A 56,812-nucleotide genomic window follows, 5' to 3' on the forward strand; every position below is an offset into this window, starting at 1 on the left:
TGACGTCAACGCAGGATGTCATTAAAATTGCATTGGATAAACTTGGATACGAAGATTCGATGTACGAACTTCTGAAGGAACCGATGCGGATCTTGGAAGTGCGTATCCCGATCCGGATGGACGATGGGAAAACGAAAGTGTTCACGGGCTTCCGTGCGCAACATAACGATGCGGTCGGTCCCACTAAGGGGGGAGTCCGCTTCCACCCTGATGTGAACCGCGACGAGGTTATCGCACTTTCCATGTGGATGACATTGAAATGCGGAATCGTGGACTTGCCATACGGCGGCGGTAAAGGCGGCATCATTTGTGATCCGCGCGAAATGTCCATGCACGAAATCGAAAAGCTGAGCCGTGGCTATGTACGCGCCATCAGCCAGATTGTCGGGCCGAACAAGGACATTCCGGCGCCGGATGTATTCACAAACTCGCAAATCATGGCCTGGATGTTCGACGAATACAGCAAGATTGACGAATTCAACTCACCAGGATTCATTACAGGTAAGCCGATTGTGCTCGGTGGCTCGCAGGGGCGTGACAAAGCAACTGCACAAGGTGTCACAATCGTGATTAACGAAGCGGCGAAAAAGCGCGGTCTTGATATGAAAGGCGCACGCGTTGTCATTCAAGGCTTCGGTAACGCAGGTAGTTTCCTAGCCAAATTCTTGCACGATGCAGGCGCTAAAGTTGTCGGCATTTCCGATGCGTACGGTGCACTTCATGATCCGGAAGGTCTGGATATCGATTATCTACTAGACCGTCGCGACAGCTTTGGAACCGTCACAACACTTTTCGATAACACTATTACTAATAAACAATTGTTCGAAATCGATTGTGACATTTTGGTTCCCGCAGCAATTGCCAACCAGATCACAGAAGAAAACGCGCACGACATTAAAGCTTCTATCGTAGTAGAAGCTGCTAACGGGCCGACAACGGCAGAAGCGACAAAAATTTTGACTGACCGCGGAATTTTGCTAGTGCCCGACGTGCTTGCAAGTTCTGGTGGTGTAACAGTATCGTACTTTGAATGGGTTCAGAATAACCAAGGTTATTATTGGACGCAGGAAGAAGTCGATGAGAAACTTGAGAAGAAATTGGTGGAAGCTTTTGAGAACGTATACAATGTAGCCACCAACCGCAATATCGACATGCGCCTTGCCGCTTATATGGTCGGTGCAAGAAGAACTGCAGAAGCCTCACGCTTCCGTGGATGGGTATAAAAACAACCGCTCGGCATTAGCCGGGCGGTTTTCTTGCGCTCAAATTTTTGCTTTTTAAGAAATAGAAATTCATAATGAAAAATGAACGTATTTAGAGGAGGAGATTAGATGAACGCATTTTCATTTTATAACCCGGTCAAATTGATTTTTGGCAAAGGGCAACTAGAAGCATTAAAGAACGAAGTTCCAAATTATGGTAAAAAAGTATTGGTCGTATATGGTGGAGGCAGCATCAAAAAAAATGGCCTTTACGACGAAGTGATGGCGACGCTAAATGAAATGGGTGTAGAAATCCATGAACTATCCGGTGTAGAGCCGAACCCGCGCTTATCAACAGCGAAACGCGGAATCGAGATCTGCAAGCAAGAAAACATCGATATGCTCCTAGCAGTAGGCGGCGGTTCTGTCATCGACTGCACAAAACTCATCGCAGCTGGAGCGAAATATGACGGCGACGCATGGGATTTCGTTACCCGTAAAGCGACACCGGAAGAAGTATTGCCATTTGGCACAGTATTGACTTTGGCAGCAACAGGTTCAGAAATGAACGCTGGTTCTGTTATCACAAACGAAGAAACAGAAGAAAAATACGGCTGGGGCAGCCCGTTAACTTTCCCGAAATTTTCTATTTTGGACCCAAGCTATACGAAATCCGTACCGCGCAACCATACAATCTATGGGGTAGTGGATATGATGTCGCATATGTTCGAACAATATTACCACAACGCAACGAACACACCGGTCCAGGATCAGATGATCGAAGGGGTATTGCGCGCTGTGATCGATACAGCTCCAAAACTTATGGAAGACCTCGAAAGCTACGAACACCGTGAAACCATCCTATTCGCTGGCACAATGGGGCTTAACAACTTCCTACAGATGGGCTATAACGGAGACTGGGCATCGCATAATATTGAACATGCGGTCTCTGCGATCTATGATATTCCACACGCAGGCGGCTTGGCGATCCTGTTTCCACAATGGATGCGCCACAACGTTCCGGTCAACCCGTCACGTTTTGCGCAAATGGCTGTTCGTGTATTCGGAGTCGATCCAGAGAACAAATCTGAAGAGCAAATCGCGAACGAAGGAATCGATCGTCTCGTTGAGTTCTGGACATCAATCGGAGCTCCGAGCAGTCTGAAAGATTACGACATCGATAATTCCCGTTTCTCAGACATCGTCGACAAGACTCTCGTCTACGGCGAATTCGGCAACTTCAATAAATTGAACGGTGAAGACGTAGAGAAAATTTTGCAAGCTTCGCTCTAATATAGAAAAGATCCCGATGCATCATGCATCGGGATTTTTTTATTCTGGTTTTTTTAAGGAATCGGGGCGCTTGCTTACGTGCACCCAATGTTTTTCACCGTCATCCGCATCAAGTGAAACAATCACATCGTCCACGCTCGGCTGGCTCAAGATAAGTTCAGCCAAACGGTTCTGAAGTTCATCTGCTTCCCTGACGGTGAGATTAGGATCGACTTCCACTAAAGTTTCAACGTGCAAGAATTCACCTTCCTTCACTACTTCAAGTTCCCGGATATCTTTGACGGAAGGACGATCGGTAAGGAGGTGCGCGATGTGATTGACCATCTGTTCGTCCGTTTCTCCAATAACCCCACGCGCATTATCGAGGAAAACTTTCATGACAACATAGAACATCATCAGCCCGATGGCAATAGACGCTGCGCCTTCAATTTGAAGGAATCCGCTATAGTGAGCAATCAAGACAGCGGCGAGAGCCAGCACCCCACCAGAGGTCGCGACCAAATCTTCGAGGAAGACCAATTTAGTAGCTGGTTTCGCACGGTTTAAATGAGTGAAGCTTGTCGTCAGTGGTGCAAGGGCGCCGCCTTTGACGCCAGCTTCATGTAATACTTCCTTACCGGCTTTATATAGAACGAAAAACTCTAATATAATGGCGATTGATAGAACGATGACACTAATTATAAAACCTTCCGCTTCAGTTGGATGCAGCATTTGGTGCCATCCTTCACGAATGGTTTCATAGGCCATGATACCAACGACTAGTACCGCTGCTAGTAAAACTAAATTCAGAAGACGTCCAAAACCATTCGGAAACTGCTTAGTCGGTGCTTTTTTCGATAATGCTGATCCGATAAAAACAAAATACTGATTCGCAGCGTCCCCGATGGAGTGCATCGTTTCAGCGAACATGGCGACATTTCCGGTAAAAGTAAAGGCAACTCCTTTCATGATGGCAATAAACGTATTGATGAGTGCTGCGTAGAGTGAAGGTTTATTTCCGCCCTTTAACAATCCAAAAAATTCTTTCAAAAAAATTCCCCCTTAAGTAATCATTTCGACATCCACTTGTTTTACGCCACTAATAGAAGAGACCTCCCTGTACAATTCAATAGTCTCCTTTCCTTGTGCGTAAGATACACGGATCGAAAGTTTGTAGTACCACGTGCCGTTATTGTGCTCTGGGTGAAGAATCGACAAGTTTTCAATGGTTATGCCGCCTTGCTTCAGCTCTTCCATTACTTCACTGATCGCTTGCTCCTCAGTAACATAAACGGTAAGTCTTGCTTCAACCTGCCTCAGTCGTTTCGGACCGAAGTGGAATAGGAGAGGGGGGATCACTTCAATCCCTACGAGAACTAGTAAAACGGCAGTCACTGCTTCAACATAAAAACCAGCGGCAACAGCAATACCAATTCCGCCAGATCCCCAAATCATAGCTGCCGTTGTCAGTCCAGAAATAGAATCATTCCCTCGTTTCAAAATAACCCCTGCACCCAAAAAGCCAATCCCAGAAACAATTTGGGCGGCAAGCCGAAGTGGATCCATTGTTATATTGACACCTTCATTGCTACTGGGTTCTGCAATATAAGCAGATTCAATTGAAATAATAGTCAATAAACAACTGAAGGTGGCAATGACCATGCTTGTTTTCAAACCCACTGGCTTTTTTTTCAATTCCCTTTCCAACCCAATAACTAAACTCAAAACGGCGGCAATCGCTAATTTCATAAATGTCTCGAATGAAGAGACTTCGAATGAGCTGAAAAATTCCAAGGTCATAACCTCCATTTCACTTTGCGGTTGAATGTGAAGCCAGCAAATGGCAAACTGGAAAGTGATGTTAAAACTAATGCAGCAAGAGGTGCAAAATGGAAAAACCTGCGATTCATCCTTACATACCCATTCTAATAGGAGTTATTTCTGTTGCGATGTCTGCGATCTTCGTAAAGATGACAAATGCTGATGCTGGAGTCACGGCTTTTTACCGGATGTTATTTTCTATTCTATTAATGTCCCCGGTATTCCTTTATAGCTATCTGCCTGAAATAAAGAAATTAAGTAAGAGAGACTGGGCATTTTCTGCAGTTGCCGGCATTTTTTTAGCCTTCCACTTTATCCTATGGTTTGAATCACTTAATTTCACTTCTGTGGCTAGTTCTACTGTTTTGGTAACATTACAGCCTCTGTTTGCATTTGCAGGCACATACTTTTTCTTCAAAGAGCGACTTTCTACAAAGACCTTAATCTCTGGAATGGTTGCTATTACAGGAAGTATCGTAATTGCATACGGAGATTTTCAAGTAAGTGGAGACGCATTGTTCGGTGACATCCTCGCTCTAATTGCTTGTGCGTTAATCACAGCGTATTTATTATTCGGTCAAGATGTAAGGAAGCGCCTATCCCTAGTAACATATACATTCATCGTTTATGGATTTAGTACGATAACGCTATTTTTCTATATTATTGTTAAAGGAGAGTCGTTTGGACCTTATCCGAAGGAAGAGTGGATGTGGTTTCTTCTATTAGCTCTTATTCCAAACCTTCTTGGCCACACTTTGTTTAACTGGGCAGTGAAGTGGGTGAGTACGAATGTGATTTCCATCGCGATTCTGTTTGAACCAGTGGGAGCAGCAGTCTTAGCGTATTTCATACTCGGAGAACTGGTTAGCGCGTCGCAAATTATAGGTGGAAGCATTGTAATAGCAGGGCTGTTATTCTTTATCGTAGACTACAAAAGAATTAGAAAAATCTTTTTTCGGAAAAGTGCTTGATTTTTTTAGGTATGCGGTTTATAGTAATAAATGTCCTCGAAACAGCCGATAAAAAATATTTTGAAATAGTATTGACATCGAGTTTCAAAAAGGATATAGTAATCAAGTCGCCAAAACAAGGCGCACAACATGAACCTTGAAAACTGAACAGCAAAACGTCAATAATACAGTCGCGAGCGATCGTGACACAACTTACTGATCAGCTTCGGCAGATCAAGCGAATCGCGCGTCTTTCGAGACGGCGATACGCCAGCAGTATTGAGCAATCAACTACTCTATAATGGAGAGTTTGATCCTGGCTCAGGACGAACGCTGGCGGCGTGCCTAATACATGCAAGTCGAGCGGAACCATTGGAGCTTGCTCCTTTGGTTTAGCGGCGGACGGGTGAGTAACACGTGGGCAACCTGCCCTGCAGATCGGGATAACTCCGGGAAACCGGTGCTAATACCGAATAGTTTGCGGCCTCTCATGAGGCTGTACGGAAAGACGGTTTCGGCTGTCACTGCAGGATGGGCCCGCGGCGCATTAGCTAGTTGGTGGGGTAATGGCCTACCAAGGCGACGATGCGTAGCCGACCTGAGAGGGTGATCGGCCACACTGGGACTGAGACACGGCCCAGACTCCTACGGGAGGCAGCAGTAGGGAATCTTCCGCAATGGACGAAAGTCTGACGGAGCAACGCCGCGTGAGTGAAGAAGGTTTTCGGATCGTAAAACTCTGTTGTGAGGGAAGAACAAGTACCAACTAACTATTGGTACCTTGACGGTACCTCACCAGAAAGCCACGGCTAACTACGTGCCAGCAGCCGCGGTAATACGTAGGTGGCAAGCGTTGTCCGGAATTATTGGGCGTAAAGCGCGCGCAGGCGGTCCTTTAAGTCTGATGTGAAAGCCCACGGCTCAACCGTGGAGGGTCATTGGAAACTGGGGGACTTGAGTGCAGAAGAGGAAAGTGGAATTCCACGTGTAGCGGTGAAATGCGTAGAGATGTGGAGGAACACCAGTGGCGAAGGCGACTTTCTGGTCTGTAACTGACGCTGAGGCGCGAAAGCGTGGGGAGCAAACAGGATTAGATACCCTGGTAGTCCACGCCGTAAACGATGAGTGCTAAGTGTTAGGGGGTTTCCGCCCCTTAGTGCTGCAGCTAACGCATTAAGCACTCCGCCTGGGGAGTACGGCCGCAAGGCTGAAACTCAAAGGAATTGACGGGGGCCCGCACAAGCGGTGGAGCATGTGGTTTAATTCGAAGCAACGCGAAGAACCTTACCAGGTCTTGACATCCCGCTGACCGCCTAGGAGACTAGGCTTTCCCTTCGGGGACAGCGGTGACAGGTGGTGCATGGTTGTCGTCAGCTCGTGTCGTGAGATGTTGGGTTAAGTCCCGCAACGAGCGCAACCCTTGATCTTAGTTGCCAGCATTCAGTTGGGCACTCTAAGGTGACTGCCGGTGACAAACCGGAGGAAGGTGGGGATGACGTCAAATCATCATGCCCCTTATGACCTGGGCTACACACGTGCTACAATGGACGGTACAAAGGGCTGCAAACCCGCGAGGGGGAGCCAATCCCAGAAAACCGTTCTCAGTTCGGATTGTAGGCTGCAACTCGCCTGCATGAAGCCGGAATCGCTAGTAATCGCGGATCAGCATGCCGCGGTGAATACGTTCCCGGGCCTTGTACACACCGCCCGTCACACCACGAGAGTTTGTAACACCCGAAGTCGGTGGGGTAACCCTTACGGGAGCCAGCCGCCGAAGGTGGGACAGATGATTGGGGTGAAGTCGTAACAAGGTAGCCGTATCGGAAGGTGCGGCTGGATCACCTCCTTTCTAAGGATAATATCGGAACCGATTTTTCGGAATCGGGTTGACGTTTTGCGTTCAGTTTTGAAGGTTCACTCCTTACGGAGCACTTTCAAACTTGTTCTTTGAAAACTGGATAGATCGACATTGATTAAGAAACAAGCATCATAGTAGCGTGATCGCAATTGCGATCAACTTATTTTTTTTGACCATCAGTGGTTAAGTTAATAAGGGCGCACGGTGGATGCCTTGGCACTAGGAGCCGAAGAAGGACGGCACTAACACCGATATGCCTCGGGGAGCTGTAAGTGAGCTGTGATCCGGGGATTTCCGAATGGGGAAACCCACTGTTCGTAATGGAGCAGTATCCATGTGTGAATTCATAGCACATGAGAAGGCAGACTCAGGGAACTGAAACATCTAAGTACCTGAAGGAAGAGAAAGCAAATGCGATTCCCCAAGTAGCGGCGAGCGAAACGGGATCAGCCCAAACCAGAAGGCTTGCCTTCTGGGGTTGTAGGACACTCTATACGGAGTTACAAAGGAACGGATTAAGCGAAGCGACCTGGAACGGTCCGCGAGACAGGGTAACAGCCCCGTAGCTGAAAGTTCGTTCCCTCCAGAGTGGATCCTGAGTACGGCGGAACACGAGAAATTCCGTCGGAATCCGGGAGGACCATCTCCCAAGGCTAAATACTCCCTAGTGACCGATAGTGAACCAGTACCGTGAGGGAAAGGTGAAAAGCACCCCGGAAGGGGAGTGAAATAGATCCTGAAACCGTGTGCCTACAAGTAGTTAGAGCCCGTTAATGGGTGATAGCGTGCCTTTTGTAGAATGAACCGGCGAGTTACGATTACATGCAAGGTTAAGGTGAGAAGCCGGAGCCGCAGCGAAAGCGAGTCTGAATAGGGCGAATGAGTATGTAGTTGTAGACCCGAAACCAGGTGATCTACCCATGTCCAGGGTGAAGGTAAGGTAACACTTACTGGAGGCCCGAACCCACGCACGTTGAAAAGTGCGGGGATGAGGTGTGGGTAGCGGAGAAATTCCAATCGAACCTGGAGATAGCTGGTTCTCTCCGAAATAGCTTTAGGGCTAGCCTCAAGAAGAGAATCCTGGAGGTAGAGCACTGTTTGGACTAGGGGCCCATCCCGGGTTACCGAATTCAGACAAACTCCGAATGCCAGTGATTTATACTTGGGAGTCAGACTGCGAGTGATAAGATCCGTAGTCAAGAGGGAAACAGCCCAGACCACCAGCTAAGGTCCCCAAATATCCGTTAAGTGGAAAAGGATGTGGCGTTGCTTAGACAACCAGGATGTTGGCTTAGAAGCAGCCATCATTTAAAGAGTGCGTAATAGCTCACTGGTCGAGTGACACTGCGCCGAAAATGTACCGGGGCTAAACGGATTACCGAAGCTGTGGATGGACATCGTAGATGTCCGTGGTAGGAGAGCGTTCTAAGGGCGTTGAAGTCAGACCGGAAGGACTGGTGGAGCGCTTAGAAGTGAGAATGCCGGTATGAGTAACGAAAGACGGGTGAGAATCCCGTCCACCGAATGCCTAAGGTTTCCTGAGGAAGGCTCGTCCGCTCAGGGTTAGTCGGGACCTAAGTCGAGGCCGATAGGCGTAGACGATGGACAACAGGTTGATATTCCTGTACCACCTCCCCGCCGTTTGAGTAATGGGGGGACGCAGAAGGATAGGGTGAGCGTGCCGTTGGTTGTGCACGTCCAAGTTGTGAGATGAGAAACGAGGCAAATCCCGTTTCTATATACATCAAGCAGTGATGGCAAGAGGTTTACCTCAGAGTCCCTGATTTCACACTGCCAAGAAAAGCCTCTAGCGAGGCGGGAGGTGCCCGTACCGCAAACCGACACAGGTAGGCGAGAAGAGAATTCTAAGGTGAGCGAGTGAACTCTCGTTAAGGAACTCGGCAAAATGACCCCGTAACTTCGGGAGAAGGGGTGCTCTGGTAGGGTGTTAAAGCCCGAGAGAGCCGCAGTGAATAGGCCCAGGCGACTGTTTAGCAAAAACACAGGTCTCTGCAAAACCGTAAGGTGACGTATAGGGGCTGACGCCTGCCCGGTGCTGGAAGGTTAAGGGGAGTGCTTAGCGCAAGCGAAGGTGCGAACCGAAGCCCCAGTAAACGGCGGCCGTAACTATAACGGTCCTAAGGTAGCGAAATTCCTTGTCGGGTAAGTTCCGACCCGCACGAAAGGCGTAACGATCTGGGCACTGTCTCAACGAGAGACTCGGTGAAATTATAGTACCTGTGAAGATGCAGGTTACCCGCGACAGGACGGAAAGACCCCGTGGAGCTTTACTGTAGCCTGATATTGAATTTTGGTGCAACTTGTACAGGATAGGTAGGAGCCAGAGAACCCGGAGCGCCAGCTTCGGGGGAGGCGTCGGTGGGATACTACCCTGGTTGTATTGAACTTCTAACCCACAAGCCTTAGCGGCTTGGGAGACAGTGTCAGGCGGGCAGTTTGACTGGGGCGGTCGCCTCCTAAAGAGTAACGGAGGCGCTCAAAGGTTCCCTCAGAATGGTTGGAAATCATTCGCAGAGTGTAAAGGCACAAGGGAGCTTGACTGCGAGACGGACAGGTCGAGCAGGGTCGAAAGACGGACTTAGTGATCCGGTGGTTCCGCATGGAAGGGCCATCGCTCAACGGATAAAAGCTACCCCGGGGATAACAGGCTTATCTCCCCCAAGAGTCCACATCGACGGGGAGGTTTGGCACCTCGATGTCGGCTCATCGCATCCTGGGGCTGTAGTCGGTCCCAAGGGTTGGGCTGTTCGCCCATTAAAGCGGTACGCGAGCTGGGTTCAGAACGTCGTGAGACAGTTCGGTCCCTATCCGTCGCGGGCGCAGGAAATTTGAGAGGAGCTGTCCTTAGTACGAGAGGACCGGGATGGACACACCGCTGGTGTACCAGTTGTTCTGCCAAGAGCATCGCTGGGTAGCTATGTGTGGCCGGGATAAGTGCTGAAAGCATCTAAGCACGAAGCCCCCCTCAAGATGAGATTTCCCATTGCGCAAGCAAGTAAGATCCCTCAGAGACGATGAGGTAGATAGGTTCGGGGTGGAAGCGTGGCGACACGTGCAGCTGACGAATACTAATCGATCGAGGACTTAACCAATAACTGAAATGCGTTTCCATAATTCAATGTCGATTTATCCAGTTTTGAAAGAACAAGAATTTTTGCCTAAAGGCAAAAAAAGACTTGTAAAACTCGCCAGAGTTGGTATAATAAAACTTGTCTTTCAAAAACTTTATAGTCCAGTGATGATGGCAAAGAGGCCACACCCGTTCCCATCCCGAACACGGAAGTTAAGCTCTTTTGCGCCGATGGTAGTTGGGGGTTTCCCCCTGTGAGAGTAGGACGTCGCTGGGCATACATACGGAGGATTAGCTCAGCTGGGAGAGCATCTGCCTTACAAGCAGAGGGTCGGCGGTTCGATCCCGTCATCCTCCACCATTTTTTACTCCATGCCGGAGTAGCTCAACTGGTAGAGCAACTGACTTGTAATCAGTAGGTTGAGGGTTCAAGTCCTTTCTCCGGCACCACTCATGTTTGAGCCATTAGCTCAGTTGGTAGAGCATCTGACTTTTAATCAGAGGGTCGAAGGTTCGAATCCTTCATGGCTCACCATTTTAATTTTATAATTGCCACGCGGGTGTGGCGGAACTGGCAGACGCACTAGACTTAGGATCTAGCGCCTTCGGGCGTGGGGGTTCGACTCCCTTCACCCGCACCAAGCGGAAGTAGTTCAGTGGTAGAACGCCACCTTGCCAAGGTGGAGGTCGCGGGTTCGACCCCCGTCTTCCGCTCCAATTTTATTATCTGTCCAATGCCCCGCCGGGGTGGCGGAACTGGCAGACGCACAGGACTTAAAATCCTGCGGTAGGTGACTACCGTACCGGTTCGATTCCGGTCCTCGGCACCAACTGTTTTATCAAATTTTATATTAAGCGCCCGTAGCTCAATTGGATAGAGTACTTGACTACGAATCAAGCGGTTAGAGGTTCGAGTCCTCTCGGGCGCGCCATATTTTTGTCATCATCCTATTCAGTCGGGAAGTAGCTCAGCTTGGTAGAGCACTTGGTTTGGGACCAAGGGGTCGCAGGTTCGAATCCTGTCTTCCCGACCACTTTATGGGGCCTTAGCTCAGCTGGGAGAGCGCCTGCCTTGCACGCAGGAGGTCAGCGGTTCGATCCCGCTAGGCTCCACCAACTATACAATTTAAAGATCCTGGCGGCGTAGCTCAGCTGGCTAGAGCGTACGGTTCATACCCGTAAGGTCGGGGGTTCGATCCCCTCTGCCGCCACTTTTTTAGGACCTTTAGCTCAGTTGGTTAGAGCAGACGGCTCATAACCGTCCGGTCGCAGGTTCGAGTCCTGCAAGGTCCACCATTCAATATTTATCACGGAGGAATACCCAAGTTTGGCTGAAGGGATCGGTCTTGAAAACCGACAGGGGAGTCAAATCCCGCGGGGGTTCGAATCCCTCTTCCTCCTCCATCTTTTAAAAAAATGAGTGGACAATTTTCAATTAATATTATTATCGCGGGGTGGAGCAGTTCGGTAGCTCGTTGGGCTCATAACCCAAAGGTCGCAGGTTCAAATCCTGCCCCCGCAACCAAATGGTCCCGTGGTGTAGCGGTTAACATGCCTGCCTGTCACGCAGGAGATCGCCGGTTCGATCCCGGTCGGGACCGCCATTTTTATTACTAATATGGGTCAGTAGCTCAGTCGGTAGAGCATTAGATTGAAGCTCTAAGTGTCGGCGGTTCGATTCCGTCCTGACCCACCATATTGCGGGTGTAGTTTAGTGGTAAAACCTCAGCCTTCCAAGCTGATGATGAGGGTTCGATTCCCTTCACCCGCTCCAACAATGGGCCTATAGCTCAGCTGGTTAGAGCGCACGCCTGATAAGCGTGAGGTCGGTGGTTCGAGTCCACTTAGGCCCACCATTGTTCCGAAGTAGCTCAGTGGTAGAGCACCGCACTGTTAATGCGATGGTCGTAGGTTCGAGTCCTACCTTCGGAGCCATACTGGGGAAGTACTCAAGTGGCTGAAGAGGCGCCCCTGCTAAGGGTGTAGGTCGGTAACACCGGCGCGAGGGTTCAAATCCCTCCTTCTCCGCCAGTAAGGCCCTTGGTCAAGCGGTTAAGACACCGCCCTTTCACGGCGGTAACACGGGTTCGAATCCCGTAGGGGTCATTATAAAAAGCGTCATGCATTTATATGCATGGCGCTTTTTTCTTTTTCTAATTTTTGTTCATGGCTTGAAGCGAAACTGTGAATGACCATTCCTAGTATTACCAAAATTAGCCCCGCAAGTGCGATTGTGGAAGGGAAAGCAATGCCTAAAAGTAAAAATTCACCTATTAGTGCAAATATGACTTCCATTGATTGTGTAGCTTCTACTGCTGCAAGCTTCGGCATGCTAGTTCTAACCATATCGGTCGCCATAAAGAAGAGTACAGTCGCAATGACTCCTGAACTAATCGCAACTATCAACGATTGATAAGCCTGAGAATTGGAGGGTAATCCATTTGTCAAGACCCCATAAATAGAAAGAACTAACCATAGAGGTAAACTGGCTATCGTCATTCCAAGTACACGTTGATATGCGTCGAGTTTACCTTCGCATACCTCCATCATTTTACGATTTCCAAGTGGATAAGCAACAGCTGCGATTAAAACGGGTATCAATCCCAACAATAAGTTTGAAATCGAAACATTGGCTAGGTGGTCAAGTTGAATGAGAGCTATGCCAGCTAAGATAATTGTAGAGAAGAGTAATCCTTTAATGGGTATACGTTGTCTGTGCATTAAAATTTGATCGGCTATAGGAACTCTAACGAAAAAAAGTGGAGCCATTAAGGTTCCAGCGATGATAGTAAATTGCCACGTTCCAGCAATTAACCAACCTGGTGAATGGGCTGCTGCAAAGCATAAAGGGGCATAAAAAAGACCAAAGCCTACAAAACTCCACACTATCCATTTAATTTTGTGCTTCTTCATTTCTTTGAAGAGCGGATACAAGTTCCCCCTGATTATTACGATCAACAAAAGGAAGGGGATCATAAATAGGTAGCGGAGCGAAGCGCTCCATATCCAATGGCCTCCTTGCGCTTCCATTATGGAATTGACGATAAAAGTGACTGCAAAAAACATTGCGCCGGCAAGACCAAATACAATCGGTTTCATAAAACTCCACCTTTTCTATATGTTATATCCAATATATCGCAGTTAATGAATTTTCACCATTCTTATTTAGTTAAGAGGGCTTTCGTTATCTAACTCAATAATAAAAAGCTGGTGACACATTGCCATCAGCTTTAGGATATTAAGATAAAAAGTAATCTACTAGTAAACCAATAGCTAGTAGGAAGTTAAATAAAGTATTCGTGATTCCTGTATCTTTCATAGCTGGCATTACTTTCAAAGGTTCAGTGTGGCGTTTGAATGTTTTGATTACCTTTACAGGCTTAACTACACTAAGCAGTACTAATAATGCCCATGGAGTGATAATGCCGAGCACTACTAATAAAATAATCCAGGCATAGGACAAAATAAAGAACCACATGAAGATGGTGACGGCAGCTGGTCTGCCGGCCAGAATGGCTAAAGTACGCCGGCCGCTTTTTTCATCCCCAACTATGTCTCGAATATTATTGGACATCATAATGGCCGCTACAAGCAATGTGCTAGGGATCGCGAGCATCACAGCAGTCGAGGTGATCGTTTCTGTCTGGATATAAAAAGCAACGATGACAATCAGAAAACCCATAAACAGTCCTGAGAACAATTCGCCAAGTGGCGTGTAAGCGATTGGATAAGGACCTCCGGTGTAAAAGTATCCGACTAGCATGCCGATGCCGCCGACTGCCAATAACCACCAGCTGGTAGAAGCTGCAATATAAAGCCCGAGTATTGCAGAGATCGCATAAAGCAAGAATGCCAGCGCCAAAACGGTTTTCGGTGAAACGCCGTTACGCACAATGGCTCCACCTATGCCGATGGATTCTTCATTGTCGAGACCGCGTGCAAAATCGTAGTATTCATTGAACATATTGGTTGCTGCTTGAATCAGCAGGCTTGCTATTAACATGGCTGCGAATAGCGCCCAATCTAAAGCGGTGTAGTGGATGGCGATCATTGTTCCCAGGAATACAGGGGCAAATGATGCGGTCAAGGTATGGGGGCGGGTAAGTTGCCACCAGACACGCCAGCCGCTATCAGCTTGTATCGAATGTGTCATTTCTATCTCTCCTATTCATTTCTTTCCAACCTATATTGTACTGCAATACGCAGAGATTTACAGCATATGTTGTGCTGAATTCCAGAGAAAGGGGTATGATAGAAAGTAGAGATTAAAATGTATCGCAGTCAGTTAATGCTGCAGTAAACGGAGGTAATCCGGTGAATTCACAATCGTATTCATCAACTGAACAGATGGAAGCGAACCGCTTTAGCGAGTATCGCTTTTATACAGAAACCATTGAAGTATCGACCATGTCTGCTTTGGCGTTTTTTGAGGCAGGGCAAGAGAAATATGAAGGCAAGCGGATGTTCTGGCAGAATCGGGAGAAGTCCTTTACGCTAGTTGGCCTGGGGCATGCCTATGTTCTCACAGCAGATGATTATAAGGGGCGGTTTAACAACATACAAAAAGATTGGAAAGCATTGAGTGCCCAATTGGTGAATGAAGAGACAGCCGTTCAGCCAGTGTTATTTGGGGGCTTTTCATTTGATCCTTTGAATGACCAGCCGAGCGAGTGGAGAAATTTCCCTCAGGCTTATTTTGCCGTCCCGACTTTTCAGCTGATTATTAAAGGAGAGCAGGCTTATGTTAGTGTCCACCTGATCACGAAGGCACCGAATAGTTTTGCGGATTTTGAAGCACTTCGGAAAGAACGTGACCGGCTGATTCACGCAGCGCAAGTATCCGAGCCAAAAGCGTATCAAAAGCCCCGAGTCGCCGAAAAGAAAGAATTAAAAAAAGATGAGTATATGCGTTCTATTGAAAAGGTCACTCAAGTGATTCGTTCGGGCGAAGTGGATAAAGTTGTGATTGCAAGGGCGCTTGGTCTTTGTTTTGATGAAGTCCTATCCCCGGCATCGGCTCTATATCAGGCGGCGAATGAGCAGCCTGAAAGCTTTTTATTCGGCTTGGAAGCAGGAGAGCAATTTTTCTTTGGCGCAACGCCAGAGCGCCTTGTTAAAGTAGAGCAGCAAAAAGCATTGTCTACGTGCTTAGCGGGATCTACACCTCGTGGACAATCCGTAGAACAAGACGAAGCATTAGGAAAAGCTTTGCTCGGTGATTCCAAAAATCGTTCTGAACATCAATATGTGGTTCAAATGATCGGGGATGTATTTAAGGAACATTGTATAGATCCACGGATTCCGCAGCATCCGAAACTGATGAAAATCCGAGATATCCAACATTTATATACTCCGGTAGAAGGGGAACTCAAAAATGGCAGTTCGCTACTGGATCTTGTCGAAGCGCTCCATCCTACGCCAGCACTAGGCGGGGAACCGAAACAGCAGGCGCTCAGCTTGATCCGTTCTTATGAGCCTTTGAATAGAGGCTATTATGCGGCACCGATCGGTTGGATCGATGCGAAAGGCGACGGTGAATTCGCCGTAGCGATTCGCTCGGCGTTATTGGATGGGGATAAAGCTTATTTATTCGCAGGCGGTGGCATTGTGGCAGATTCTACGCCGGAAGCGGAATACGATGAGACATGGGTGAAGTTCCGCCCAATGCTTCGTGTACTGGGAGGAAATTTACATGACGAATCGTGAATTTTTAACTGAATATGTATTAGCTTTTACACATTCTTTGCTCCATGCGGGGGTAACGAAAGCAGTTATTAGCCCAGGTTCGCGTTCCACTCCACTTGCTTATGCATTCATGAAACAGCAAGGGATTGAGACTTATCGTCAAATAGATGAACGTTCAGCCGGCTTTTACGCGCTCGGTTTGGCGAAAGCGTCAAACGCCCCGGTCGTTTTGCTTTGTACATCAGGCACTGCAGCAGCTAATTATTTTCCGGCCATCGTAGAAGCCTATTATGCGCGTGTGCCTCTTATTGTCGTCACGGCAGACCGTCCGCATGAACTGCGCGAAGTTGGGGCCCCGCAAGCAATTAATCAAATCAACTTATTCGGATCTCATGTTAAGTGGTCAGTCGATCTGGCACTGCCAGAGCAAGGCAATCATCTGGATTCGTTGAAACGCCATTTGGGGCGTGCCGCCACCTTAGCTAAAACAGCGCCTAAGGGCCCGGTCCATCTGAATGTGCCATTCCGGGAACCGCTTAGCATTGATTTCGATCAAGCTTATGTAAGTGGCACTGAATTATATCGTTTCGAAAGCGGCGAGCGGTTAACTGATAAAGCAGCTGATTTCTTAACAGAAGTGTTCACGCAGTCTCGCGGTCTGCTGATTGCGGGAGAAAACACCGGTGAGATACCAGTTGAGCAATGGGAATTTATCCGCCGTCTCGGCTGGCCGGTGCTTGCCGATCCGTTGTCGAATTTACGGGCAAATGTGCCAGCGGATCTTCATGAGCTCATTATCGATTCCTATGATGCGTTGCTGAAAAATGCTGAATTCGCTGATCGTGTAGCGCCGGATGCCGTAGTAAGAATCGGGCCTCAGCCTGTGTCTAAGCCGCTCAGCTTATTCTTGAGGAAAGCCAAGCCAGCGCGTTATGTCGTGTTGGATGAAAGTCCGATGCTGAGAGATCCACAATCAGCAGCCACGCATCATATCCAGCAGCATTTTTCTGCCTTGTGGCAGTTGAAATTGAACGCGAAATCTTCTCATCCGTACTTGAGTCTTTGGATAACAGCACAAAAATTGGTGCAGGAGACAATGGAGACTCATTGTCAGGAAGAATTGGACGAAGGGGTGTTAGCAAAAGCCTTTTTCGATGAGCTGAACGATTGCGATTTGACCGTCAGCAGCAGTATGCCAATCCGGGATGCCGATACGTATTTCCAAACGACGCAGCGGGACGTGCGAATTTTTGCCAACCGCGGCGCTAATGGCATTGATGGGGTGGTATCGACAGCTTTCGGGATCCAGGCAGCAAACAAACGGCCTGGGTATCTATTGATCGGGGATTTGGCCTTGCTGCATGATTTAAACGGCTTGATCGCTTCGAAACTGCAGCATGCGGATATGACGATTGTTGTGATGAATAATGACGGCGGCGGGATCTTCTCTTATTTGCCACAGTCGAAAGAAGAGCGCTATTATGAGGATCTTTTTGGTACCCCGACCGGGATTCAATTCAAAGCGGCAGCTGAAATGTATGATGCCGAGTACTTCCCTGTAAAAACAACAGCAGAATTGCAGGCGGCGCTTCGGATGCCGAAAGAAAAACCGGTGCGTATTTTAGAAGTGGCAACAGACCGAGCCAATAACGTAAAGATCCACCGAAAATTGTGGAGCCGGCTGGATGAGGAGCTAGACGCATGGAATTGATGGCCAATGGGATCCGCTACCATATTGAAATGACAGGAGATGAAGACTGTCCTGTTTTGGTCCTGCTGCACGGTTTTACGGGCAGCACGGCCACATGGAACCCGGTAATCGAACACTGGCCTGATTTCCGTGTAGTGGCAATTGATTTGATAGGCCATGGCAAATCGGATAGCCCGACAGATAAAAACCGTTATGCCATGGAGCGGCAATTAGAGGACCTGGAAAGCATTTTTGAAAAATTGGATTTGAATGGATTTAGCTTGCTTGGCTATTCGATGGGCGGGCGCACAGCACTTGCGTATGCTTGTGAATATCCAGACAGAATTAATGAGCTTATTTTAGAAAGCGCGTCACCCGGCTTGCTGCTGGAAGCCGAAAGATTACAGCGGCAAGAGGCGGATGCCCGACTGGCACAAGAAATTTTGAAATTTGGTATTAAGCCTTTTGTTGCCAAATGGGAAAATATTTCGTTGTTTGATAGCCAGAAATCTTTACCCAAAAACGTGCAGCAACAAATAAGACAAGAACGGCTAGCCCAATCTGCACAAGGATTATCGAATAGTTTGCTTGGCATGGGCACAGGTTCACAGCGTTCTTACTGGAATTGCTTGCAAGATCTAAACGTACCGGTGTTGCTGTTAACCGGGGAACTGGATTCGAAGTTTTGCGCCATTGCCCAGAGGGTGCAGCAATTATTGCCGAATGCGGAACACCGTATCATTTCAGCAGGACATGCGATTCATGTGGAAAAACCGGCTGAATTTGCTACAATGGTTATGGAACGATTAAATCAGAATTACTGAGGAGGACTAGAATGTCAACACGTCAATGGGTTACAGAACTTACATATGAAGACATTAAATACGAAACATATAATGGGATTGCGAAAATCACCATTAACCGTCCGGAAGTGCGCAATGCCTTCCGTCCGAAAACGGTTCACGAATTGATCGACGCGTTTTCACGTGCGCGTGACAACTCTGATGTTGGGGTCATCGTCTTGACAGGCGAAGGCGAAAAAGCATTCTGTTCAGGCGGAGACCAATCTGTCCGTGGACACGGCGGTTATGTCGGGGAAGATGAAATCCCGCGTCTTAACGTCCTGGACTTGCAGCGCTTGATCCGCGTCATTCCAAAACCGGTTGTCGCAATGGTTGCTGGATTCGCAATCGGCGGCGGACACGTACTTCACGTTGTTTGTGATTTGACGATTGCAGCGGATAACGCACGTTTCGGCCAAACAGGACCGCGCGTCGGTTCATTTGATGCAGGCTACGGCTCTGGCTATCTAGCGCGTATCATCGGGCACAAGAAAGCACGCGAAATCTGGTATTTGTGCCGTCAGTACGATGCACAAGAAGCGCTGGATATGGGCCTTGTCAACACAGTCGTACCTTACGAGCAATTGGAAGACGAGACGGTGAAATGGTGCGAGGAAATGCTCGAAATGAGCCCGACTGCATTGCGCTTCGTCAAAGCAGCGATGAATGCGGATACGGACGGCCTTGCTGGGCTTCAGCAAATGGCTGGCGATGCAACATTGCTTTACTACACTACGGATGAAGCAAAAGAAGGCCGCGATGCGTTCAAAGAAAAACGCAAACCGGACTTTGGCCAATTCCCACGTTTCCCTTGATTATATGAATGAATTGAGCTGTCTTCTTCGGAGGCAGCTTTTTTTCAATCAATCGGCTATAAAAGAAAGGATTTTGAAGATGACTTATCCGAATTGGTTGACTCAACGTGCTTATGTGACGGGCAATCAACTGGCTTTATCATTTAGTGAGGATAACTGGACATTCGCAGAAATAAACGCTATCGCACTTGACTATGCCGGAAAACTGGCGCATTTTGGCATCACGGAACAATCACGAGTGGCTTTATTGGCGAAATCGAATGCTGAAGCGGTTTTTGTCATGTATGGCTGCTTACATCTTGGCTGTGAAATGGTCATGCTCAATGAACGGCTCGCCGCAGCGGAACTGGCTTATCAAATCGAAGATGCGGGCGTGGACCGAGTATTTGCGGATGCTGAATTAATCGAAAAAGTGTTGTCGGCAAAGCCGGTTTCGTTCGAACAATTAAAACAAGCACAACCTGCTGAGTTTAACTTAATAGCGGAATGGGAGAAAGACAGAACTATTTCGATCATGTACACATCAGGAACGACGGGTCAGCCAAAAGGGGTTAGGCAAACCGCTGAAAACCATTTTTCGAGCGCGGTGTCTTCTGCTCTGAATTTAGGCATTGCTCCTGATGACGTTTGGTTATGTACGGTGCCCTTGTTTCACATTAGCGGCTTTTCGATTTTGATGCGCTCGCTCGTCTACGGCATGGGGGTTCGGCTTTACGACAAGTTCGACGCTTCGTCGTGTGCGGAGGAATTGTGCAAGGGGCATGTGACGCATAGTTCGATGGTCGGTGTGACGCTTGACCAAGTATTGCGGGAAATCGAGCAACGCGAATTACGGGTATCTTCGCGTTTCAAGCAAATTCTGGCGGGTGGTGGCCCAGTGCCGGTGTCTTATTTGCAACGGGCGGAAGCGCATGGTATTCAAGTGCTCCAAACTTATGGCATGACGGAAACGTCGTCACAGACGACGACCTTGCAGCCGGCTGATGCGAAAACGAAAATCGGTTCCGCTGGAAAACCTTTGTTTTTGTATCAAGTGAAAATCGATGGGGCAAAACCGGGGGAAGCGGGAGAAATTTTGATTAAAGGGCCACAAGTGACCCCGGGATACATCGGACGTTTTAAAGAACGTACTGTCCAACAAGACGGCTGGCTCGCGACGGGCGATATCGGTTATCTGGACGCAGAAGGGTTTTTATTCGTAGTCGACAGGCGTTCGGATATGCTGGTTTCTGGTGGTGAAAATGTCTATCCGGCTGAAATCGAAAACGTTTTAATGGCGCATCCATCTGTACGTGAAGCTGGAGTTTGTGCAATGGCAGATAGCAAATGGGGCGAAGTGCCGGCAGCGTTTGTCGTGCTTGAAAACCCGCAGATGCTAGAGGAACTCGCGGATTTTTGCCGCGGCAAGCTGGCTGGTTATAAAGTGCCGAAACTGTTCAAGCTAGTGGATGAGCTGCCGCGAAATGCGTCGAATAAACTGCTTAGAAGGGAATTGAAGCAATGGCTGTAAGAATCGCAGACATCCAATTCCATAAAGTGAAAAAGCCATTGAATCAGCCTTTTGTGACTGTCTTGCAGAGAGTGGAGGAGCGGGAAGCTACAGTGGTGATCGTCCAGGATGAGGATGGGCAAGAGGGCTACGGGGAATGTGTGGCGTTTGATACGCCTTGGTATACCTCAGAGACAGTTGTCGGCAGCCGTTTTATTATGGATACCGTATTGATGCCATTGCTTAAGGGACAGTTGTTGGACCATCCTACTGACGCAGCGCGGCTGTTTTCAAAAGTGAAAGGCAACCAGATGGCGAAAGCGGCCATGGAGATGGCTGTCTGGGATTTATTCGCCAAGCAAAAAGGCCTGCCGCTCTATGAGTATGTCGGAGGAGTTCAAAGGCCAGTGCCTGCGGGTGTGGTGGTCGCTGGAAGCAATGATCAATTGGTTGAGAATGTAGAAGCAGCCATAGAGCGTGGATACCGGCGCATCAAATTGAAAATTTCACCTGCAACCGATGCCGTAATGCTCAAAGAGATAGTAGCGGCGCATGCCGAAATATCTTTCTACGCTGATGCCAATGGCAGTTTTTCAGGATTGGCGCTAGAGGAGTTGCTGCCATTTGATGAGGCCGGATTTGCATTAATTGAGCAGCCGTACGGTGAACAGGAATGGACAGCCCACCGAATGGCCAGGGCGAACATGAAAACGCCGATTTGTCTGGATGAAAGCATTCATAGCTTGGAGGATGTGAAGCGTATGACAGAACAACAGGCTGGCGATATCGTCGTCTTGAAAATGGGGCGTCTTGGTGGCTGGGCGGAAACTTTGAAAATTGTCGAGTTCTGCAAACAGTCACAGATTGAAATGTGGGTCGGCGGCATGATCGAGTTTGGCATTTCGAAAGCGCATAATTTGGCGCTTGCTTCTTTACCGGAAATTAAGCTGACGGGTGATTTCTCAGACTCGGGCCATTTTTGGCAAACCGATATTGTTTCTCCGGAAATTCACGTGGAGCATGGGGAAATCAAACTTAGCGAACGCCCAGGAATCGGGTATCAGCTGAATATATAAAAAAACTCGCCGGCTATTCGGCGAGTTTTTGCTATTTCAATACGGTTTCGAGTGCTTGAAGATTTTTTTCCATCAAAGTGAAATACGTTTCGTCGTTGTCGATGTTTTCTTGAGTCAGCACACCGAGGTTATGCATTTCGATCGCTTCGGCCCCGACTTCCTTTTGGATGACTTCCGTCAAATTCGAGGAGACGTTTTGCTCGAAGACGATATATTGGATGTCTTTCTCGCGAGCCATGTCGACGATTTCCGTCAATTCTTTCTGGGACGGTTCATCTTGGCTATTCAATCCTGCGACGGCGACTTGTTCAAATCCATAAGGTTCGGCCAGATAGCCGAAAGCCGCGTGTGACACGAAAAAGGTATCGCGTTCGACTTTTGTGTGTAGATTTTGGAAGGATTCATCGAGCGTTTCGAGTTCTGCGACGAGCTCTTCGTAATTTTCCTCAAATTGTTCTGCGCCTTGTGGGTCTTGCTCGATTAGGGAATCACGGACAGAAGCAGCGAGTTCTTGGCTTAATACTGGGGAGATCCACACGTGTGGGTCGGTGGAGCCATGGTCATGCCCTTCATGGCCGCTCTCTTCCTCTTGGCTTTCGCCTTCTCCAGCATGGCCATCCTCTTCGTGTTCATGTGCATCCTCCTCTTCATGGCCGTGTTCGTCCTCTGTATGTGTACCTGCCGCGTCTTCGAGTTGTTCATCGGATATGCCATCTGCGGTTACGACAAATTCAAGGTCTTCGTTTTGCAGCGTTTCCTGTGCGCTGTCGATGAAGCCTTCAAGGCCTAATCCGACATAAAAGAGCAAGTCGGCGTCTGCCATATTGATCATGTCTTTTTGAGTCGGTTCAAAACTGTGTTCGTTTGCTCCAGCTGGATAAACCGATTTAACATCGACGCGATCGCCGCCTATGCGTTCTGCAAAATAGACTAGCGGGTAAACGGTCGCATAAACATCGAGCTTTCCTTCCGCTGCTTCATCTTCCGCTCCGTTGCCGGGTTCTGTGGTATTGCCACACGCGGCTAGCAATGAAATAAGTGCGATTCCCGATAATGCTGCTAATTTCTTCATATTAAATGTCCCTCCGAGTTTTTGGTGAATGATAAAATGTAATCATTACGTTTTATTGACTCTTAGAATCATACAATAGAACGCTCTTGAACACAAGAAAAACCCGCCTATTTTTTAGGGGGCCATTCTTCGGGGACAAAATCTACTCCGCCTTTATGGAACGGATGGCAGCTCAATATGCGACGAGTTGCGAGATAGCCGCCTTTTAAAGCTCCGTGTTTTTCTACGGCTTCAATGCCGTAATGAGAGCAAGTTGGATAGAACCTGCAGCTCGGCGGGGACAAGGGAGAGATGAAGCGTTGATAAAAACGGAACAATTTGATCAATGCAGTTTTCATGGTGAGACCACTTCTTTCTCGTTTGATTGAGATTCGTTGATGTTTATTGTAGAGCTTTCAGAGGTAATTATAAAGCATAGGAACTTATTAAAAAATGGAGAGTGATGTCTTGTGTCAACAGCTTTAAATGAAGAATTAAATGTTCAAGTCGCTTCGTGGTCAGTAATTTATACGAAATTACATAATTTCCACTGGTATGTTAAAGGGCCTTCTTTCTTTACTTTGCACGTGAAATTTGAAGAACTATATAACGAGGCGACGCTTCATATGGATGAAATTGCGGAGCGCTTGCTGGCACTAGGCGGGAAGCCTGTTGCGACGATGAAAGAACAACTTGAACTGTCGGTCGTCGATGAAGCGACAAGCAGCGAAAGCGCGGAGCAAATGGTCGATAACATCGTTTCCGATTATGACAAAATCATGAAATCTTTGAAAAAGGGAATGGAACTCGCCTCTCAAGACGGTGATGACATGACAGAAGACATGTTCAATGCCATTCATCAAAACTTGGAAAAGCATTCCTGGATGCTGTCTGCATTTCTTGGCGAAAAGAAGTAGAATAGAAGAAATGGGCGTACGACCGATAGCCGGTTGTACGCTTTTTCTGAAGCCGGGAGGATGTTCGATGGAGTATAGAGATTTGAATGGATGTGTTTGCCACTTGTTTTTTGAAAAGGGGCGGTCGCAAATTGAAAGCCGGCATGTGCTGGTCATCGGGAAGTTTGAAGGGCAGTGGCTATTGACGAGACATTCTGTTCGTGGACTTGAATTTCCTGGAGGTAAAGCAGAGCCAGGTGAATCACTGGAACAGGCAGCGAAGCGGGAAGTTTATGAAGAAACCGGAGCCGTCGTGAATGAATTGGAATGGCTCGCGGAGTATCAAGTTCATACAGATCAAGCTTTCAGTAAAACAGTATTTACTGCGACTATCAAGAACATGAAGAGTGTGCAGTGGATGGAGACAGAGGGTCCTGTACTGGTTCCGAAACTTATGGTCGATGAAAATTACAGCTTCCTCATGCGCGACGCGGGGATGGAAGCGATTATAGAGAAGGTGAAGACTATTGAAAAATGGAGACATTGAATCGATGAGGTGGTATCCTTCGCCGAATCCGAATGTGCGCTTGAGCGAAGTGACGTATTGGTCTGAGGGCTTGCGCATTAAAGGCTTGCTGGCAGAACCGAAAACCGTTTCAAGCGGCAGCGGAATCTTATATTTGCGCGGTGGCATCCAATCAATTGGAATGGTAAGACCGGCACGGATCGCGCAATTTGCAGGCATGGGATTTACTGTGTTCGCGCCTTATTACAGGGGCAATCGGGGCGGTGAAGGGAAAGACGAATTTGCCGGTGCAGATCGCTATGATGCTGTCCATGCCGTGGATGTGCTAAAGAAATTCAGTACTGGTCCGGTACATTTATTGGCCTTTTCACGTGGCGGCATTATGGCCTTGTGGACAGCTATTTTGAGAAATGATATTTGTTCTGTCGTAACCTGGGCTGGTGTAACAGATACGGTACTGACCTATAAAGAGCGGCTGGATATGCGCCGCATGATGAAACGGCTTTACGGCGGCACGCCGAATACCGCACTTCCGGCATTTGAAGAGCGTAATCCGTTGATGCATATCGGAGAAAGCAAGGCAGCTTACCTGATTATCCATGGCTTGAAAGACGATAATGTCTCACCTCAGCAAGCCTTTCTGTTAGAACAAGCTTTGGAACTCAATCATCAGCCTTGTGAAACCTGGTATTTTCCAGATTATACGCATTTCTTCCCACCTTTGGCGAACCGTAAAACCGCGAAGGCATTGACGGTATGGATGAAAGATCAGGAGAAGCGCAAAAATGGCATAGTTAGTCGTCAAGATGAGGTAGAAGCTTAAGTAGAAATCCACAATAAAATAAACAAAAAAGGCCAAGAGAAATGACTCATTTCTCTTGGCCTTTTTAATTGGATTAATTATGCGTAGGGCCGCCTTTTTGGCTGATGCCAGCATCCACAGTACCGAATTTTTCAAAGTTGTCTTTGAATTTCTTCGCCAGTTCCTGTGCTTTTTGGTCATAAGCTTCTTTATCAGCCCATGCGTTGCGTGGATTCAAAACTTCGGTCGGGACGCCAGGAATTTCTTTCGGCATATTCAATCCGAAGACCGATTCGTGTTCCATGTCGACACCGTTCAAGTCGCCGCGGATTGCTGCGCGGACCATCGTGCGTGTGTAGGACAATTTCATGCGGCTCCCGACGCCGTATTCGCCGCCAGTCCATCCCGTGTTTACGAGGTAGACGTCTGCACCGTGCTCATCGATCTTGTCGCCGAGCATTTCAGCGTAAACGGTTGCGTGAAGCGGAAGGAATGGAGAGCCGAAGCAAGTCGAGAAGGTTGCTTCAGGTGACGTGACACCGCGTTCTGTGCCAGCCAATTTCGATGTGTAACCGCTAAGGAAATGATACATCGCTTGCTCTTTCGTCAATTTGCTGATTGGAGGCAATACGCCGAATGCATCAGCCGTCAAGAAGACGATCGTTTTCGGGTGTCCTGCAACAGAAGGGACGACGATATTATCGATGGCATCGATCGGATAAGCTGCACGCGTATTTTCAGTCAGCGAGCCGTCATCGTAATCCGGGATGCGGGTATCTTCATCGACCACTACGTTTTCTAGTACCGAGCCGAAACGAATCGCGTCAAAAATTTGTGGTTCGTTTTCACGTGATAGATTAATTGTTTTGGCATAGCAGCCGCCTTCGATATTGAAGACGCCGTTATCGGACCAGCCATGCTCGTCGTCACCGATCAATTTGCGGTCTTCATCAGCCGACAAGGTTGTTTTTCCAGTACCTGAAAGGCCGAAGAACAAAGCAACATCATCGTTTTTGCCGACGTTTGCTGAGCAATGCATCGGGAGGATGTCTTTTTCAGGAAGGATATAGTTCATGATCGAGAAGATGGATTTCTTCATTTCGCCAGCGTATTCCGTACCGCCGATCAAGATGATTTTCTTTTCCATCGATACGATGATAAAGGTCTCAGAATCCGTTCCGTCCACTGCAGGGTCTGCGTGGAAAGTCGGAGCGTAAACGACAGTGAATTCAGCTTCATGCGTCTTCAATTCTTCCGCAGTAGGGCGGATAAACAATTGATGGGCGAATAGGTTATGCCAAGCGTATTCATTGATCGTCTGAATCGCCAGACGCGATTCAGGATCTGCACCGGCAAAGCCTTTGAAGACATACAAAGCGTCTTTTTCTTTCAAATGATTGATGACTTTAGCATATAGGTTTTCAAAAATATCAGAGGAAATCGGGCGATTGACAGTGCCCCAGTCAATTTTGTCTTTCGAAATTGCCTCTTCTACCATATACTTGTCTTTAGGCGAACGGCCTGTATATTTGCCAGTTTCCGCTTTGACAGCGCCTTCACGCGTAAGAACAGCCTCCCCGCGGGATGTTGCCGCTTCCACCAATTGGGGAACGGATAATTGCATATGGATATTCGAGCCGTTCACAAGCTCTTTCAAATCATTTGATAGGTTCACTGAAGTCATATATATGTACCTTCCTTTTCGTTTATTCCCAAATGAATGGGGAAGATGTATATTCGAACATTAGTATAACACATTGCCATGATTAGTCTATACTAATAACTAGAAATCTGTCGATGTTCGCGATTTGTGTTTATACAATAGTAGAAAAAGATGCATGCTTAAAAGTCTGACAACCGTTTCCTTTAAAAACGTTGACAGCGCTTGACTCATTCCGTATGATGGGAAATTGAACGGATACTCTTATTCCGAGCTGGTGGAGGGTGCAGGCCCTACGAAACCCGGCAACCTGCTGTTTATGCAGCGATGGTGCCCAACCTGAAGCAAGGCGTATGCCTTGGACGATAAGAGTGAAAGGTGCTTATGATGATTATTCCTTTCCTCATTGCTTAAAGATGAGAGAAGGGATTTTTTTATGGAATGCCCTTAATCCTCGTGTGCAGGCTGAAAAAGCTGGAAGTTCAATTCCCTCTAGGGAAACGGACTTGACATGGGAAAACGAGTACCGTATCAATTTCGAGAGCAATCTCGCAGGATATAAGGAGGAACTTTTTTTGACAAACCGTCGATTATTCACATCAGAATCAGTAACAGAGGGCCATCCGGATAAGATTTGCGACCAAATTTCAGATGCAATTCTGGATGCCATCCTAACAGAAGACCCAAATGCACGCGTGGCATGCGAAACCACTGTAACAACAGGACTTGTCCTTGTTGCAGGAGAGATCACGACATCTACTTACGTAGACATTCCAAAAGTTGTCCGCCAAACCGTCAAAGAAATTGGCTATACGCGCGCGAAATACGGATTCGACTCCGAGACGAGTGCTGTGTTAACGGCAATCGATGAGCAATCGGCGGATATCGCTGCAGGCGTCAACGTGGCACTTGAAGCTCGTGAAGGACAGATGACCGATAAGGAATTGGATGAAATTGGGGCAGGCGACCAAGGCTTGATGTTTGGTTATGCTTCCAACGAAACAGAAGAATTGATGCCATTGCCGATCAGCTTGGCGCACAAACTTGCACGCCGCCTGGCGGAAGTGCGCAAAGAAGAAATCTTGCCGTATTTGCGCCCTGATGGCAAAACGCAAGTAACGATTGAATACGATGAAAACAATCAACCGGTGCGTGTCGATACGATTGTCATTTCAACGCAGCATCATCCGGAAGTTTCTTTGGAGCAAATCCAGCGCAACTTGAAGGAATATGTCATCAATGAAGTCGTACCGGCTGAATTGCTTGATGCAGAGACAAAATACTTCATCAACCCGACTGGCCGCTTCGTAATCGGCGGGCCACAAGGCGATGCTGGTCTTACTGGCCGTAAAATCATTGTTGATACGTACGGTGGCTACGCAAGACACGGTGGAGGCGCATTCTCTGGTAAAGACGCAACGAAAGTTGACCGTTCCGGTGCTTATGCAGCCCGTTACGTCGCGAAAAATATCGTCGCTTCTGGACTTGCTGATAAGTGTGAAGTGCAGCTTGCCTATGCAATCGGCGTTGCACATCCGGTATCGATTGCGGTCGATACGTTCGGTACAGGCAAAGTCAGCGAAGATAAATTCATCGAACTAGTACGCGCGAACTTCGATTTGCGTCCAGCCGGCATCATCAAGATGTTGGATCTGCGCCGCCCAATTTACAAACAAACAGCGGCTTATGGCCACTTCGGACGCACGGATGTCGACCTTCCGTGGGAACGCACAGACAAAGCGGATGCTTTGAAACAACAAGCGAACGCATAAGAAAAAAGCAGGCGGAAAAATTCCGTCTGCTTTTTCTATTGAAGAGATTTATAGTAGGCGGCTTTTTCCGCATACTCCCGGACGATGCGTTCCATATCTGTTTTGTCCGCTTCGTTTAATTCGCGCACTACTTTTGCGGGGCGTCCGAATGCGAGCGTGCCGGCTGGAATGGTTTTTCCTTGCGGCACAAGGCTTCCGGCGCCGATAAAAGCACCTTCCCCGATCTCCGCGCCATCGAGGATTATCGAGCCCATGCCGACGAGCGCGCCTTTTCTCACGGTGCAGCTGTGCAAGGTCACTTGGTGGCCAATCGTTACATCGTCTTCAAGTATAAGAGGGGTGTTCGGACTTTGGTGTAACATTGATAAATCCTGGATATTGGTGTTGTTTCCGATAATGGTCGGGGCAACGTCTCCACGGATAACGGTATTGAACCAGACCGATGAATGAGCTCCGATTGTGACATCGCCTGTTATAGTCGAATAATCAGCGATAAATGCAGATTTGTCAATTTTTGGTGATTTGTCTTTATATGGATAGATCATGGCAAAGCTCCTTTAAGATTGATAAGATGTAATTAGTTCTAATCGTATCAAAACATTGGAAAAGGTCAATCGATCGAGCTGGATAAGGGAGGCGCGCGTTATGTGGAAGTGGCAAGCAGAAGGTGAAGCGAAAGGCGTCGTGGTGTTGATTCATAGTGCCTATGAGGAACATCAGCGTTATGCATGGCAAATCGAAAACTGGCGCAGGAATGGCTTTCATGTGTATATGGCTGATTTACCAGGCCACGGAACGCAGACATCAGCCGATGCTGTGCACCGGGAATCTTTCTATGATTACGACAAAACCGCTGCTGAACTGCTGCGCTTAGCGGCAGAAAATAACTTGCCGGTTATTCTTTCTGGACACGGGCTTGGCGCTTCGATCGCTATCCATGCGCTATCAGAAAATCGCCATCCTGTTGCTGGCGCCATCCTAAGCTCTCCTTGGTTTGAGCTGCAAAAAGTCCCGAGCAAGCCAACACTTGCCTTGTCCGGACTCAGCAAACTGACCGGCAAAGGGAAAGTCGACCACGGAGTGGAATTGCGTCATTTGACGAGACGTAAATTCCAAGAAGAGTCGGCGAAAGCGCCTCAAGCGATCCAATCGCTCAGTTCGCCGGCTTGGTGGAAAGAATTACTCGTTTATTTGGAGCAGGCCGCACATCTACAGTTGCCGGATATGCCGATTATGCTTCAGACGGGCCAGCGGGATTTGATTACGCAGACGAAAGCTGGACGGTCATGGCTGTCCAAGCAGTCTGCGAATGAATTTCATTTTAAGGAATGGCCGTTCTGCTATCACGATTTGCTGCAAGAACCGGAGCGCGATGAAATATTCAAGTCCATGCTGCATTTTGCCGAAACGGCAGTTGAAGCGGAAAGAATGCGCCGCAGCCAATAATCCTTTAATCTATTCACAACGATAGTTAATAAAAAGGAGAGATGGAAATGCCGCTTCGTTTCAGCATATTGGATCAATCTCCGGTTTCTCAAGGACAGACAGCGCAACAAGCGCTAGCTGATACGGTGCAGTTAGCACAACACGCAGAAGACTGGGGCTATACGCGTTTTTGGGTATCGGAACATCACGATGCCAAAACCCTAGCCGGTTCTTCTCCGGAGATCTTAATCAGTCATATCGGCGCGAGAACGAGGTCGATCCGCCTTGGTTCCGGCGGCGTCATGCTGCCGCATTATTCGGCCTTCAAAGTGGCCGAGAATTTCAATTTACTGGAGAGTTTATACCCTGGCCGCATTGATGCTGGAGTGGGCCGTGCGCCAGGTGGCATGCCGAGAGCCTCATTCGCTTTATCGAATGGACGTGTGCGGGATGCGGGACGTTTTCCGGAGCAGTTGGATGAGCTGCGCATGTATTTGGAAAACAGCATTCCAGAAAGCCATGATTACTACGGCATGAAAGCGACACCCCTGCCACCACATGCACCGCCGATCTGGATGCTCGGCTCTGGTGAAGGATCTGCGCGCTTGGCGGCCGAAAAGGGCTTGCCGTATATGTTCGCTCATTTCATTAATGGCGAAGGCGGACAGCCATTTGCAAACAGCTACAGAAAAACATTCGTCCCTCATAAAGGCAACAAGCCGTATGTGGGCCTAGCGATTTTTGCCGTATGTCAGGACACACAAGAACAGGCGGAATACGTCGCGTCTTCCTTGGATCTGTCTCTTGCGATGGGGGCGCAAGCAATGCCTTCTGACGGGACGCCCCCGCCTGATCAAGCGCTTACTTATGAGTATTCAAAATTTGAAAAGCTGCTCGTGGCAGAAAATCGCCGGCGCATGGTCGTCGGGGACCCTGTACAAGTGGTGGATCAATTGGAAGCGCTTGGTGAAGAATACGGGGCTGATGAAGTGATGATTGTCTCTGTCGCTTATGACTTCAATGATAAATTAACGACGTTCCGATTGATCGCTGAAGAAATGAAAAAAAGAATCTCTGAAAAGCAGTAGGCTGATAAACAGCTTGCTGCTTTTTTATATGGATAGAAAAAGGTTTAGAGATGCGCTGGAAGGATAAAGAGTTGAAACAACAGAAATCAGGAAAGAAGGAATGAATATGTTCGATCGTACCGCAGGCAGCCACACAGTAGAATTATTAAAGCAATGGAATGTAGACCATATATACGGAATGCCGGGAGATTCTATTAACGAATTGATGGAAGAATTACGCAAAGTGGACATTCGCTTTATCCAGATCCGTCACGAAGAAACCGGCGCGCTTGCCGCCTCGGCCTATTCGAAACTGACAGGGCACATCGGCGTGTGCTTGTCGATTGCGGGACCTGGGGCGATTCATTTACAAAACGGCTTGTATGATGCGAAGAAAGACAAAACACCGGTACTTGCGATTGTCGGTCAAGTAGCCAGCGACTCCATTGGCACCGACACGTTTCAGGAGTTGAAATTGGAATCGATGTTTGAAGACGTATCGGTCTATAACCGCCGCGTGCAAACCGCCGAGCAATTGCCCGATATGCTCAACCAGGCAGTCCGTGCAGCTTACGCTGAAAAAGGGCCGGCTGTCCTTGTCGTCTCGGATGATTTATTCAGCACGAAAATTAAACGCGACCAACAGATGACGTCCCCCGAATATTCAGAACCACACATCCGGGCAGCACAAGACGATTTGACTAAGGCACTCGAGCTATTGCAATCTGCGAAAAAACCAGTCATTCTGGCAGGCAAAGGCGCGCAGAATGCTTCTAGTGAAGTATTGGCATTCTCCGATAAATTAAACGCGCCGCTGATTGCTTCGCTTCCGGCAAAAGGCTTGGTTCCAGATGACCACCCGAATAATTTAGGGCAGCTCGGGCAACTCGGGACAGAGCCGGCAAAACAAGCGATGAAGCAGACAGACCTCGTCATCCTAGCAGGTACTGCTTATCCATACCGTGAGTATTTGCCGGAAAAAGCGCAAGCTATCCAGATTGATGTCGACCCTCGAGTAATCGGCAAATATTATCCAGCGACAGTTGGGATTGTGGGTGATCTTGGACCGGCACTTTCTTGGTTAACAGGTCAGCTCGGTGAACGAGATGCTGGTTTTTTAGAGGAATTCAAAGAGAAAAGGAACGATTGGCATGACAAGCTGCAGGCAGATATCGATAAACAAACCGATAAACTCCAGCCCCAGCAAGTGATCGGTGAAATCCAACACATCATGGAGCGCGATGCCGTCGTTTCGCTCGATGTCGGGAGCATCACGATTTGGACGGCAAAATATTTGCAGCTGACTGGGCAAAAGCTCGTATTGTCGTCGTGGCTCGGTACGATGGGCTGCGGTCTTCCTGGGGCTTTAGCAGCGAAACTGGCCTATCCCGATAGACAAGCGATCGCCATTGTCGGAGACGGCGGATTTTCTATGGGCATGCAAGATTTTGTCACCGCAGTGAAATACGATTTGCCGATGCTCGTCATCGTCTTCAACAACCAAAAGCTTCAATTAATCGAAGACGAACAGAAAATGACGGGCAACAAGCCGACAAATGTCGAAATTGCCAATATCGATTTTGCGGCATTCGCCATCGCGTGCGGCGGAGAGGGGTATACCGTAAAAACGCGCGAAGAATTACAAGATGCCTTATCGAAAGTGAAAACAAGCAAAAGGCCAGTGGTTGTTGATGCTTACGTTGAAGATATTTCGGCTGTGCAATAGAACGAATGGCAATGAATATATGAATAAAGGAAAGAGAGGCGAAGTGAATTGAGTTCAAAAATGACAGCACTTGGATTTTACAAACCTGGAAATACGGAACAGCCACCGGAATTTGAAGCGGTAGAATTGGATAAGCCTGAGCCAAAAGAGCATGATTTGCTTGTCGAGGTAAAGGCCGTGTCAGTGAACCCGACCGATTATAAAACACGCGATGCAAAAAAGCAGGACGATGATTCCTTGACGATCGTCGGGCGAGACGTTGCTGGAGTGGTGGTGGCCGTTGGCAATGAGTGTTCATTGTTCGAAGTAGGTGATGAAGTATTCTACGCAGGCACCAACGTTAGAGCAGGCGGTCATAGCGAATTTCATATAGTTGATGAGCGCATCGTTGGCCATAAACCGAAAAAGTTGGATTTTGCGCATGCGGCAGCCTTGCCTTTAACAGGCGTCACGGCGATGGAAGCTTTATTTGTCCGCTTGGGCATCTCCAAAAACCCTCAAGACAACGAAGGCAAAAATATTCTCATCATCGGGGCTGCAGGCGGTGTCGGTTCGATTGCGACGCAAATTGCAAACTTAGTTGGACTGACGGTTATTGGAACGGCGTCACGGCAGGAAACGATGGAGTGGACAGAAAAACTTGGATCACATTTTATAATTGACCATCATGAGGAATTGTTGCCTCAATTAGAGAAAGTAGGTATTGCAGGTGTGGACTATATTTTCTGTCTGACCAATACCGATGACCACATGGCAGGAATGGCTGAGGCAATCAAGCCTCAAGGTAAGATTTGTTCCATCCTGCCAGCGTTTGAACCACTTGCTCCGTCCCTGTTCGGAAAAAGCGTAACTTTTGTGTATGAATTAATGTACACACGTTCAATGTATCAAACGAAGGATATGATCGATCAGCACCATTTGTTGAATGAATTGTCGGATTGGGCGGATATGGGCAAGATCCGGTCGACACTTAATGACAGGATGACGCCAATCAATGCTGCAAATTTGAAAGAAGCTTACGGAAAATTGATGTCCGGCAAGACAATCGGGAAAATCGTCCTAGAAGGCCCGGTAGAGAAATGAGTAAAAGAGCAGCGTGCAAATGCACGCTGCTCTTTACTTTTGGACTCACTTTTGTTTGCGCGGTTGTTTTTTTTCGATGGCGACCAAAAAGGGCGGGGAATGCTGTTGATTGATGAATTCATATTTCATGACATCGTAGTCGACTTGCGGCAATTGCTTGACGTAATCCATGACAGCGTCGCGCTCTTCGCTGCCGCCATCATGTCCTGAATAAATGACCACCAGCACCAAGCCGTTAACCTTTAACCGCTCTAGGCATTGGCCGATTGCCTGCAAAGTACTGTCAGCTTTTGTGATGATAGAGTGGTCGCCTTTTGGCAAATAGCCGAGATTAAAGACGGCGGCGGCAATCGGCTCTGTTACATATTGTTCGATTTTCGCGTGGCTATCACAAATCAATTCGACATGGGGAAAATTTTCGACGCGCTGTTTGGTCGCTTCGATGGCTTGTGCTTGAATATCGAAGGCGTACACTTTTCCGCTATTACCGGTAAGTCCCGCGAGGAAATGGGTATCGTGCCCATTTCCGGCGGTGGCATCTACTGCAATGTCCCCAGGTTGAATAGCTTGTTCGAGCAAAGATTTAGTGAACGGCAAGACACGTTGCAAAGTCATAAAACCACACTCCCGACAAAATGCTTTCCTTGCCAGCTGCCGCGTGTTTCAAGTTCTTTGTCAATACCATTCAACACTTCCCATTTATTGGTGCTCCACATCGGTCCAATCATCAAATCGATCGGCCCGTCTCCTGTGATGCGCTGGACGACCATATCTGGCGGGATGATTTCCAATTGATCGGCGACCAGTTGGATATAGGCATCTTTTTCCATAAATTCGAGCATACCTTTTTCGTATTGTTTGACCATGGGGGTGCCATTCAGTAAATGCAATAGATGGATCTTGATCCCTTGAACGTCGAGCTGTGCGACGGCACGAGCTGTTTCCATCATCATGTCTTGGTCTTCAAGCGGTAGGCCGTTGATGATATGGCTGCAAATATTGATGCCGTGTGCCCTCAGTTTGTCGACGCCTATTTTGTATGTATCAAAATCATGCGCGCGGTTGATGAGGCGGGCGGTGCGCTCGTGAACCGTTTGCAAGCCGAGTTCTACCCACAAATACGTGCGTTCATTGAGTTCGGCCAAGTATTCAACGACTTCATCAGGCAAACAATCAGGACGTGTGCCGATGCTGATGCCGACGACATTGTCCTGCGCGAGTGCCGCTTCGAATTGCTTTTTAATGACGTCGATCGGCGCATGAGTATTCGTATAAGCCTGGAAATAGGCGATGTATTTGGCATCTTTCCATTTGCGGTGCATATTGGCTTTTACTTGCTCGAATTGAACGGGAATCGGATCGACGCGATCGCCGGCGAAATCGCCGGATCCTGCAACCGAGCAAAAGGTGCAGCCGCCAAAAGCGACCGTGCCGTCGCGGTTTGGGCAATCAAATCCAGCATCGAGCGAAATCTTCATGATCTTTTCGCCGAACTGGTCGCGCAAATGGCGATTCCATGTATAGTAACGCTTCCCGTCGCTTGGGAAAGGGAATTCCTTGTTCATATTAAAACCACTCCTTGCTCGCTATTATAACACGCAGCTGCCAGCCGGAAAGCTTGTGCGCCACGATCCTTGTTGCGTTTACAAAGGACTTTTGGTTAAATTGGTAATGGAAGCGTTTTATTGAATTAAAATTCAGTTAATGTTGCAGAGGGGGAAACACGCGATGAAACCGATTTACAATTCTGCCAAAGAGGCAGTCGAACCGATAAAAGACGGCGCCACCATCATGGTCGGAGGATTTGGGCTGGTAGGAATTCCAGAACAGCTAATCCTGGCGCTAGTCGATAAAGGGGTCAAAGACTTGACCGTTATTTCCAATAACTGTGGAGTGGATGAATGGGGACTCGGCTTATTGCTGAAAAACAAACAAATCAAAAAAATGATCGGCTCATATGTCGGTGAAAACAAAGAATTTGAACGCCAAGTGCTGTCTGGCGAAATCGAAGTGGAACTTACGCCACAAGGCACGCTCGCTGAAAAAATGCGTGCAGGCGGCGCGGGCATCCCGGCTTTCTTTACACCGGCTGGCGTCGGCACGACTGTTGCGGAAGGCAAGGAAATCCGCGAATTTGATGGCAAGGAACATGTGCTGGAAATGGCTTTGAAAGCAGATTTTTCACTTGTCCGTGCACATAAGGCTGATAAAATGGGCAATCTTGTTTACAACAAGACGGCACAGAATTTTAACCCGCTAGCAGCGGCAGCCGGAAAAGTGACCATTGCAGAAGTTGAGCATTTAGTGGAAATCGGCGATATTGATCCGAATCAGGTGCAAACACCTAGCATTTATGTGCAAGGCTTGTTCCAAGCAGATCAGGAAAAACGAATCGAGCGTTTGACAACGCGTTAAGAAAGGGTGGGGACAGAAGTGGACAAACAAGCTATCAGAGAACGAATCGCAAAACGGGCAGAAAAAGAAATCAACGATGGAGATTACGTCAACCTAGGCATCGGTATGCCGACCTTGGTCGCAAACTTCATTTCCGACAACAAGCAAGTCGTCTTGCAATCTGAAAACGGTTTGCTTGGCATTGGGCCTTATCCGACCGAAGATCAAGTTGACCCCGATTTGATCAACGCCGGCAAGGAAACGGTTACCACCATCCCAGGCTCCGCCTTTTTCACGAGCGCTGAGTCATTCGCGATGATTCGCGGTGGTCATATCGACGTGGCCATTCTGGGGGGCATGGAAGTCGCAGAGAACGGTGACCTGGCCAACTGGATGATTCCCGGAAAAATGATCAAAGGCATGGGCGGTGCGATGGACCTTGTGCACGGCGCGAAAAAAGTCATTGTTATCATGGATCATGTTTCAAAAGACGGTTCCGCCAAAATCAAGAAGGCGTGTGAATTGCCGCTGACCGGCAAAGCAGTCGTCAATTTGATCATCACGGAACGCGCTGTAATCGAAGTGACGGACACCGGGCTGGTTTTGAAAGAAGTGTTCGAAGGCTTCTCAGTCGATGACGTCGTCGCTGCAACTGATGCTGAACTGAATACAGAAGGCGTCAAAGTACACTGAGCTATTGCATAAAAATGAGCGCTCAGCTAAAATGAAATCAATAGCAAATGGCCGTGAAGAGGAATAGTAGGATGTTTTTGCAGCACAGAGAGCCGGCGGATGGTGCGAGCCGGCCTGCAGGATATCCAAACTCGCCTTGGAGTCTGCGCAATGATTGCGCCGTTTTCCGCGTTAAGGAATCAAGTTGAGCGCTATAGCGCTAATTTGGGTGGTACCGCGGGAAAACTCCCGTCCCTTAGTTTAAGGGGCGGGAGTTTTTATTTTGCTTAAAATTATGTAAGGCATGCGGACATCCGCTTGTATTTAGAGGAGGAAATAGGAAATGTCGTTTAACCACAAGGAAATTGAAAAGAAATGGCAGCGTCACTGGCAGGAAAACAAAACCTTCAAAACCGAAAATACGCCAGGCAAAGAAAAATTCTACGCGCTGGATATGTTCCCGTATCCATCAGGTGCCGGTCTCCACGTAGGGCACCCGGAAGGTTACACGGCGACCGATATTTTGAGCCGCCAAAAACGCATGCAAGGCTACGATGTGCTGCATCCGATGGGTTGGGATGCCTTCGGTTTGCCGGCTGAACAATATGCGCTTGATACAGGAAATGACCCGGCTGAATTTACGGCTAAAAACATCGAGACTTTCAAGCGCCAAATTCAGGAACTTGGCTTCTCGTATGATTGGGACCGTGAAATCAACACGACCGACCCGAACTACTACAAATGGACGCAATGGATTTTTATCCAACTTTACAATAAAGGCTTGGCGTATGTTGATGAAGTAGCGGTCAACTGGTGCCCGGCACTTGGTACAGTGCTCGCCAACGAAGAAGTGGTCGACGGCGTTTCTGAACGCGGAGGCCATCCGGTCGAACGCCGCCCGATGCGCCAATGGGTGCTGCGTATTACGGAATACGCAGACCGTTTGTTGGAAGATTTGAACGAACTCGACTGGCCGGAAAGCTTGAAAGACATGCAGCGCAACTGGATCGGCAAATCCGAAGGGGCTGAGCTTGAATTCAAGATCGACGGCACAGGGCTTTCTTTCCGTGCTTTCACGACTCGCCCGGATACAATTTTCGGCGCAACATATGCAGTACTTGCCCCAGAACATAAATTGGTCGGAGAAATCACGACATCCGAACAAAGTGAAGCGGTAGCTGAATATATCGACAAAGTGAAAACGAAAAGCGATTTGGAACGTACCGATCTGGCAAAAGACAAGACGGGCGTCTTCACAGGTGCTTATGCGGTCAATCCGGCAAGCGGCGAGAAGATGCCGATCTGGATCGCTGATTACGTCCTCGCAACTTATGGAACTGGTGCCATCATGGCGGTTCCGGCACATGATGAGCGCGATTACGAATTCGCCAAACAATTCGAATTGCCGATCGTTGAAGTCGTCTCAGGCGGCAACATCGACGAAGAAGCATACGCTGGTGACGGCGAACTCGTCAATTCTGGATTCCTTAACGGCTTGAACAAAACCGAAGCGATCGGAAAAGCGATCGACTGGCTCGAGACGGAAGGCGTCGGCGAGAAGAAAATCACGTACCGCCTGCGCGATTGGCTGTTCAGCCGCCAGCGTTATTGGGGAGAGCCAATTCCAATCATCCACTGGGAAGACGGCACAATGTCACCGGTCGACGATGCGGATCTGCCACTCGAACTTCCGGTCACGACAGACATCAAACCGAGCGGAACTGGCGAATCGCCGCTTGCCAATATCGAAGAGTGGGTCAACGTGACGCATCCTGAAACGGGCATGAAAGGCCGCCGCGAAACAAACACAATGCCGCAATGGGCCGGCAGCTGCTGGTATTATTTGCGCTTTATCGATCCGACCAACGACGAAGCGATTGCGGATCCAGAATTATTGAAACGCTGGCTTCCGGTTGATGTCTATATCGGTGGTGCAGAACACGCCGTCCTTCATTTATTGTACGCGCGTTTCTGGCACAAAGTGCTGTACGACCTTGGCGTCGTGCCGACGAAAGAACCGTTCCAGAAATTATTCAACCAAGGAATGATCCTCGGCGAAGGCAACGAGAAAATGTCGAAATCCAAAGGCAATGTCGTCAACCCGGACCAAATCATCGAAAGCCACGGGGCGGATACACTGCGCATGTACGAAATGTTCATGGGGCCGCTTGAAGCGTCGATCGCCTGGTCAACAAACGGACTCGACGGATCCCGCCGTTTCCTTGATCGCGTCTGGCGTTTGCTGGTCGAAGATGGAACGATCTCAAACAAAGTCGTTAAACAAAACGACGGCAAATTAGAGAAAGTTTATCACCAAACCGTCAAAAAAGTGACAGAAGACTTTGATGGCCTACGTTTCAACACAGCTATTTCCCAAATGATGGTTTTCATCAACGAAGCGTATAAAGCGGAGAACTTGCCGAAAGAATACGTCGAAGGCTTTGTGAAGTTGCTATCGCCGATTGCGCCGCATTTGGCTGAAGAGCTGTGGAACAAACTTGGACATAGCGAGACGGTAACGTATGAAGCATGGCCTGAGTTTGATGAGTCGAAACTGGTCGACGATGAAGTCGAAATCGTCGTCCAAGTGAACGGCAAAGTGAGAAGCAAGCTGACTGTCGCAAAAGACAGCACGAAAGAACAACTGGAAGAAGCGGCACTCGCCGACGAGCACGTCCAAAAGGCGGCTGAAGGCAAACAAGTACGCAAAGTCATCGCCATTCCAGGGAAATTGGTTAATATCGTTGTAGGATAAATAATGAAAGCCGCCAGGGAAATTTCTCTGGCGGCTTTTTGTGATACTAAATTAGAGAATTAAATAGTTTCTGTTATTCGACGGCACTCCAATGGCTGCTTGGGGCTCGCAGGATGCGAGTCATGCAGTTGATGCGACAGAAAGATAAATGAAGTGAATAGAATAGCTTCCGCAATTCGACTGCGTTTCAGGGGGCTGCTTGCCGTGGGGCGGGTGTTGAGCCAACGTGTCGCAAAGTGCGCGACACGTTTGTCTCGCCAGCCCGCGCGGTCCCACAGGCGTCAGCCTCCTTCCACTCCGTCTCTAGTTTTAGAGCGGGAGATCTTTTTTCGACTTTAATTAATGAGCCTTGTAGAAATGCATCATATTTTGCAACTTGTTTCATGCTGAAAAACATGTCGCTGGTTACCCCACACTAAATGCAACAACATGCTGTTCGACCGCTTCTTGGGAAGCGATTTCCCCACTAGCCGGCAACTACCTAAAGAAGTAGATCTGCTTAAACAGTCTTCACACAACGAAATCGCTCAGCCGCCGAGCGCCAAGGGTGAGCCGACGCAGGAAGACAGGTGGTCTTCCTGGCTTCCTGCAAGAGGCCAATCCAAAGCAAGGTGGCGAATACAAAGAAGAAACTTACTTCAATGTTCAGTAACATCTTTACAAGAAAACTCCCGCTATCTTTGATTCTGTCTACTTTAAGAAGTGAGTTCTCATTTGCCCTTTCAATTTCATTCCAAAGAAAAAAGCCCATTGCTTAAGCAATGGGGCTTTCGGTTTGATAAGAAGCAGCGAACTCGGCTGCGTTTTTTCCTGCAACGTGTCCGGTGACAAGGGCGGATGTGATATTATAGCCGCCGGTGTAGCCGTGGATGTCGAGGATTTCGCCGCAGAAGAACAAGCCGGGCTTTTTCTTCGAATGCATCGTCTTCGGCTCGATCTCCTTGATCGACACGCCGCCGCCCGTAACAAAGGCTTTCTCAATCGGCTGTGTGCCGGAAACGGTCATCGTGAATGCCGTCATCTCACTAGCGAGTGAACGAACTTTATCCGCCGGCAATTCAGCGCCGGTTAATTGCGGGTCGATGCCTGCACGGTCCAACAAGAACAACAGCCAGCGTTCCTGCGCCAAGCTTTTCCAAACATTCTTCAACGCTTTTTTCGGTTCTTCTTTCATCAGCTTGTTTAGGAGCTGGAAAGCCGATTCTGCGTTGTCATTCGGCATGGAATTAATGCGCACAGTGACCGCTTGGCCGCCGTTTTTCTTCATTTCCTTCACAACGTACTGGCTACAGCGCAAGATGGCTGGGCCGCTCAAGCCGAAATGGGTAAATAGCATATCCATCTGGTGGGTGACGAGTGCTTTGTTTTTCTTGTTCAAAACCGTGACGGCGACATCGCGAAGCGCGAGTCCTTGAAGATCGCGTGATTTGATGAACGGTTCAGTAGACAATAACGGAACTTCCGTTGGGTAGAGATCGGTGACGGTGTGTCCCGCTTTTTCCGCCCACGGATAGCCGTCACCGGTCGATCCGGTTTGCGGCACCGCTTTGCCGCCGACTGCGACAACGACTGCGTGCGATTCGAATTCCTCGCCAGAGTGCAGGCGGATGCCGGTCACTTTATCGTCGTTCATCAATAAGCTTTTGACGGGGGAATCAAGTTTGCGTTCAACGCCAAGCCGGTCCATCTCGCCAAACATCGCATCCGCCACGTCTTGTGCACGGTTGGATACCGGGAACATGCGGCCGTGATCTTCTTCTTTTAGCTCGACACCGAGGTTCTCGAAAAACTCGATAATGTCTTCATTATTGAAGACGGAGAACGGGCTGTACATGAAACGCCCGTTGCCGGGAATGTGGCGGACGATTTCTTCTAACGGCAGGCGGTTCGTCACGTTGCAGCGACCGCCACCGGAGATGATTAATTTTTTTCCTAGCTTTTTGCCTTTTTCGACGAGCAGCACGCGCTTGCCGTTTGATGCGGCAGCGATGGAAGCCATCAAGCCGGAAGGGCCTCCGCCGATGATGATGATGTCATACATATAGTAAAAACTCACTTTCGTTTTTCTTTTCAGTATACACGATGAGTCAAAACACGTTGAGTAATTTTGTCTATAGGTGTAAACTATCGTGTAGATTGCTTTTTATTTTGAACAAGTCAGGGAGTGCAAAATGTCCTCATTAATTAAAGGTACCGCCATTTTAACATTAGGTTTATTTCTGTCGAAAGTGCTCGGCGTCATTTATATCATCCCATTCTACAGCATGGTGGGAGAGGATAATATCGGGCTTTACCAGTATGCCTACATTCCGTATAACTTGATGTTGGCACTGGCGATTTCCGGTGCGCCGATCGCGTTCTCCAAATTCACGGCCAAATACAATTCACTCGGTGATTATGAAACCGGGAGGAGATTATTGCGTTCAGGCTTATTGACGATGATGGTTACAGGATTCGTGTCGTTCTTGGCACTGTATCTATTGGCAGAACCGCTTGCTCGTATTACCATCTCAGACGATGAGCCTATCTACTCGGTAGGCGATATTGCAGATGCCATCCGCTGGGTCAGCTTCGCGTTGATCGTGGTGCCGTTCATGAGTCTGTGGCGCGGCTTTTTCCAAGGCTATAATTACATGATGCCGACCGCCGTGTCGCAATTGATCGAACAGATCGTCCGCATCATCTTCTTGCTCGGCGGTGCGTTCGCAGTCATTTACATATTCGACGGCACGCCAAAAACCGCCATTCAGTTTGCGGTATTGTCCGCTGCTATTGGTGCACTGGGCGGGCTCGTCACTTTGTATTATTTCTGGCGCAAAAAGAAACCGGAGTACAATCATTTGCTGTCGACGTCTGTGGAATCTTACGATGTCCGCTTGCGCGATATGTACCGGGAGATCCTGTTATATGCCGTGCCGGTCATTTTCCTTGGCATCGCCAACCCTTTGTTCCAGTTTGTCGATTTGATGACCTTTAATCGGGCCATGGCAGCTGGCAATAATATCATGGAAACGGATTTACTCGGGATTTTGAATTTGACTGCCCATAAACTGGTAATGATCCCAGTCATGCTCGCGACAGGCTTCTCGATGGCGCTCATTCCGCTCATCACGAAGCATTTCACGCGCAATGAGCACTTGCAAGTAACGAAAACATTGGATCAGTCGTTCCAGTTGATCTTATTCTTGACCTTGCCTGCAGTCATCGGCATGACGATGCTGTCGGATGAACTGTACCATGTCTTTTATCAAGTGAGCGACATCGGTTCGGAGATCTTGGCACATTATTTGCCGGTCGCGATTCTATTCGCTGCATTCCCCGTCACCGCTTCCATTTTGCAGGGAATCAATAAACAAAAATGGATTATTATCAACTTAGTAATTGGGCTTGGCTTGAAGGGCTTGTTGAATACGCCGCTCGTCATGTGGTTCGAAACGGATGGCGCAATCGCTGCGACGATCATTGGTTATGTGGTTGCCATCACGATGAATATGATCATTATTTCAAGAACAATGAATTACCGCTCGAAAATGGTATTCCGCCGTATTTTACTGATCCTCATCTTGAATGCTGTTATGGCGCTTGCGGTATATTTTGCGATGAACGGTCTGGATTACTTGATCGGCATGGACAATAAATTCTTGTCGATGATCCGCATTATCTTGATCGGTGGGGTAGGCGCGATTGTTTACGGATACCTCAGCTTGAAGACAGGGCTTGCCCAGAAGCTGCTCGGCGCGAGAATTACACGCATTACAAGACGCTTCGGCTTCTAGGAGGAAACAACTATGAGAATCGATAAACTATTATCGAATTCAGGATTTGGCTCACGAAAAGAAGTGAAAATCTTGCTGAAATCGAAAGATGTGGAAGTCAACGGCGAAACGGTGCGTGATCCTAAATTTCACGTAGATGAAAAACAAGACCAAGTGTCTGTCGGGGGCGAATCGGTGATTTACCGGGAATTCATCTACTTGATGATGAACAAACCGCCAGGCGTCATTTCCGCGACAGAAGACCGCTTCGATGAAACCGTCATCGACCTTCTGACACCAGAGGAACAGCGCTTTGAACCGTTTCCGGTTGGGCGACTCGATAAAGATACGGAAGGGCTGTTGCTAATCACTAACGATGGCAAATTGTCCCACGAGCTGTTGTCGCCGAAAAAGCATGTCGACAAAACTTATTATGCGAAAATCGATAGCCCGGTGACAGAGGAAGATGCAGTGGCATTCCAGCGAGGTGTCGTGCTCGATGATGGGTATGAGACGAAGCCTGCAAAGCTGCGCATTTTACGCAGCGGACAAGAATCCGAAATCGAATTGACCATCACTGAAGGCAAGTTTCACCAAGTCAAGCGCATGTTCGAAAGCGTCGGCAAACAAGTGGTGTTTCTAAAGCGTTTGTCGATGGGTCCGCTATCGCTTGATGAATCGCTTGCTAGCGGAGAATACCGCGAATTGAGCGAAGTAGAATTAACCACATTAAAACAAAGAAAATGACCGCCTAGGCGGTCATTTTCTTTGTTTTCAGGATGTCATCTTGACTTTTTTCTCCGTCGTTGTCCATTTGCCCCGAACCGGGCTTTTGATCAGTTCGTTAAAGGCCAACACATTCAAATCTCTTTGAATGGTGCGAGGAGTGATGCCGAATTCATCGACCAGATCCTGTGTGGTCACAGTCCCGTTCTCGAGAATGTACTTGTACATGTCTTTGATTCGAATGAGCATGCGGTCAGTTGTGGGTTTCATAAGTTAAGAACCACTCCTTCATCTTTAGTACCAATGGCAAAGACTAGCGGACGCGTGAGTGTGGTGTATACAGCAATTAAGGAATAATAGCGGTAGACAGCTCCTTTTTTTAGAAAATCCGTCAATTTGACTTGTCTGACAATTTGATTATAGCGGAAAAACGTTTCGAATTCCATGATTTCGGGTTTTCTTTACGGGAACTTAATATGCATGAAATAGAAAGTTTCTGCAGAAAAAAGCCAGCTGTTCTTTAAATTATTTGAAAAAGGTGTACAATAGCCATAACAAAAAGGAGTGTGAGGCATGGATTGGCAGCAGGAAGCAGAGCGGCGTAAAGAAGAATTGCTCAGTGAATTGCAGGAGTTGATCGCAATTCCGAGCGTATTAAGCGAAGATGGAAATCCTGACGCTCCTTACGGAAAAGAAGTGAGAAAAGCGCTGGATTGGTTTTTGGAAAAAGGAGACCGTGCAGGATTCCAAGTGAAAAACGTCGATAATGTGGCGGGGCATTTGGAAACTGGCGAGGGGACAGGACTTCTCGGGATCCTTGGCCATGTAGATGTCGTTCCGGCTGGAGACGGCTGGACAAAAGATCCGTTCGGCGGTGAAATCGCAGACGGCAAACTATTCGGCCGCGGCGCTATTGATGACAAAGGGCCGACAATCGCTGCATGGATGGCGCTGAAAATGGTCAAGGATGCAGGATACGATTTCAAGCGCCGTGTCCGTTTGATTATTGGTACAGACGAGGAAAGCGGATTCCGCTGTGTGGAGCGGTATTTCCAGACGGAAGAAATGCCGGATATCGGTTTTGCTCCCGATGCGGATTTTCCGATCATCAATGCGGAAAAAGGCATTGCCGACATCAAGTATTCATTGGCTTCAGGAGATGCCGGCGAGTTGCTGGAGTTCACTTCAGGGGAACGAACCAATATGGTGCCGGACCGAGCAGTGGCAAGAGTGGGGCTATCATTCGATGAAATCGATTTGGCATTCCGTGAATTTTGCGGAGCGGAAGACGTTTCAGGTGATTGCCAGCAGCAAGCTAATGGCACCGTTTTGACCCTGTACGGAAAATCAGCCCATGCCATGGAGCCGGATGCCGGCGTCAATGCCGGGATTTTGCTCGCGAAGTTTTTGCAGGATAAAGTGACGCAAGACGGAGCGGCATTCACCCGCTTTATCGCCCAATATTTCAGCGGCGATTCTAGGGGCAGAAAGCTTGGGCTTGACTATACAGATGAGGCATCTGGAGATACGACTTTCAATGCCAGTATCATACGCTACAAGGCAGGAGAGCGAGCTGATGTACGCGTCAGCATGCGTTATTCGGTCAGTTGCCCATTCGATGAATTGATGATGGCTGGCCATGAATTAGAAGGTGTTAGGGTAGATATAGTATCCAATTCGATGCCGCACCATGTAGATGCAAATGATCCATTTATCAAAACGCTACAGCAGTCATACGAAAAACAAACCGGTGAACACGCAGACTTATTGGCGATCGGTGGCGGCACATATGCCCGCGTGCTCGATAAAGGAGTTGCTTTTGGCATGTTGTTTCCTGGAGAACCGGATGTTGCGCATCAAGCCGATGAATTCGTTGATATCGACAATTTAGTAAAAGCTACAGCCATCTATGCAGAAGCCATCTATCAATTGGCTTGCAAATAACGACAGGAAAGAAGGAATGGCAATGGAATGGATTTTGTTCAATGGGGAAACGGTAAAAGAACAGGATGTAGAGATTTCAAAAGAAGATCGCGGCTATCAGTTCGGAGACGGCATCTATGAAGTGATTCGCGTGTACGAAGGAGATTTATTTACGGCAACCGAACACATCGATCGCTTTTATGACAGTGCAGAAAAAATTCGCATTACGGTTCCTTATACCAAAGATGTGTTCCATAAAATGCTCTACGACTTGGTGGAGTTGAATCAAATCGATAACGGTCAAGTATACGTACAAATCACACGTGGGGCGGCTCCGCGCAATCATCAGTTCCCGGCAAATGCAGAGCCGGTTGTTGTCGGTTACACGAAATCGGTCGAACGCCCGGTGGAAGCTATGGAAAACGGAGTGAAGGCGTTGCTGCTCGAAGACATGCGCTGGTTGCGCTGTGATATCAAGAGCTTGAACTTGCTTGGTAATGTGCTCGCGAAACAGCAGGCTTCTGAAGAAGGCTATTTCGAAGCGATTCTTCACCGTGGCGATACCGTAACGGAAGGCTCGTCATCGAATATGTATGGACTCAAGGATGGCATTCTCTATACTCATCCAGCAACCAATTTGATTTTAAACGGCATCACAAGACGGGTCATCTTCGAACTTTGTGAAGAGCTTGGCATTGATGTGGTGGAAACGGCGTTCACGAAACAGCAAGCACTTGAGATGGATGAATTCTTCATGTCTTCTACAACATCTGAGGTGATGCCGGTGATCGAGATTTCCGGACAACAAATTGCGGATGGCACACCTGGCGAGATAACGCGCAAACTGCAAAAAGCATTTGAAGCGCGGATTAAATTGGGTGTCATTTCCTGATTCTTGCATTTATTATACGATCCCGGGACCGGCAAAGAGCCGGTCCTTTTTTCATGTTTGTCAGTTATAATGAAGTGAGGTGATGACCATGAGCACGCATTATTTTATTGGTATCCGTATTCCACAGCAAATTGCACAACAAATTGGCCAAGCGAGAGATTCCTGGAATTTGTCTACGCATAAGCGCCTGACACCACCGGGCGATATGCATATTACTTTGGTATTTATCGGCGAAGACCGTTTCGGGGAATTACAGGAAATTGCCGAGCGGCTCGGAAAAATTGCCAAAGCGTCGTTTCGCTTACAACTCGCTGGCGTCAAGACATTCGGCAATCCGGAAACCCCGCGTATCGTCTATGCAGCGCTGGCTGATAGCACTGAGCTGATGAATCTTCAACAAGCTGTCGTGCAACAATTAGAGACATTGCAGCTTTCGACAGACCCAAAACCGTTTGTCCCGCATATTACGCTCGCCAGCCGCTGGAAGGGCGGAAGTCTTCCAGCGAGCTGGGGGCTCGAAGCAATGGAGTTTTTGGTCGATTCGTTCTCATTATTCGAAATTCATCCGCAAGAAACCCCTCGTTACAAGGAAATTCAAACTTATTCATTGAGAGGCGACGCTTGAGCGTCCGGCAAATTTATATGAAAATTATCTTTGTTATTAACCCGCAAGCTGGAAATGGCGCGGCACTCATGAAATGGCACAAGTTTGCCAAAACGATCGATTTTCCACATGAAGCATTCATCACACGATCCTCCGGGCATGCCTTTCAATTGGTCAGCCAGTTGACAACACAGCCGGACAAAAGCCTAGTGATAGGTTTTGGTGGAGAAGGCACGATGCGAGAAATTGCCGCGGCGGCAGCCGGTGCAGGGCATTTAATTATCGCTTCGGTGCCTGCAGGATCGGGCAATGATTTCGCCAGGACGTTCAGCTGCTTCTCCGATACACAGGAAATCCAGCGATACATAGACAGCCCAGCTGAATTAGCGACCGACATCGGCCAAGTGACGGGCACAACGGAGCAGCTATTTGCTAGCAGTTCAGGAATCGGCTTTGATGCGGCTGTTGCACAAGCGGTCAATCATTCACGCATGAAACGATGGCTGAATAAAGTCGGGCTTGGCAAACTGGCCTATTTGATTTTTGTCATAAAGACCTTGTTTACATTCGAGAAATTTCAACTGACGGTCGAAGCAAATGAAGCGGTTCACCATTTTGATGATGTGTGGCTCGCCACCGTCAGCAATCAACCGTATTTCGGTGGAGGGATGAAAATATCGCCTTGCTCGTCTGTCCATGATGGCCTGCTTGAATTGACGGTCGTCCACGGCTTGCCGAGATTGAAACTGCTGGCTGTTTTTGGTACGGTATTTAGCGGAAGCCATACGAAATTCTCGGAAGTCGTGCAGTTCAGCGAAGAGCGTTTTGTACTCGTCGTGGACCGCTCAGTGCCGCGTCATGTGGACGGCGATGAGGCAGCAATGGCGTCTGTAAAAGAAGAACTTGAGTTTCGCGTATCCGCCAAACATTGGCAACAAGCAAAATTATAACCAGAAAGAGGATGTCTATACATGAGAGCAAGATACAAACCATGGGCTGCAGAATTGATCGAGGCCCATCCGGAAATCGTCATTCCGAATCCGGAAACACTGAAAGGCAAGTGGCACGAGGAGTTCGGCAATGACCATCCGATCCATATCGAAGCCGGAAGCGGAAAAGGCCGTTTCATTACGGGAATGGCACAAGCCAATCCGGATATCAATTATATTGGTATTGAGTTGTTCGAAAGCGTTATTGTGACAGCTCTTCAAGGGGCGCTCGAGCCAGAAGACGGCATCCCAAACTTGCGCCTCTTGCAAGTGAATGCGCAAGAGCTTGAAACTTTTTTTGAAGCGAGCGAAATCGGTCGCGTTTACTTGAACTTTTCGGATCCTTGGCCAAAAACCCGTCACGCGAAACGCCGTTTGACGCACGAGAGTTTCCTGAAACTGTATGAACGCGTTTTGCCAGAAGGTGGCGAAATTCATTTTAAGACTGATAATCGAGGGCTTTTTGAATATTCACTCACAAGTATTTCCGAATATGGTATGTTATTGAAGGATGTATCGTTAGATCTTCATGCCAACGAACCAGAATGGAATATCATGACAGAATATGAAGAGAAGTTTTTGAAAAAAGGGCAGCCGATTTACCGGCTGGAGGCGAAATTCCAAGCGTAACATCAACTCATAAGGGGGAGTTTGTATGCAGAAATTTCAATTTCACGATATGGAGTTAACTTGGCTTGATGGGGGAACGACGTGGCTCGACGGGGGCACGATGTTCGGTGTCGTTCCGAAAGTAGTATGGTCAAAACGCTATCCTGTAAACGGGCACAATCAAATCGAATTGCCAACGCATCCGATTTTGGTGCAATTTGAGGGACGTAATATTCTCGTAGACAGCGGCCTTGGCAACGGCAAATTGAGCGAGCGCCAAAAGCGCAATTTGGGCGTTTCCTCGGAATCGCGTGTAGAAGAAGAGCTAGAAGAACTAGGCTTGTCTGCAGGCGATATTGACACTGTCTTAATGACACATCTTCACGGCGATCATGCGGCTGGCTTGACGAAGAAACAAGGCGAAGCGTATGTGTCGGCGTTCCCGAATGCAAAAATTTATGTATCGGCAGTGGAATGGGAAGAAATGCAAAACCCGAATATCCGCTCACGCAATACGTATTGGAAAGAAAACTGGGAGCCGATTATCGGCCAGGTCGAAACCTTTACTGACGAAATGACCATTTTCGATGCGATCACTATGATCCATACGGGTGGGCATTCAAACGGCCATAGCGTCATTAAATTTGAGCAAAACGGAGAAACGATTCTCCACATGGGTGACATTATGCCGACCCATGCGCACCAAAACCCGCTTTGGGTATTGGCGTTTGACGATTATCCGATGGACTCCATCTATGCAAAAGACAAGCTGATGAAAGAAGCCTTGCCGGGCAATTTCTACTTCAGTTTCTATCACGATGCCTTTTACCGCCTGATCAAATGGACTGAGGACGGGAAAGAAGTCGTTGATGCTTTGGAACGTAAAGAAAAGGTATTTGAATAAAAAAATGCCCTGCGGTTATATCGCAGGGCATTTTTTATGATTTGGTGACTTCGAGGACAGCGCCTGTATAAGCGTCGGCCAAAAACTCATATTGCTCAAGTTCATCGTCCCGGTGGCGTGTGATGCCGCCTTTGTAGACCTCAGTCTTGACCGCATGTTGGTTGTAAGGCTCAGTTTTCATAAAGATCCATGAACCATCGATCGGGCCTTCCTCTTTAAAAGACTGTTTAACTTTTTTCAACACATCATCAGCTGGATAAAGCGTTTGTTTGTTTTCGTAAACTTCCTTTGCGATATAAGCTGCGGCAGCGCCGGCAGCAAATCCAATGAGCAAATCACGATTTTTCATGAAAACCCCTCCTTTGCATTCTGGCTAAATTGTACCATAAAGAAGAAAAATGCACGTGAAGAACGATAAGGACTCCAAATATTTCGTTAATCGAACTACCTGAACTGGCATTCAGTGTGAAAAACCTCTAAACTGATTAAGGATACAGTTACTCATTCGATCAAGGGGGAAACAAAATGAACCAGGATACACGAGCAATGTTTAAAACTTTAACGGAACTTCCGGGAGCGCCAGGCAATGAACACGCCGTGCGCAAATTCATGCGCAGCGAGCTTGAAAAATATTCGGATGAACTTATACAGGATAATCTCGGCAGCGTATTTGGCGTCAAGAAAGGTCCACAAGACAGCCCTCGTGTCATGGTAGCCGGGCATATGGACGAAGTTGGCTTCATGGTAACGCAAATCACCGATAACGGCATGCTGCGCTTCCAGCCACTAGGTGGTTGGTGGAATCAAGTCATGTTGGCCATGCGCGTGGATGTCATTACAAGCGACCGAACCATTCCAGGCGTCGTCGGGTCGATCCCGCCACATTTGTTAGATGAGGCGACTCGCCAAAAGCCGATGGATATTAAAAATATGCTGATTGATATTGGTGCAGACGATAAAGAAGATGCACTGTCGATGGGGATCCGCCCTGGACAGCAAATCATCCCGTTCAGTCCGTTCACTCCGATGGCCAATGACAAGAAAATCATGGCAAAATCCTGGGATAACCGCTACGGCTGTGGATTATCGATTGAATTATTGAAAGAACTGCAAGGAGAATCCTTGCCCAACCAATTGTTCTCCGGTGCAACGGTTATGGAAGAAGTCGGGCTGCGCGGTGCACAAACAGCAGCGAACCTAATCCAGCCAGACATTTTCTTTGCGTTAGACGCAAGTCCGGCAAACGATGCGACAGGCGATAAGAATGAATTCGGCCAGCTCGGCCAAGGTGCGCTTTTGCGAATTCTTGACCGCACAATGGTTACGCATCGCGGCATGCGTGAATTCATTTTGGATACAGCCGAAACGCACAACATCCCATACCAGTACTTTGTCTCTCAAGGCGGTACAGATGCAGGGAAGGTCCACATCGCTAACGAAGGGATCCCGAGTTCTGTTATCGGCATTTGCTCTCGCTATATCCATACCTCGGCGTCGGTCATCCACACCGACGATTATGCAGCAGCGAAAGAGCTGCTCGTCAAACTGGTCAAAGCAACGGACCAATCAACAATGGACACGATCAAACAAAACGTCTAATAAAAAGCGGCCCCCGGGCCGCTTTTTATCCAGAGTGTTGAAGAAGTCCATAGTTCGCTATCAATTATGAAAGAGAGAACCTTTTTCTATATCCAACATTCAATAACCTCTCTAAGTATTTGGAGAAGTGTTCGCTCGTAAACCCTTCTGCTTAATAATGCTGCGCATTACTTTCGCAAAGATAATGTCTCCCGTAGGTCGACCTTATCTTTCCAGTGGATCAGCGAGACGACCGAGACCCCGCAAGACGCGAAGCGGCTGAGGAGGCTTGGGCGCGAGCCCGTGGAAAGCGAGCGATAAACTTCGGAAAATACGACTTTTAACTTTCTCGATAACCTGAATAAAAAGCGGCCCCCGGGCCGCTTTTTATCTGGCTACAAATAAACATTCAACACGATGAAAAGGAGAGAAAAACATGAAAATAGGCGTCGCCTCGACCAATCCGGCGAAAACCGGGGCTGTCTCATCAGCTCTTGAGCAATTAGGCATTCAAGCCGAGCTTATCGAACAAGCAGCAGAATCAGGCGTTTCGGCACAACCTTTTTCGATTGAAGAAACAAGAACTGGTGCAATCAACCGAGCGCATCAAGTTCTTGCAGATTTTGACGCAGCCATCGGGTTGGAAGGTGGAGTTTTTGAACTTGATGGGCAATTGTATTTATGCAATTGGGGAGCACTCGTCACGTCAGATGGTACGGTATATATAGCGGGGGGTGCGCAAGTGCCTTTGCCTGTGGAAATTGAAAAGCCGTTGCGTGCTGGGGAAGAGCTAGGTCCCGTGATGGATCGCTACGCGCAAGAAACCGGCATTCGCCATCACAAAGGCGCCATTGGCATTCTGACGGCTGGCAAGCTCAACAGGGTCGAGTTATTTTCTCAAATCGTTGTCTTATTGTTTGGGCAGTGGCAAGCAAACAGCGATTAAGTTGCATGTGCTACTAAACATCTTTAAAATATAGCTAGAAAAGAAATGCTTAAACAAGTATGCCTATTTCCCGGAACGATTTTGGTAATGGGAAGCAAATGGAGAAAATGAGGGGGAAACGCTGTGCGTCGATTGGGTTTGCAAACAATATTGTGTTCATCAGTTTTGATCCTCGCTGGCTGCGTCAGCCCAGAGGACGACCTGGCAGAAGGCGTATCAACTGTCAGAGCGGTATTTGAACAGGAGGCGCCGGAGCCGAATGAGGCAGCCGGCGACACGGAGTTGTATGTACCTGGTGGCTATGAAGTGGAACAGCCTTCAGATGATCACAATGTATTGATCACCCGCGGCAGCCAAGCGTTTGCGTTGTCCCTCAATCCAAACGAAGCACCAGACAGCACGTTCTTCTATGATCTGCAAAAAGCGAATCCGGAAGAGACCTGGCTTACAGATGAGAAATTCAGCCAGCATGGCCGTTTTGGGTTCGTCACAGTCCGGGCTATTGCAGAAGACCGCTACGAATTGGTCGTCAGTTCTGGAGGCGCCAAACTATCAACGATTACAGAGCAAGCAGCGCTTCAAAGCCAAATGGAATGGATGATGAAAACGACCCGATCCATCGAAGCCGCTCAAGAGGAGTGAACCACATGGAAAAATTAAAATCTGCCGAACAATTCACGAACTTGGCGAACGCAGAAGACGTCATTTTCATGTTTACAGCAGGATGGTGCCCGGATTGCCGGGTGATCGATCCCATCATGCCTGAAATCGAAAAGAAATTCTCCGACTATACGTTTATCTCGGTCGACCGGGATGAGTTCATCGATCTATGCATCGAAAAAGATATTTATGGAATTCCAAGTTTTCTTGGATTCCGTGGCGGCGAGGAGCAAGGGCGCTTTGTCAGCCGTGACCGTAAAACACAGGGGGAAATTGAATCGTTTATCTCCAACCTGTCGAAATAAAAGGGAAAACGGTTCTCCTGTGTACAGGATGAACCGTTTGTTTGTGAAAAGGAGGAAAATAGGAATGAAATCCGCCGAGTTATTTACTATACTGAAAGAGCGGGTTGCAAATGACCAGTTGACCTGGACATTGGACCGCCAAAAAGATATCGCGAATGTTAGACATAAAAAGCTAGGGAAAGGCATGACCATTTCCTTGCCGCAAGTGATCAACCGTTTTGAAACGAAAGGTGACGCAGCGATCGAAGAAATCACCTATACCATTTCAGAAACTTTCAATGCGATGGAACGTGAGTCAGTCGGGGAATTGCCGGGCGAACAACATATTTATCCGGTCATCCGCTCGACATCCTTCCCTGAAGAATCCCGTGAAGGCCATCGTTTCCTGACATCCCCACATACAGCGGAGACACGGGTTTATTATGCACTCGATGCCGGGACGACGTATCGCCTGATCGATGAAAAGGTTTTGGAGACCCTGGGGATGACAAGCGAACAAGTCCAGGAAATCGCTAAATTCCAAGTGAAGAAGTTGAAGACGGCGGTCAAAGAAGACCACGTCGCAGGAAATGTCTTCTACTTCCTGAATGAAAACGATGGCTATGATGCCACGCGCATCTTGAACGAATCATTTCTGAAAGACATGAAAAAGAAAGTCCAAGGGGATATGACTGTATCGGTCCCCCATCAAGACGTCTTGATCATCGGGGATATCCGAAACGAAGCCGGATATGATGTGCTAGCCCAAATGGCGATGCATTTCTTCACGAATGGCAAAGTACCGATTACGTCCTTGTCGTTCGTCTATGAAAACGAGGCGCTTGAACCGATATTCATCTTAGCGAAAAACAGACCCGAGAAGGAGAACGATAAAAAATGAATGCATTCTATAATAAACAAGGCGTCGGCGATGTGCTGCTCGTCCAATTAATGTTGGAAAAACCAGAAAAAATCCATACGGAACAATTTGGAGATGTGACTTTGATCAAAAATGAACAGCAAGAGATTGCCGGGTTCAATTTGTTCCAAGCAAGCGATTATGTGGATCTTCCAGAAGGACAGCCTGTAGAAGTGACTGAGTCGGTAGTGACTGCACTTCAAAATGCATTGGAGAAAAACGGTGTCTCCCATACGCTAGAAGTCGATTTGACACCTAAATTTGTGGTCGGCTATGTTGAGTCGAAAGACAAGCATCCGAATGCTGACAAATTGAATGTGTGCCAAGTAGCGGTTGGTGAAGAAACCTTGCAAATTGTTTGTGGCGCGCCAAATGTCGAGGCTGGCCAAAAAGTAGTCGTTGCCAAAGTAGGAGCAGTCATGCCTTCAGGTATGGTCATCCGTGATGCGGAACTGCGCGGCATCGCTTCTAGCGGCATGATTTGCTCAGCGAAAGAATTGGCCTTGCCGGATGCACCGGCTGAAAAGGGAATTTTGGTATTGTCGGAAGATGCACAAACAGGATCTCCATTTGAAATGAAGGTGTAACGATGAGCTGGATGAAAAATATGTGGAATAAAATGTTCACAGAAGAGACGGAAACTGAAGAAAAGCCATTGGCCCGTAACGACCAAGCGCCATATGCTGAACCGGAAAAGCAGGAAAGTAAACCTGCCCCATTCCGGTTTCCGCTTATTTCTGACGATGAAGCAAAAGGCTTGCCTATGGACAACCGTAAACCCGAACGTCGGGAAGAAAAGCCACGTTTTGACGGAACACCAAAAGAGGCTGAAGAAAAAACATATGAACTGGATGCCTTAGAACCAAGTGGCAAATTGCCAAAACCCAACGCAGGACGTAATAAGAAAAAACGGCCTCATGTGCCGAAAACAGCTGAACCGCAAGGCCTTGACCTTCCGGGCAACACGACGCGGCGCTTCCAGCCAACGCGTGTAGCTTCGCCTGTCCACGGCTTCACAGACCGCCCGACACCAATTGATGAATTATTGGAACAGGAAGCGAAAAAGAGGGCAGAACTAGAACGCAAAAATGACTGGTCCCAACGCAGCTTGCAGGAACTGTACAAAAAAAGCGATGACCGCTTACCGCAAGTTAAAAAGTCTGAAACTAGCACGCAAACGACGGTCAATAAGCCAAAAGAACATGAAGAGCATACGCTAGAAACTTCAGCTGTCGATGAAAAAACAAACGTAAACGAAGAAGCGGGAGATAGCCAGGCAACGGAAAAAAAGCCTGAACCTCATTACGAATGGGCAGACCGCAGCTTACAGGACTTATTGCCGAAAAATCAAAAACCCGTAAGCCAGCCGGAAAAAACAGATGAGACAGTTTACGAAACAGCAGACTCAAAACCTGAATCATTGGAAAATCTAACGGTCGGCAATGTCGAGAAAACGGATAATACTTTCACCCAAGAGGTCAAACAAAGCAACGTGTCGGTAACTTCTGGGCTGCCTGAAGCCGAGGCGCTGTCAGAAACAACAGTGGAAACGGATACAAAAGTAGAATTAGAAACAGAAACAGAGATGGCCGAGCTGGAAGCAAGCGAGAAAGAACTGGTACATAGCCCGGAGCCGAAAACGGTATTGCCGCAGGCGAAATCTCCAAGCAAAGGCAAAAAAGAACGGACAGTGCCATTTAATGTGTTAATGCTGAAGTCTGATAAAGAACGGTTGCCAAAGCAACCGCTAGCTACGGCAGCGGAAAAAAAAACGGCATTAATAGAGAAAACGGCAACTAAAACGGCAAATCCTGACGGGCTAAGCCATTCCGGCTATCAATTGCCAGGCCAAGAGTATCTTTTGAAGCCTGAAAACGATTTGAAAGATGAAACTTGGATGGAAGAACAGGGCCAGCGCCTAATCGAAGCTTTATCCCATTTTCAGATCAAGGCGGAAATTGTCGATACTGTACAAGGACCGGCAGTCACCCGTTTTGAATTGCGTGTTGCCCAAGGAATCAAAGTGAGCAAAATTCGCAATCTAGCTGATGACTTAAAGCTGGCGCTCGCTGCGCGGGATATCCGCATACAAGCACCGATTCCGGGGAAAAGCTCGATCGGCATCGAGATCCCGAACCGCCAAAGCCGTGCTGTACGCTTATCGGAAGTAATCGGAAGCCCCAATTTTAAGGCCTCAGACTCACCGCTAGAAGCTGCACTTGGGCTCGACCTTGCGGGAAATCCGGTGACGCTTGATTTGCGGAAGATGCCGCACGGCTTGATCGCAGGAGCTACAGGCTCAGGCAAAAGTGTTTGCATCAATTCGCTGCTCGTCAGCCTACTTTACCAATCATCACCGCGCGACTTGAAAATGCTGCTGATTGATCCGAAAATGGTCGAACT

The 56,812-nt window shown here is 48.1% G+C and carries 49 protein-coding genes, 20 tRNA genes, 3 rRNA genes, 1 riboswitch and 1 other annotated feature (2 of these 74 cut by a window edge); of the genes, 58 read left to right on the forward strand and 14 right to left on the reverse strand.

The genetic code is table 11. The annotated features are described in order from the left end of the window. Both BBI11_RS05970 and BBI11_RS05975 read left to right on the forward strand, forming a co-directional pair. Positions 1 to 1,223, forward strand: the 3' portion of a protein-coding gene (locus BBI11_RS05970) for a Glu/Leu/Phe/Val family dehydrogenase (RefSeq protein WP_068461492.1). It extends 22 nt beyond the left edge of the window; 1,223 of the gene's 1,245 nt are visible here — the last part of the coding sequence; its start codon lies off the left edge, out of view; it ends in the stop codon at positions 1,221 to 1,223. A 108-nt stretch (positions 1,224 to 1,331) separates the two neighbouring features. Then, entirely contained in the window at positions 1,332 to 2,495 is a 1,164-nt protein-coding gene (locus BBI11_RS05975) for an iron-containing alcohol dehydrogenase (protein ID WP_068461494.1), read from the forward strand. 39 nt (positions 2,496 to 2,534) lie between these two features. Here BBI11_RS05975 and BBI11_RS05980 read toward each other — a convergent pair whose 3' ends face one another. Both BBI11_RS05980 and BBI11_RS05985 read right to left on the reverse strand, forming a co-directional pair. After that, on the reverse strand, positions 2,535 to 3,524 hold the full coding sequence (locus tag BBI11_RS05980; RefSeq protein ID WP_068461496.1) for a cation diffusion facilitator family transporter: 990 nt from the start codon (positions 3,522 to 3,524) through the stop codon (positions 2,535 to 2,537). A gap of 12 nt (positions 3,525 to 3,536) precedes the next feature. Beyond that, positions 3,537 to 4,274: an MgtC/SapB family protein gene (locus tag BBI11_RS05985; RefSeq protein WP_418312511.1), complete on the reverse strand. Its 738-nt coding sequence runs from the start codon at positions 4,272 to 4,274 to the stop codon at positions 3,537 to 3,539. 89 nt (positions 4,275 to 4,363) lie between these two features. Between BBI11_RS05985 and BBI11_RS05990 the strand changes: the two genes are divergently transcribed. The 24 genes from BBI11_RS05990 to BBI11_RS06105 all read left to right on the forward strand — a co-directional run bounded on the left by BBI11_RS05990 (position 4,364) and on the right by BBI11_RS06105 (position 12,300). Further along, a complete protein-coding gene (locus tag BBI11_RS05990; RefSeq protein ID WP_068461500.1) occupies positions 4,364 to 5,266 on the forward strand; it encodes a DMT family transporter in 903 nt (300 codons plus the stop codon). A gap of 277 nt (positions 5,267 to 5,543) precedes the next feature. Beyond that, positions 5,544 to 7,094, forward strand: a 16S ribosomal RNA gene (locus tag BBI11_RS05995). A gap of 190 nt (positions 7,095 to 7,284) precedes the next feature. Further along, a 23S ribosomal RNA gene (locus BBI11_RS06000) occupies positions 7,285 to 10,216 on the forward strand. Between the two features lie 139 nt (positions 10,217 to 10,355). Beyond that, positions 10,356 to 10,471, forward strand: a 5S ribosomal RNA gene (rrf, locus tag BBI11_RS06005). Together the 16S, 23S and 5S rRNA genes with 20 tRNA genes alongside form the textbook arrangement of a ribosomal RNA operon. 8 nt (positions 10,472 to 10,479) lie before the next feature. Next, a tRNA-Val gene (locus BBI11_RS06010) sits at positions 10,480 to 10,555 on the forward strand. Between the two features lie 13 nt (positions 10,556 to 10,568). Beyond that, positions 10,569 to 10,644 (forward strand) — tRNA-Thr (locus BBI11_RS06015). A gap of 9 nt (positions 10,645 to 10,653) precedes the next feature. Next, a tRNA-Lys gene (locus BBI11_RS06020) sits at positions 10,654 to 10,729 on the forward strand. Positions 10,730 to 10,750: 21 nt separating this feature from the next. After that, positions 10,751 to 10,835 (forward strand) — tRNA-Leu (locus BBI11_RS06025). A gap of 1 nt (position 10,836) precedes the next feature. After that, positions 10,837 to 10,911: transfer RNA gene (locus BBI11_RS06030), tRNA-Gly, on the forward strand. Positions 10,912 to 10,935: 24 nt separating this feature from the next. After that, positions 10,936 to 11,024, forward strand: a tRNA-Leu gene (locus BBI11_RS06035). 25 nt (positions 11,025 to 11,049) lie between these two features. Further along, positions 11,050 to 11,126, forward strand: a tRNA-Arg gene (locus BBI11_RS06040). Positions 11,127 to 11,151: 25 nt separating this feature from the next. Then, positions 11,152 to 11,228: transfer RNA gene (locus BBI11_RS06045), tRNA-Pro, on the forward strand. 6 nt (positions 11,229 to 11,234) lie between these two features. Then, positions 11,235 to 11,310: transfer RNA gene (locus BBI11_RS06050), tRNA-Ala, on the forward strand. A 21-nt stretch (positions 11,311 to 11,331) separates the two neighbouring features. Then, positions 11,332 to 11,405 (forward strand) — tRNA-Met (locus BBI11_RS06055). Positions 11,406 to 11,413: 8 nt separating this feature from the next. Further along, a tRNA-Ile gene (locus tag BBI11_RS06060) sits at positions 11,414 to 11,490 on the forward strand. A 15-nt stretch (positions 11,491 to 11,505) separates the two neighbouring features. Beyond that, positions 11,506 to 11,598 (forward strand) — tRNA-Ser (locus BBI11_RS06065). Positions 11,599 to 11,642: 44 nt separating this feature from the next. Then, positions 11,643 to 11,719: transfer RNA gene (locus tag BBI11_RS06070), tRNA-Met, on the forward strand. Positions 11,720 to 11,722: 3 nt separating this feature from the next. Then, a tRNA-Asp gene (locus BBI11_RS06075) sits at positions 11,723 to 11,798 on the forward strand. A gap of 16 nt (positions 11,799 to 11,814) precedes the next feature. Next, positions 11,815 to 11,890 (forward strand) — tRNA-Phe (locus BBI11_RS06080). A gap of 4 nt (positions 11,891 to 11,894) precedes the next feature. Beyond that, a tRNA-Gly gene (locus tag BBI11_RS06085) sits at positions 11,895 to 11,968 on the forward strand. Between the two features lie 5 nt (positions 11,969 to 11,973). Then, a tRNA-Ile gene (locus BBI11_RS06090) sits at positions 11,974 to 12,050 on the forward strand. 4 nt (positions 12,051 to 12,054) lie between these two features. After that, a tRNA-Asn gene (locus BBI11_RS06095) sits at positions 12,055 to 12,129 on the forward strand. Between the two features lie 4 nt (positions 12,130 to 12,133). Then, a tRNA-Ser gene (locus BBI11_RS06100) sits at positions 12,134 to 12,225 on the forward strand. Positions 12,226 to 12,229: 4 nt separating this feature from the next. Beyond that, positions 12,230 to 12,300, forward strand: a tRNA-Glu gene (locus BBI11_RS06105). A gap of 12 nt (positions 12,301 to 12,312) precedes the next feature. On the opposite strand, the gene BBI11_RS06110 is transcribed toward BBI11_RS06105, so the two are convergent. Together BBI11_RS06110 and BBI11_RS06115 are read right to left on the reverse strand one after the other, a co-directional pair. Beyond that, positions 12,313 to 13,293: a DMT family transporter gene (locus BBI11_RS06110; protein WP_068461501.1), complete on the reverse strand. Its 981-nt coding sequence runs from the start codon at positions 13,291 to 13,293 to the stop codon at positions 12,313 to 12,315. A 139-nt stretch (positions 13,294 to 13,432) separates the two neighbouring features. Next, the gene (locus tag BBI11_RS06115) at positions 13,433 to 14,347 is read right to left on the reverse strand and encodes a 1,4-dihydroxy-2-naphthoate polyprenyltransferase (RefSeq protein WP_068461503.1); all 915 of its coding nucleotides are present in this window, start codon (positions 14,345 to 14,347) and stop codon (positions 13,433 to 13,435) included. A gap of 161 nt (positions 14,348 to 14,508) precedes the next feature. Between BBI11_RS06115 and BBI11_RS06120 the strand changes: the two genes are divergently transcribed. The 6 genes from BBI11_RS06120 (at position 14,509) to menC (ending at position 21,791) form a co-directional block, all read left to right on the forward strand. After that, the gene (locus BBI11_RS06120; RefSeq protein ID WP_068461505.1) at positions 14,509 to 15,900 is read left to right on the forward strand and encodes an isochorismate synthase; all 1,392 of its coding nucleotides are present in this window, start codon (positions 14,509 to 14,511) and stop codon (positions 15,898 to 15,900) included. Beyond that, a complete protein-coding gene (gene menD / locus BBI11_RS06125) occupies positions 15,887 to 17,590 on the forward strand; it encodes a 2-succinyl-5-enolpyruvyl-6-hydroxy-3-cyclohexene-1-carboxylic-acid synthase (RefSeq protein ID WP_068461507.1) in 1,704 nt (567 codons plus the stop codon). The genes BBI11_RS06120 and menD overlap by 14 nt, the downstream gene beginning before the upstream one ends. Continuing rightward, positions 17,581 to 18,393, forward strand: coding sequence for a 2-succinyl-6-hydroxy-2,4-cyclohexadiene-1-carboxylate synthase (gene menH / locus BBI11_RS06130; protein WP_068461509.1), 813 nt, complete (start codon positions 17,581 to 17,583; stop codon positions 18,391 to 18,393). The genes menD and menH overlap by 10 nt, the downstream gene beginning before the upstream one ends. 11 nt (positions 18,394 to 18,404) lie before the next feature. After that, positions 18,405 to 19,226, forward strand: a complete 822-nt coding sequence (gene menB, locus BBI11_RS06135; protein WP_058381162.1) for a 1,4-dihydroxy-2-naphthoyl-CoA synthase — start codon at positions 18,405 to 18,407, stop codon at positions 19,224 to 19,226. A gap of 79 nt (positions 19,227 to 19,305) precedes the next feature. Beyond that, the gene (locus BBI11_RS06140; RefSeq protein WP_068461511.1) at positions 19,306 to 20,736 is read left to right on the forward strand and encodes an o-succinylbenzoate--CoA ligase; all 1,431 of its coding nucleotides are present in this window, start codon (positions 19,306 to 19,308) and stop codon (positions 20,734 to 20,736) included. Continuing rightward, positions 20,727 to 21,791, forward strand: a complete 1,065-nt coding sequence (gene menC, locus BBI11_RS06145) for an o-succinylbenzoate synthase (RefSeq protein WP_068461513.1) — start codon at positions 20,727 to 20,729, stop codon at positions 21,789 to 21,791. Before BBI11_RS06140 ends, menC begins: the two co-directional genes overlap by 10 nt. Positions 21,792 to 21,822: 31 nt before the next feature. On the opposite strand, the gene BBI11_RS06150 is transcribed toward menC, so the two are convergent. Both BBI11_RS06150 and yidD read right to left on the reverse strand, forming a co-directional pair. Further along, positions 21,823 to 22,863, reverse strand: a complete 1,041-nt coding sequence (locus BBI11_RS06150) for a metal ABC transporter solute-binding protein, Zn/Mn family (RefSeq protein WP_068461516.1) — start codon at positions 22,861 to 22,863, stop codon at positions 21,823 to 21,825. Between the two features lie 107 nt (positions 22,864 to 22,970). Continuing rightward, a complete protein-coding gene (gene yidD, locus BBI11_RS06155) occupies positions 22,971 to 23,201 on the reverse strand; it encodes a membrane protein insertion efficiency factor YidD (RefSeq protein ID WP_068461522.1) in 231 nt (76 codons plus the stop codon). A gap of 111 nt (positions 23,202 to 23,312) precedes the next feature. Between yidD and BBI11_RS06160 the strand changes: the two genes are divergently transcribed. The 3 genes from BBI11_RS06160 to BBI11_RS06170 all read left to right on the forward strand — a co-directional run bounded on the left by BBI11_RS06160 (position 23,313) and on the right by BBI11_RS06170 (position 25,087). Then, positions 23,313 to 23,759 (forward strand): Dps family protein, encoded by a 447-nt coding sequence (locus tag BBI11_RS06160; RefSeq protein WP_068461525.1) that lies wholly within the window; start codon positions 23,313 to 23,315, stop codon positions 23,757 to 23,759. A gap of 67 nt (positions 23,760 to 23,826) precedes the next feature. After that, positions 23,827 to 24,285 (forward strand): RNA deprotection pyrophosphohydrolase, encoded by a 459-nt coding sequence (gene ytkD / locus BBI11_RS06165; RefSeq protein ID WP_068461527.1) that lies wholly within the window; start codon positions 23,827 to 23,829, stop codon positions 24,283 to 24,285. Continuing rightward, entirely contained in the window at positions 24,266 to 25,087 is an 822-nt protein-coding gene (locus tag BBI11_RS06170; RefSeq protein WP_083389021.1) for an alpha/beta hydrolase family protein, read from the forward strand. Before ytkD ends, BBI11_RS06170 begins: the two co-directional genes overlap by 20 nt. Positions 25,088 to 25,160: 73 nt before the next feature. Here BBI11_RS06170 and pckA read toward each other — a convergent pair whose 3' ends face one another. After that, positions 25,161 to 26,750 carry a phosphoenolpyruvate carboxykinase (ATP) gene (gene pckA / locus BBI11_RS06175; RefSeq protein WP_068461528.1) on the reverse strand — a complete coding sequence of 530 codons (1,590 nt, stop codon included), beginning with the start codon at positions 26,748 to 26,750 and terminating at the stop codon, positions 25,161 to 25,163. Between the two features lie 237 nt (positions 26,751 to 26,987). Then, positions 26,988 to 27,098, forward strand: a riboswitch (SAM riboswitch). A gap of 203 nt (positions 27,099 to 27,301) precedes the next feature. Here pckA and metK point away from each other — a divergent pair. Continuing rightward, positions 27,302 to 28,498, forward strand: coding sequence for a methionine adenosyltransferase (gene metK / locus BBI11_RS06180; RefSeq protein ID WP_068461530.1), 1,197 nt, complete (start codon positions 27,302 to 27,304; stop codon positions 28,496 to 28,498). A gap of 35 nt (positions 28,499 to 28,533) precedes the next feature. Here metK and BBI11_RS06185 read toward each other — a convergent pair whose 3' ends face one another. Continuing rightward, positions 28,534 to 29,043: a gamma carbonic anhydrase gene (locus BBI11_RS06185; protein ID WP_068461533.1), complete on the reverse strand. Its 510-nt coding sequence runs from the start codon at positions 29,041 to 29,043 to the stop codon at positions 28,534 to 28,536. Between the two features lie 100 nt (positions 29,044 to 29,143). Here BBI11_RS06185 and BBI11_RS06190 point away from each other — a divergent pair, with 100 nt between their 5' ends. The 4 genes from BBI11_RS06190 to BBI11_RS06205 all read left to right on the forward strand — a co-directional run bounded on the left by BBI11_RS06190 (position 29,144) and on the right by BBI11_RS06205 (position 33,799). Further along, the gene (locus BBI11_RS06190; protein ID WP_068461534.1) at positions 29,144 to 29,944 is read left to right on the forward strand and encodes an alpha/beta hydrolase; all 801 of its coding nucleotides are present in this window, start codon (positions 29,144 to 29,146) and stop codon (positions 29,942 to 29,944) included. Between the two features lie 47 nt (positions 29,945 to 29,991). Continuing rightward, positions 29,992 to 31,011 (forward strand): LLM class flavin-dependent oxidoreductase, encoded by a 1,020-nt coding sequence (locus tag BBI11_RS06195; protein WP_068461536.1) that lies wholly within the window; start codon positions 29,992 to 29,994, stop codon positions 31,009 to 31,011. Between the two features lie 106 nt (positions 31,012 to 31,117). Continuing rightward, positions 31,118 to 32,716 carry a pyruvate oxidase gene (locus BBI11_RS06200; RefSeq protein WP_068461538.1) on the forward strand — a complete coding sequence of 533 codons (1,599 nt, stop codon included), beginning with the start codon at positions 31,118 to 31,120 and terminating at the stop codon, positions 32,714 to 32,716. Between the two features lie 60 nt (positions 32,717 to 32,776). Beyond that, the gene (locus tag BBI11_RS06205) at positions 32,777 to 33,799 is read left to right on the forward strand and encodes a zinc-binding alcohol dehydrogenase family protein (RefSeq protein WP_068461540.1); all 1,023 of its coding nucleotides are present in this window, start codon (positions 32,777 to 32,779) and stop codon (positions 33,797 to 33,799) included. A gap of 45 nt (positions 33,800 to 33,844) precedes the next feature. On the opposite strand, the gene mnmM is transcribed toward BBI11_RS06205, so the two are convergent. Both mnmM and mnmL read right to left on the reverse strand, forming a co-directional pair. Further along, entirely contained in the window at positions 33,845 to 34,414 is a 570-nt protein-coding gene (mnmM, locus tag BBI11_RS06210; RefSeq protein WP_068461542.1) for a tRNA 5-(aminomethyl)-2-thiouridylate-methyltransferase MnmM, read from the reverse strand. Then, complete coding sequence (mnmL, locus tag BBI11_RS06215; RefSeq protein ID WP_068461544.1) at positions 34,411 to 35,364, reverse strand: tRNA modification radical SAM protein MnmL/YtqA; 954 nt, start codon at positions 35,362 to 35,364, stop codon at positions 34,411 to 34,413. The genes mnmM and mnmL overlap by 4 nt, the downstream gene beginning before the upstream one ends. A 163-nt stretch (positions 35,365 to 35,527) precedes the next feature. Between mnmL and BBI11_RS06220 the strand changes: the two genes are divergently transcribed. From BBI11_RS06220 to leuS, 3 genes are all read left to right on the forward strand, one after another. Beyond that, entirely contained in the window at positions 35,528 to 36,214 is a 687-nt protein-coding gene (locus BBI11_RS06220) for a CoA transferase subunit A (protein WP_068461546.1), read from the forward strand. A gap of 18 nt (positions 36,215 to 36,232) precedes the next feature. Then, positions 36,233 to 36,886 carry a 3-oxoacid CoA-transferase subunit B gene (locus BBI11_RS06225; protein WP_068461547.1) on the forward strand — a complete coding sequence of 218 codons (654 nt, stop codon included), beginning with the start codon at positions 36,233 to 36,235 and terminating at the stop codon, positions 36,884 to 36,886. Positions 36,887 to 36,930: 44 nt separating this feature from the next. Beyond that, positions 36,931 to 37,125: a binding site (T-box leader), on the forward strand. Between the two features lie 83 nt (positions 37,126 to 37,208). Further along, complete coding sequence (leuS, locus tag BBI11_RS06230; protein WP_068461550.1) at positions 37,209 to 39,620, forward strand: leucine--tRNA ligase; 2,412 nt, start codon at positions 37,209 to 37,211, stop codon at positions 39,618 to 39,620. A 754-nt stretch (positions 39,621 to 40,374) separates the two neighbouring features. Here leuS and BBI11_RS06240 read toward each other — a convergent pair. Then, entirely contained in the window at positions 40,375 to 41,661 is a 1,287-nt protein-coding gene (locus tag BBI11_RS06240) for a BaiN/RdsA family NAD(P)/FAD-dependent oxidoreductase (protein WP_068461553.1), read from the reverse strand. Positions 41,662 to 41,791: 130 nt separating this feature from the next. Between BBI11_RS06240 and BBI11_RS06245 the strand changes: the two genes are divergently transcribed. Both BBI11_RS06245 and BBI11_RS06250 read left to right on the forward strand, forming a co-directional pair. Beyond that, on the forward strand, positions 41,792 to 43,396 hold the full coding sequence (locus BBI11_RS06245; RefSeq protein ID WP_068461556.1) for a putative polysaccharide biosynthesis protein: 1,605 nt from the start codon (positions 41,792 to 41,794) through the stop codon (positions 43,394 to 43,396). 12 nt (positions 43,397 to 43,408) lie between these two features. Beyond that, positions 43,409 to 44,122 (forward strand): pseudouridine synthase, encoded by a 714-nt coding sequence (locus tag BBI11_RS06250; protein WP_068461558.1) that lies wholly within the window; start codon positions 43,409 to 43,411, stop codon positions 44,120 to 44,122. A gap of 27 nt (positions 44,123 to 44,149) precedes the next feature. Here BBI11_RS06250 and BBI11_RS06255 read toward each other — a convergent pair whose 3' ends face one another. Together BBI11_RS06255 and BBI11_RS16550 are read right to left on the reverse strand one after the other, a co-directional pair. Then, entirely contained in the window at positions 44,150 to 44,371 is a 222-nt protein-coding gene (locus tag BBI11_RS06255; RefSeq protein ID WP_058381140.1) for a DeoR family transcriptional regulator, read from the reverse strand. After that, a complete protein-coding gene (locus BBI11_RS16550; RefSeq protein ID WP_068461560.1) occupies positions 44,368 to 44,547 on the reverse strand; it encodes a hypothetical protein in 180 nt (59 codons plus the stop codon). Before BBI11_RS16550 ends, BBI11_RS06255 begins: the two co-directional genes overlap by 4 nt. A gap of 127 nt (positions 44,548 to 44,674) precedes the next feature. On the opposite strand from BBI11_RS16550, the gene pepV reads away from it, so the two are divergent. The 6 genes from pepV to BBI11_RS06290 all read left to right on the forward strand — a co-directional run bounded on the left by pepV (position 44,675) and on the right by BBI11_RS06290 (position 50,022). Then, complete coding sequence (gene pepV / locus BBI11_RS06265) at positions 44,675 to 46,045, forward strand: dipeptidase PepV (protein ID WP_068461562.1); 1,371 nt, start codon at positions 44,675 to 44,677, stop codon at positions 46,043 to 46,045. 22 nt (positions 46,046 to 46,067) lie between these two features. Continuing rightward, positions 46,068 to 46,916 carry a D-amino-acid transaminase gene (gene dat, locus BBI11_RS06270; protein WP_068461564.1) on the forward strand — a complete coding sequence of 283 codons (849 nt, stop codon included), beginning with the start codon at positions 46,068 to 46,070 and terminating at the stop codon, positions 46,914 to 46,916. An 88-nt stretch (positions 46,917 to 47,004) separates the two neighbouring features. Continuing rightward, entirely contained in the window at positions 47,005 to 47,541 is a 537-nt protein-coding gene (thpR, locus tag BBI11_RS06275) for an RNA 2',3'-cyclic phosphodiesterase (RefSeq protein WP_068465632.1), read from the forward strand. A gap of 17 nt (positions 47,542 to 47,558) precedes the next feature. Continuing rightward, positions 47,559 to 48,470: a diacylglycerol/lipid kinase family protein gene (locus tag BBI11_RS06280; RefSeq protein WP_068465634.1), complete on the forward strand. Its 912-nt coding sequence runs from the start codon at positions 47,559 to 47,561 to the stop codon at positions 48,468 to 48,470. Positions 48,471 to 48,491: 21 nt separating this feature from the next. Beyond that, complete coding sequence (gene trmB / locus BBI11_RS06285; RefSeq protein WP_068461566.1) at positions 48,492 to 49,139, forward strand: tRNA (guanosine(46)-N7)-methyltransferase TrmB; 648 nt, start codon at positions 48,492 to 48,494, stop codon at positions 49,137 to 49,139. A gap of 25 nt (positions 49,140 to 49,164) precedes the next feature. After that, the gene (locus tag BBI11_RS06290; protein ID WP_068461568.1) at positions 49,165 to 50,022 is read left to right on the forward strand and encodes a YtnP family quorum-quenching lactonase; all 858 of its coding nucleotides are present in this window, start codon (positions 49,165 to 49,167) and stop codon (positions 50,020 to 50,022) included. A gap of 34 nt (positions 50,023 to 50,056) precedes the next feature. On the opposite strand, the gene BBI11_RS06295 is transcribed toward BBI11_RS06290, so the two are convergent. After that, entirely contained in the window at positions 50,057 to 50,371 is a 315-nt protein-coding gene (locus BBI11_RS06295) for a PepSY domain-containing protein (protein ID WP_058381133.1), read from the reverse strand. A 176-nt stretch (positions 50,372 to 50,547) separates the two neighbouring features. Here BBI11_RS06295 and BBI11_RS06300 point away from each other — a divergent pair, with 176 nt between their 5' ends. The 7 genes from BBI11_RS06300 to BBI11_RS06330 all read left to right on the forward strand — a co-directional run. Beyond that, complete coding sequence (locus tag BBI11_RS06300) at positions 50,548 to 51,621, forward strand: M42 family metallopeptidase (RefSeq protein ID WP_068461570.1); 1,074 nt, start codon at positions 50,548 to 50,550, stop codon at positions 51,619 to 51,621. Between the two features lie 415 nt (positions 51,622 to 52,036). Further along, positions 52,037 to 52,546, forward strand: coding sequence for a DUF84 family protein (locus BBI11_RS06305; protein ID WP_068461571.1), 510 nt, complete (start codon positions 52,037 to 52,039; stop codon positions 52,544 to 52,546). Positions 52,547 to 52,669: 123 nt separating this feature from the next. Next, positions 52,670 to 53,188, forward strand: a complete 519-nt coding sequence (locus BBI11_RS06310; RefSeq protein ID WP_068461574.1) for a hypothetical protein — start codon at positions 52,670 to 52,672, stop codon at positions 53,186 to 53,188. 5 nt (positions 53,189 to 53,193) lie between these two features. Next, positions 53,194 to 53,511 (forward strand): thioredoxin family protein, encoded by a 318-nt coding sequence (locus BBI11_RS06315; protein WP_068461576.1) that lies wholly within the window; start codon positions 53,194 to 53,196, stop codon positions 53,509 to 53,511. Positions 53,512 to 53,575: 64 nt separating this feature from the next. Next, positions 53,576 to 54,391: a DUF1444 family protein gene (locus BBI11_RS06320; RefSeq protein WP_068461579.1), complete on the forward strand. Its 816-nt coding sequence runs from the start codon at positions 53,576 to 53,578 to the stop codon at positions 54,389 to 54,391. Further along, positions 54,388 to 54,996 carry a YtpR family tRNA-binding protein gene (gene ytpR, locus BBI11_RS06325; protein ID WP_068461581.1) on the forward strand — a complete coding sequence of 203 codons (609 nt, stop codon included), beginning with the start codon at positions 54,388 to 54,390 and terminating at the stop codon, positions 54,994 to 54,996. Before BBI11_RS06320 ends, ytpR begins: the two co-directional genes overlap by 4 nt. A 2-nt stretch (positions 54,997 to 54,998) precedes the next feature. Next, positions 54,999 to 56,812 carry the 5' portion of a DNA translocase FtsK gene (locus BBI11_RS06330; protein ID WP_068461583.1) on the forward strand. It continues 838 nt past the right edge of the window, so only the first 1,814 of its 2,652 coding nucleotides appear in the window; the start codon lies at positions 54,999 to 55,001; its stop codon lies beyond the right edge, outside the window.

It is taken from the genome of Planococcus maritimus (assembly GCF_001687625.2).
Lineage (GTDB): Bacteria > Bacillota > Bacilli > Bacillales_A > Planococcaceae > Planococcus > Planococcus maritimus.

Excerpts from the sequence above, each read along its gene's own strand:
- BBI11_RS05975 (WP_068461494.1), top strand. The coding sequence starts at position 1,332 with ATGAACGCATTTTCATTTTATAACCCGGTCAAATTGATTTTTGGCAAA.
- BBI11_RS05985 (WP_418312511.1), bottom strand. The coding sequence starts at position 4,274 with ATGACCTTGGAATTTTTCAGCTCATTCGAAGTCTCTTCATTCGAGACA.
- BBI11_RS05990 (WP_068461500.1), top strand. The coding sequence starts at position 4,364 with ATGGAAAAACCTGCGATTCATCCTTACATACCCATTCTAATAGGAGTT.
- BBI11_RS06110 (WP_068461501.1), bottom strand. The coding sequence starts at position 13,293 with ATGAAACCGATTGTATTTGGTCTTGCCGGCGCAATGTTTTTTGCAGTC.
- BBI11_RS06115 (WP_068461503.1), bottom strand. The coding sequence starts at position 14,347 with ATGACACATTCGATACAAGCTGATAGCGGCTGGCGTGTCTGGTGGCAA.
- menD (WP_068461507.1), top strand. The coding sequence starts at position 15,887 with ATGACGAATCGTGAATTTTTAACTGAATATGTATTAGCTTTTACACAT.
- menH (WP_068461509.1), top strand. The coding sequence starts at position 17,581 with ATGGAATTGATGGCCAATGGGATCCGCTACCATATTGAAATGACAGGA.
- menB (WP_058381162.1), top strand. The coding sequence starts at position 18,405 with ATGTCAACACGTCAATGGGTTACAGAACTTACATATGAAGACATTAAA.
- BBI11_RS06140 (WP_068461511.1), top strand. The coding sequence starts at position 19,306 with ATGACTTATCCGAATTGGTTGACTCAACGTGCTTATGTGACGGGCAAT.
- menC (WP_068461513.1), top strand. The coding sequence starts at position 20,727 with ATGGCTGTAAGAATCGCAGACATCCAATTCCATAAAGTGAAAAAGCCA.
- BBI11_RS06150 (WP_068461516.1), bottom strand. The coding sequence starts at position 22,863 with ATGAAGAAATTAGCAGCATTATCGGGAATCGCACTTATTTCATTGCTA.
- yidD (WP_068461522.1), bottom strand. The coding sequence starts at position 23,201 with ATGAAAACTGCATTGATCAAATTGTTCCGTTTTTATCAACGCTTCATC.
- ytkD (WP_068461527.1), top strand. The coding sequence starts at position 23,827 with ATGGAGTATAGAGATTTGAATGGATGTGTTTGCCACTTGTTTTTTGAA.
- pckA (WP_068461528.1), bottom strand. The coding sequence starts at position 26,750 with ATGACTTCAGTGAACCTATCAAATGATTTGAAAGAGCTTGTGAACGGC.
- BBI11_RS06185 (WP_068461533.1), bottom strand. The coding sequence starts at position 29,043 with ATGATCTATCCATATAAAGACAAATCACCAAAAATTGACAAATCTGCA.
- BBI11_RS06190 (WP_068461534.1), top strand. The coding sequence starts at position 29,144 with ATGTGGAAGTGGCAAGCAGAAGGTGAAGCGAAAGGCGTCGTGGTGTTG.
- BBI11_RS06195 (WP_068461536.1), top strand. The coding sequence starts at position 29,992 with ATGCCGCTTCGTTTCAGCATATTGGATCAATCTCCGGTTTCTCAAGGA.
- BBI11_RS06200 (WP_068461538.1), top strand. The coding sequence starts at position 31,118 with ATGTTCGATCGTACCGCAGGCAGCCACACAGTAGAATTATTAAAGCAA.
- BBI11_RS06205 (WP_068461540.1), top strand. The coding sequence starts at position 32,777 with ATGACAGCACTTGGATTTTACAAACCTGGAAATACGGAACAGCCACCG.
- mnmM (WP_068461542.1), bottom strand. The coding sequence starts at position 34,414 with ATGACTTTGCAACGTGTCTTGCCGTTCACTAAATCTTTGCTCGAACAA.
- mnmL (WP_068461544.1), bottom strand. The coding sequence starts at position 35,364 with ATGAACAAGGAATTCCCTTTCCCAAGCGACGGGAAGCGTTACTATACA.
- BBI11_RS06220 (WP_068461546.1), top strand. The coding sequence starts at position 35,528 with ATGAAACCGATTTACAATTCTGCCAAAGAGGCAGTCGAACCGATAAAA.
- leuS (WP_068461550.1), top strand. The coding sequence starts at position 37,209 with ATGTCGTTTAACCACAAGGAAATTGAAAAGAAATGGCAGCGTCACTGG.
- BBI11_RS06240 (WP_068461553.1), bottom strand. The coding sequence starts at position 41,661 with ATGTATGACATCATCATCATCGGCGGAGGCCCTTCCGGCTTGATGGCT.
- BBI11_RS06245 (WP_068461556.1), top strand. The coding sequence starts at position 41,792 with ATGTCCTCATTAATTAAAGGTACCGCCATTTTAACATTAGGTTTATTT.
- BBI11_RS06250 (WP_068461558.1), top strand. The coding sequence starts at position 43,409 with ATGAGAATCGATAAACTATTATCGAATTCAGGATTTGGCTCACGAAAA.
- BBI11_RS06255 (WP_058381140.1), bottom strand. The coding sequence starts at position 44,371 with ATGAAACCCACAACTGACCGCATGCTCATTCGAATCAAAGACATGTAC.
- BBI11_RS16550 (WP_068461560.1), bottom strand. The coding sequence starts at position 44,547 with ATGGAATTCGAAACGTTTTTCCGCTATAATCAAATTGTCAGACAAGTC.
- pepV (WP_068461562.1), top strand. The coding sequence starts at position 44,675 with ATGGATTGGCAGCAGGAAGCAGAGCGGCGTAAAGAAGAATTGCTCAGT.
- dat (WP_068461564.1), top strand. The coding sequence starts at position 46,068 with ATGGAATGGATTTTGTTCAATGGGGAAACGGTAAAAGAACAGGATGTA.
- thpR (WP_068465632.1), top strand. The coding sequence starts at position 47,005 with ATGAGCACGCATTATTTTATTGGTATCCGTATTCCACAGCAAATTGCA.
- BBI11_RS06280 (WP_068465634.1), top strand. The coding sequence starts at position 47,559 with ATGAAAATTATCTTTGTTATTAACCCGCAAGCTGGAAATGGCGCGGCA.
- trmB (WP_068461566.1), top strand. The coding sequence starts at position 48,492 with ATGAGAGCAAGATACAAACCATGGGCTGCAGAATTGATCGAGGCCCAT.
- BBI11_RS06290 (WP_068461568.1), top strand. The coding sequence starts at position 49,165 with ATGCAGAAATTTCAATTTCACGATATGGAGTTAACTTGGCTTGATGGG.
- BBI11_RS06295 (WP_058381133.1), bottom strand. The coding sequence starts at position 50,371 with ATGAAAAATCGTGATTTGCTCATTGGATTTGCTGCCGGCGCTGCCGCA.
- BBI11_RS06300 (WP_068461570.1), top strand. The coding sequence starts at position 50,548 with ATGAACCAGGATACACGAGCAATGTTTAAAACTTTAACGGAACTTCCG.
- BBI11_RS06305 (WP_068461571.1), top strand. The coding sequence starts at position 52,037 with ATGAAAATAGGCGTCGCCTCGACCAATCCGGCGAAAACCGGGGCTGTC.
- BBI11_RS06315 (WP_068461576.1), top strand. The coding sequence starts at position 53,194 with ATGGAAAAATTAAAATCTGCCGAACAATTCACGAACTTGGCGAACGCA.
- BBI11_RS06320 (WP_068461579.1), top strand. The coding sequence starts at position 53,576 with ATGAAATCCGCCGAGTTATTTACTATACTGAAAGAGCGGGTTGCAAAT.
- ytpR (WP_068461581.1), top strand. The coding sequence starts at position 54,388 with ATGAATGCATTCTATAATAAACAAGGCGTCGGCGATGTGCTGCTCGTC.